The sequence below is a fragment of the Aquitalea palustris genome, from assembly GCF_003693445.1.
Lineage (GTDB): Bacteria > Pseudomonadota > Gammaproteobacteria > Burkholderiales > Chromobacteriaceae > Aquitalea > Aquitalea palustris.
The window spans coordinates 56496-114166 of record NZ_RFAR01000004.1 but is presented as its reverse complement, the minus strand read 5'-3'; the positions used below and the strand labels follow the sequence as shown (position 1 = coordinate 114166).

The following is a 57671-nucleotide window of genomic DNA, read 5'->3' as shown; positions in this document are numbered from 1 at the left end:
GGCGCTGGATATCGCGCGGCAGAGGAATGGACTGATGCAGCATGGTCTTTCCTCCTTAGGGGAATTGGTGTCCGAACAGGCTCAGCAAGGTGGCGGTTTCAAACACGGGCAGGCCCATCACCCCGGTATAACTACCTTCGATACGCTGGATGAACACCGCCGCCAGGCCCTGGATGCCATAGCTACCAGCCTTGTCGAAGGGTTCGCCGCTATCGATGTAGCGCTGGATATCGTCCTCGCTCAGCGTACGGAAGTACACCTCGGTAATGGAGGTGCGCAGTTCGGTACGCTCATCCTGGCGCACCGCCACGCTGGTCACCACCTGATGGCTGCGGCCGGAAAAGGCACGCAGCATGCGGGCGGCGTCGGCAGCATCGGCCGGCTTGCCGTAGATTTCGCCATCCAGCACCACGGTGGTATCAGCCGACAACAGGGGCCGCGACGGCAGGCCGCAGTGTTGCACCACCGCCCAGCCTGCAGCGGCTTTTTCGCGCGCCAGGCGCTCGGTATAAGCCACGGCCGCTTCGCCGGGCAGCACGGATTCGTCGATGTCGGCGTGGATGCGTTCCAGATGTACGCCCAGTTGCTCCAGCAACTCGCGCCGGCGCGGGCTGCCGGATGCCAGGTAAATACGGGTATCGCTCGGGGTCATGATGTTGTCGCTGCCAGTGTTATCGATTTATTAGCTGCAAGGGTAGCAGAGCGGCCGGTGGCCGACCATCTGCTGCACCGCAAAAGCGCCCCGCCTCGTAATAGCACCTACGCAAAACGCCCTGCGGCAAGGCAGGGCGTTTGGTCGGTCATGGCAGGGTCAGACGGTGGTCAGACTCAGGCCAGGCGGCCGTGGCACTGCTTGTACTTTTTACCGCTGCCGCAGGGACAAGGGTCGTTGCGGCCCACGCGCAGGCCTTGCTCGGACAGCGCTTCCGGTGACAGCGGATTGTCTTCGCCATCGTCGCTACCCAGCGAGGAACCCGGCTCGGCATGCTGCATCTCGTACTCGCCATGCTGGTGCGGTTCGACCGCGTCCACGTCTTCCTGGCCACGGATCTGCACGGTCATCAGCACATTCACCACGCTGCGCTTGATGCGTTCCAGCATGTCGGCGAACAGTTCGAACGCCTCGCGCTTGTATTCCTGCTTGGGGTTCTTCTGCGCATAGCCGCGCAGATGAATGCCCTGACGCAGGTGATCCATGGCAGCCAGATGCTCGCGCCAGTGGGTATCCAGCATCTGCAGCACCAGGCTGCGCTCGAACTGGCGCATCACTTGCTCGCCAGCCAGCTCGACCTTGGCCTGATACACCTCGGCTGCCAGCGTGATGATGCGCTGCTTGATATCCGGGATATCCAGGGTGGACTCGGCCTTGATCCACTCGGCCACCGGCGCAGCCAGCTGGAATTCGGCTTCCAGGGTCTTTTCCAGACCGACCAGATCCCACTGTTCTTCCATGGTTTCCGGCGGCAGGTGCAGATCGACCAGATCAGACAGCACGCCTTCGCGCATATTGACCACTACATCGCTGACATCCTCGTCCTGCAGGATGTCATTGCGCTGCTGGTAGATCACCTTGCGCTGGTCGTTGGCGACATCATCGTATTCCAGCAATTGCTTGCGGATGTCGAAGTTGCGGCCCTCCACCTTGCGCTGGGCATTTTCGATGGAACGCGATACCCAGGGGTGTTCGATGGCTTCGCCGTCCGGCATTTTCAGGCGGTCCATGATGGCGGCCACGCGGTCGGAGGCAAAAATGCGCAGCAGCGGATCTTCCAGGCTCAGGTAGAAGCGGGAAGAACCCGGGTCGCCCTGACGGCCGGAACGGCCACGCAGCTGATTGTCGATACGGCGCGATTCATGGCGTTCGGTACCGATGATGTGCAGGCCACCGGCTGCCAGCACGGCGTCGTGACGCAGCTTCCATTCGCTGCGAATGGCCTCGACGCGGGCATTCCTCTCCTCGTCGGACAGGCTGTCATCCTTCTGGATGGCCTTGATTTCCGGCTCCGGATTACCACCCAGCACGATGTCAGTACCACGACCAGCCATATTGGTAGCCACGGTGATCACGCCCGGACGGCCGGCCTGCACCACGATATCGGCTTCGCGCGCATGTTCCTTGGCGTTCAGCACGTTATGCGGCAGTTTGGCTTTTTGCAGCAGCTCGGCAATCAGCTCGGAGTTTTCGATGCTGGTGGTACCCACCAGTACCGGCTGGCCGCGCTCGTGGCAGTCCTTGATGTCAGCCAGGATGGCTTCGTATTTTTCACGCGCAGAGCGATATACCTTGTCCTGCGAGTCGATACGCACCATCGGGCGGTTGGTCGGGATCACCACGGTTTCCAGGCCGTAGATGCTCTGGAATTCGTAGGCTTCGGTGTCGGCGGTACCAGTCATGCCGGACAGCTTGCCGTACAGACGGAAGTAGTTCTGGAAGGTGATGGAGGCCAGGGTCTGGTTTTCGCGATTGATCTCCACGCCTTCCTTGGCTTCAACAGCCTGGTGCAGGCCTTCCGACCAGCGGCGGCCGGCCATCAGGCGGCCGGTGAATTCGTCCACGATCACCACTTCGTCATCCTGCACCACGTAGTGCTGGTCCAGATGGAAGAGCGAATGGGCACGCAGCGCGGCCATCAGGTGGTGCATCAGGGTGATGTTGGTGGCCGAGTACAGGCTGTCGCCTTCTTTGAGCATGCCCAGGTTGACCAGGATTTCTTCGCAATGCTCGTGGCCGGCCTCGGACAGCAGCACGCTGTGGGCCTTCTCATCCACCCAGTAGTCGCCCTCGCCCTCTTCGGTTTCCTGGCGCTTGAGCAGCGGCGGCACCGCGTTCATGCGCTGGTACATGTCGATATTGTCTTCGGCCGGGCCGGAGATGATCAGCGGGGTACGCGCTTCGTCGATCAGGATGGAGTCCACTTCGTCGACCACGGCAAAGGCCAGCTTGCGCTGCACCTTCTCGCCGGTGGTGAACACCATGTTGTCACGCAGGTAGTCGAAGCCGAATTCGTTATTGGTGCCGTAGGTGATGTCGCAGGCGTAAGCGGCCTGCTTGTCGTCATGCGCCATCTGCGACAGGTTCACCCCCACGGTCAGGCCGAGGAAGTTGTACAGGCGGCCCATGATGCCGGCGTCGCGGCTGGCCAGGTAGTCGTTGACGGTGATGACATGCACGCCGTTGCCGGTGAGTGCATTGAGGTAGACCGGCAGGGTGCCGACCAGGGTCTTGCCTTCGCCGGTACGCATTTCGGCAATCTTGCCGTTATGCAGCACCATGCCGCCAATCAGCTGCACGTCGAAGTGGCGCATGCCCAGCACGCGGCGCGAAGCTTCGCGGCACACGGCAAAGGCCTCGGGCAGGATACTGTCCAGCGTGGCGCCATCGACGATGCGCTTTTTGAACTCGGCGGTCTTTCCCGCCAAAGCCTCGTCGGACAGCGCTTTCATGCCTTCTTCCAGGGCATTGATGCGCGCCACTTCCTGACGATACTGCTTCAGCAGGCGGTCATTGCGGCTGCCAAATACTTTCTTGAGTAGCGAGGAAATCATGTATTCCAATCCAGAGGCCCGGACGGGCCGACAAAACAAAATAGGCGAAAGTGTAGCACATCCCGTGCACAAGTTTATGGGGGCGAGCTTGCGCTGAATCAAGCCCGCACCGTCAAACTTGTCGCCACGGCGGCGGGCGCGTGGCAGGCTGCCAGACCTGTCCACGCCGCGGGCGCCGCCGGGCGGGCGGCGGCTGATTCTGAAAATGCCACTGGCCAATATAAAGGCAGTGAAAAACGCGGCCGAAAGCTATTTTTCAACAGAATTGTGTCGTTACATAATCCATACAAAAAATTGTCAATTTTCATCAAAATTTTATGTTCGCCTTGTTATTATTCTTGCGCATTTGCAGAGCCAGTTTTATGTTTGCCCACGGCCAGCCGTGTCCTGACAAAAGATGGTGCTCATCTGATGAAGAAGCGGAACAGGGCCTGCACTGTTCCGCCAGGTTAACCACACCAATCGGAGAGGCCTGATGACTACCGTTATCCGTCCGTTTATTCCTGCCACAGCCAAACGGCTGCTTCCCAATCGCTGGGACCTGATCGCCTTTCCCCTGATCCTGGGTTTTTTACTGTTCGCCACCACCGGCATCCAGGGTACCTGGGCACCGATCAGTGCCTTGCAAACCGAGCCCATTTCGCTGGATGCGGCCAATTTGCCCGAATATGCACTGCGCACCACGCTACGCATGCTGGCGGCCATGATCGCCTCCATCGTGTTCACCCTGGTGTACGGTACACTGGCGGCCAAGAGTCGCCGTGCCGGCCAGTTGCTGGTGCCCATTCTGGACATCCTGCAATCGGTGCCGGTGCTCGGTTATATCTCGTTTACCGTGACCTTTTTCCTGGCACTGTTTCCCGGCCGGGTGCTGGGGGCTGAATTCGCGGCCATTTTTGCGATTTTCACCTCGCAGGCATGGAATATGACTTTCAGCTTTTATCAGTCGCTGCGCACCGTGCCCAACGACCTGAAAGAAGTGTCGCAAAACCTGCGCCTGTCCGGCTGGCAGAAATTCTGGAAACTGGAAGTACCCTTCTCCATGCCGGGCATGATCTGGAACATGATGATGTCCATGTCCGGCGGCTGGTTCTTCGTGGTGGCTTCCGAGGCGATCACCGTGGGCGACAAGACCGTCACCCTGCCCGGTGTGGGTTCCTACCTGGCCATGGCCATCAGTAACAAGGACCTGACAGCCGTGGGCTGGGTCATCCTTACCATGACCGTGGTCATCGTCATCTACGACCAGTTCCTGTTCCGCCCGCTGGTGGCCTGGGCCGACAAGTTCCGCCTGGAAGACACCATGTCGCAGGCGGCACCGGAATCCTGGGTGCTGAACCTGATCCAGCGCACCCGCATCATCCAGCAACTGCTGCGCCCCTTTGGCAAGCTGCTGAAAAAACTGGCGCGCATGCGGCTCAATATTGCCCTGCCGCAGTCCATCCACACCGAATCCCATTCCAGCGTATCGCGCGGACTGGATATCGCCTGGGGTGGTTTCATGGTGCTGCTGTGCGGCTACGTCAGCTGGAAGCTGTACAGCTTTATCAGCAGTGAAGTGGGGCTGGGTGAAACCCTGAAGGTTGTCGGCCTGGGCTTCATCACCCTGGTGCGCGTCACCCTGCTGATTGCGCTGGCCTCCATCGTCTGGGTGCCGCTAGGCGTGCTGATCGGCCTGCGCCCGCGCCTGGCCGAGATGATCCAGCCGATTGCACAATTCCTGGCAGCCTTCCCGGCCAACCTGCTGTTTCCGGTATTCGTGGTGTTCATCGTGCACTTCAAGCTGAACCCGGACATCTGGCTGTCGCCGCTGATCGTGCTGGGCACGCAGTGGTACATCCTGTTCAACGTGGTGGCGGGTGCCAGCGCCTTCCCCAATGACTTCCGTGAAGCTGCCACCAACTTCCACATCAAGGGCTGGCAATGGTGGAAACAAGTCATGCTGCCGGGCATCTTCCCCTATTACATCACCGGTGCCATCACCGCCTCTGGCGGTGCCTGGAATGCCAGCATCGTGTCGGAAATGGTGTCGTGGGGCGATGACAAACTGGCCGCACACGGCCTGGGTGCCTATATCGCCCAAACCACCGCAACCGGTGATTTCCCCAAGATTCTGCTGGGCATCTGCGTGATGTCGCTGTTTGTCGTGCTGTTCAACCGTTTGCTGTGGCGTCCGCTGTACGCCATTGCCGAAAACAAACTCCGTCTCAACTAAAAGGGGGAAACTCATGCCACAAGAAACCGTAACCCTGAGACAGGAAATCTTCTCCCTCAAGCATGTCGACAAGGGCTATCACAAGGGCGGCGAAGAAGACATCCAGGTGCTGGATGACGTCAATCTCACCCTGCACGAAGGCGAAATCGTCGGCCTGCTGGGCCGCTCCGGCTCGGGCAAATCCACCCTGCTGCGCATCATTGCCGGCCTGATCCAGGCCAGCGCCGGCGAGGTGAACTACTGCGGCCAACCGCTGAACGGCCCGGCTGAAGGCGTGGCCATGGTGTTCCAGACCTTTGCCCTCTTCCCCTGGCTGACCGTGCTGCAAAACGTGGAAGCCGGACTGGAAGCGCTGGGCGTGGAGCCCAAGGAGCGCCGCCGCCGCGCGCTGGCTGCCATCGACCTGATCGGCCTGGACGGCTTTGAAAACGCCTATCCGCGCGAACTGTCCGGCGGCATGCGTCAGCGTGTGGGTTTCGCCCGCGGCCTGGTGGTCAACCCCACCCTGCTGCTGATGGATGAACCGTTCTCGGCGCTGGACGTGCTGACCGCCGAAACCCTGCGGACCGACCTGCTCGACCTGTGGAACCAGAAGCAGCTGCCGATCAAGTCCATCCTGATCGTCACCCACAACATCGAAGAAGCCGTGTTCATGTGCGACCGCATCATGGTGCTGTCGTCCAATCCGGGCCGGGTGGTGGCCGAGATCAAGGTTCCGTTCGCCCATCCGCGCAACCGGCTGGACCCGGTTTTCCGCAAGATGGTGGACGACATCTATGCGCTGATGACCCAGCGCCGCAGCGCCGACACCCTGCACAAGGTACAACTGGAAATCGGCAGCCCGCTGACCGAAGTCTCCACCAACCTGATGGCCGGTCTGATGGAAGCCCTGGCCGCCGCACCGTACAACGGCCGCGCCGACCTGCCGGAAATCGGCAGCAAGCTGTTGCTGGAGGTGGACGACCTGTTCCCGGTCACCGAAACCCTGGAGCACCTGGGCTTTGTCGAACTGCGCGATGGTGATATCGAGCTGACCGCTGCTGGCAAACTGTTTGCCGACTACGGTACGCAGGAGCGCAAGGTACTGTTTGCCGAGCACCTGCTGCGCCATATTCCGCTGGCAGCCCGCATCCGCCGCGTGCTGCAGGAACGCCCGGGCCAGCGCGCACCGCGCCTGCGCTTCGAGCAGGAACTGGAAGACTCGCTCAGCGACAGCGCCGCCGAGGAAACGCTGGATACGGTGATCAGCTGGGGCCGTTACGCGGAAATCTTCTCCTACAACGACCATACTGAAACCTTCAGCATGGAAGACGTGGAAGGCGCGCAGTAAAGCGCCAGCTCGACTAGCTAGCATAAAAGTAAGGACAAGGCCGGCCTGGCAACAGGTCGGCCTTTATCTATTGGGCCAGAACACCGTCATTACGATACATGCTTACAAAATCGCAGCCATCTTTAAGAAAACGCCTACTGCAAAACCACATTCAAAGCCGCTACCTTTTGAAATTATCATCAATACTTGTAATGGTAATTTTAAAATGCCACGTTTAATTCATAGTTTAAACCGTAAAATCTTTACGTTGCTTGTCCTGCCATGTCTTACCCTGCTGCTTTCAGTACACGCCTACGCCGCCTGCTCCGTCGTCGGAGCAAACAGTATTACCCTGCCATCCTTCAATCAAAACCTGAATGCCCTGCCGATTAACAGTCCCATAGGTAGTCAGGTCATGTCGGCCAAGGTCAAGCAGTTTAATTGCAGCGGTCTGCCCGCCGGCAATGCACACGTTTACGGCATATACACCATGGGTAACTACGTCACCACCATCAATGGCCGCCGCGTATACAGCACCAATATCCCGGGCATTGGCTATGCGGTTGGCGTTGACGGATCTATATTCGATAGCTATGGTACTCATTCGTGCATGACACCTACGCCCGGCTGGATAGGAGAGCCGGATGGTCGCTATGACAATGAACCCTACAGCCCGAATAACTTTTTCAGCTGCAGTTCTTCGCTGGTATCCAGTTATTCAGCCACTTTCTATCTGCAGTTTTATAAAATATCCCACCCAGTCGGCAGTGGCAGGCTGGATCTGAGTAATCAAATCTATTCCGCAGCTTATTTCTCACCCAGCACTGGCATCATTTATGGCAAGCTGCCTTTGATTACCATTCCATCCGATGTGATCAATACCAGCTGCACCAGCTCCGTATCACCCAATCCCGTCAATTTACCCACCATTAATACGGGTCAGCTCCCCTGGCTGAACAGCACTGCAGGCAATACTACTTTCAATATCAATACCACCTGCCAGAATACCACCAACTTATACGTCACTTTCACTGATAAAAATAATACCAGCCAAACCGGTAGCATTCTGACGCCTGACAACAGCTCCACCACCAAGGGGCTTGGCATGCAACTCAGTTATAACAGCAATATTGTCCACTATGGACCTGATGCGGTCGGCAGTGGCAACACAAATCAGTTTTTCTTGCGTACCTTCTCGGGGCAGCAAAGCTTTCCGTTTTCGGTTTCCTATATTCGCACTGGTGCAATAATGGCCGGCACACTAGCGACCACCGCTACATTTACTTTTTCCTATCAATAAAATATGGCATGCCTTCGTGCACTCGGGCTGGCAAGGCAAGCTGGGCATGATGCATTTGCGAAAGATCATCCCAGCACGCCAGGCGGGCAGCAGTACGCCGCGGTCCCGGCAGGGGGAGCGACGTGCGCACGGGCACAGCGTCTCTGCTGGGGAGCCAGTTAATCGGCTACAATGGCCGATTAAACCCAGTCAGAGCCACCATGTCGGAACGCCAGTTTCAGGATATCGCCCGCACGGACAGCACACTGTCGCAGCTGACCCGCGAAGCCAATGCGCTGATGGCGCTGGACCAGGCTTTTCGCAGCCAGTTGCCGCCGCAGCTGGCCGAGGCCTGCCGCGCGGTGCGCATCCGCGATGGCGAGCTGGTGGTGTTTGCCCATAACGGCATCGTGGCCGCCCGGCTACGCATGATGGGCAACAGCCTGCTGGCCCCACTGGAATCGCGCGGCTACAGCGCCAGCAAGATCCGCATCAAGGTAGACATTCATCTGAACCCGCCACCGCCGCCGCCCAAGCGCATCGGCATCAGCCAGCAGGCACTGGAAGAGATCGAAGCAGGCGCGCAACAGGTGAGCAATCCGCTGGTAAGCGCGGCACTGGCCCGGCTCATCGCCCACCACCGCCAGCGCTGAGCACTGCGGCAAGGACGCCACAGTCTGGCTGACCCAGGCAGCCAGCAGTGTGCGCCGTATATTAAATTTTGTTTTAAATCAATCAACAACAGCTTACTGTCACTCCCCTGCAATCTGCTTCGCGTATTAATGCTTCTTGAATATTTTCAAGGAGCTTTCATGGACCAGTCTTCCGAGGTGGCGCTCAGCCGCAGCACCGCCGCAACGGCAGTGCACCGCCCCACCAACAGCAGCACCGTATTATTGTTCGTTGCCTTGCTGATCGGTGGCTTGCTGTTTGCCGGACTCAATCTGTTTCACGATGTCAATGACACCATGGCCCGCCATGGCAGCTGGATTTCCATCCTGCTGCTGATCCTGGCGCTGCTGATTGCCCTGGGCTTCGAATTCGTCAACGGCTTCCATGACACGGCCAATGCCGTGGCTACGGTGATTTACACCCACTCCCTGCCACCGCATGTGGCCGTGGTGTGGTCGGGCCTGTTCAACTTTCTCGGGGTGCTCACTTCCAGCGGTGCGGTGGCCTTCGGCATCATTTCGCTGCTGCCGGTGGAACTGATCCTGCAAGTGGGTTCCAGCGCCGGCTTCGCCATGGTGTTTGCCCTGCTGATTTCCGCCATTCTGTGGAATCTGGGCACCTGGTGGCTGGGCCTGCCCGCCTCCTCCTCGCATACCCTGATTGGCTCCATCATCGGCGTGGGCATTGCCAATGCCCTGATGCATGGCCGCGACGGCACCAGCGGGGTGGACTGGACCCAGGTGAGCAAGGTGGGCTATTCGCTGCTGCTGTCGCCGCTGGTGGGCTTTTTCTGCGCGGCCTTGCTGCTGGTACTGCTCAAGCGTCTGGTCAAACAGCCGCAGCTGTTTGAGGCGCCCAAGAACAAAGAAGCACCGCCGTGGTGGATTCGCAGCCTGCTGGTCCTCACTTGTTCCGGGGTATCGTTTGCCCATGGTTCCAACGACGGCCAGAAAGGCATGGGCCTGATCATGCTGATTCTGGTGGGCACCGTGCCGCTGTCCTATGGGCTGAACCGTGCCTTGCCGGCCAGTGAAATGGGCAAGTTCGCACTGGTGGCACAGGCCACCCAACAGTCGCTGCAACATGCGCAGCCGGCGGCGGAGCCAGAGCAACCGCGTGCCATCCTGACCCGCTATATCCGCAGCCAGCACTGGCAGCCCGATGTGGTGCCGGCGCTGGCCGCGGTAACCGGCCAGATCGGCAAGCAGATCGAAGCACATGGCAGCCTGGCCTCGGTGCCTGAGGATTCGGTCGGCAATGTGCGTAATGACATGTATCTGGCTTCCGAATCCATCCGTCTGCTGCAGCAGAGCAAGGATGCGCATCTGGATCAGGCTACGCTGGCCAATCTGAAAACCTTCAAGGGCGAGCTGGATGCCTCCACCAAGTTCATCCCGACCTGGGTGAAAGTGGCCGTGGCCATCGCCCTGGGGCTGGGCACCATGGTGGGCTGGCGCCGTATCGTGGTCACCGTGGGCGAGAAGATAGGCAAAACCCATTTGACCTATGCCCAGGGTGCGTCGGCCGAGCTGGTGGCGATGACCACCATTGGTGCGGCCGATGCCTTCGGCCTGCCGGTTTCCACCACCCATGTGCTGTCGTCCGGCGTGGCCGGCACCATGGCAGCCAACCGCTCCGGCCTGCAAATCGATACCATCCGCAATCTGCTGATGGCCTGGGTATTGACCCTGCCGGTGGCCATTGCGCTGTCGGCCAGCCTGTACTGGCTGTTCAGCAAGCTGTTTGTCTGACTGCCGCACAGGGCCGGTGCCGCACGCCCATCGTGTTCACAGGCCCTGATGACAAAAGCCGCCCTCGGGCGGCTTTTGTCTGCGGCTGGCTTGGCACTCAGATCACATAATCCTGCTGCCCGGCGGCATCTTTCAGGAACACCGCCAGCTTGCGCGGGGTGACATAGACAGTGTCGCCCGGCACGATACCCAGCGCACGGAAGCGCTCCTTGCTGACCGCTGCCTCGATGGTCTGGCCATCGGCCTGTTGCAGCTCCACCCGCACCACCGGGCCCACCGCATGGATATGCTCGACCCGGCCTTGCGCCAGCGCGCCATCGGCTTGCAGGGTGAGGTCCAGATCGTGCGGGCGGACATAGGCCACGGCAGCGTCGCCGTCCGCGTCCTGATGCTGCCCCAGCGCCTGTTCATAACTACCGATGGTGAGCTGGCCGGCATCCACCCGGCCGTGGAACAGGTTCACATCGCCAAGGAACTGGGTGACAAAGGGCGTGGCCGGATGTTCGTAGATATCATCCGGGCGGCCCACCTGCTCGATATGGCCATGATCCATCACCACCACGCGGTCGGATACTTCCAGCGCCTCTTCCTGATCGTGGGTGACGAACACGCTGGTGATGTGCATATCGTTGTGCAGCTCGCGCAGCCAGCGGCGCAGGTCTTTGCGCACCTTGGCATCCAGCGCGCCGAAGGGTTCATCCAGCAACAGCACCTTGGGCTCCACCGCCAGCGAACGGGCCAGGGCGATACGCTGGCGCTGGCCACCGGACAACTGGCCGGGATAGGCATCGGCCAGCCAGTCCAGCTGCACCATTTTCAGCAGTTTCATCACCCGTTCGCGAATCTCTTCGGCCGAGGGGCGTTCACGGCGCGGCTTCACCGACAGGCCAAAAGCCACGTTGTCGAATACCGTCATGTGGCGGAACAGCGCGTAGTGCTGGAACACGAAACCCACCTGGCGCTCGGCCACATGGGTGTGGGTGGCGTCGGCACCGCCGAACAGCACCTGGCCGGCATCCGGTTTTTCCAGGCCGGCAATGATGCGCAGCAAGGTGGTCTTGCCGCAGCCGGACGGCCCCAACAAGGCCAGCAACTCGCCGGCAGCGATATCGAGGCTGACATTGTCCAGCGCGGTGAATTGGCCAAACTGCTTGCGGATATTGCGGATTTCAATGCTCATGCTTGTTCTCCGACCGCCGCCAGCGGCAGCGGTCCACCAGATCGTTTACGGTTGTGCGGCTTGCAGACGGGCTTCGGCGGTACGCAGGGTGGAGGCCTGCTGCTGACGATGCAGCCGCCACTCCACCAGCGATTTGACCAGCAGGGTCACCAAGGCCAGCAAGGCCAGCAGCGAGGCGCAGGCAAAAGCGCCGACAAAGTTGTACTCGTTGTACAAAATCTCCACATGCAGCGGGATGGTGTTGGTTTCACCACGGATATGGCCGGATACCACGCTGACTGCGCCAAACTCGCCCATGGCACGGGCATTGGTCAGAATCACCCCGTACAGCAGCCCCCACTTGATATTGGGCAGCGTCACCTTGCGGAAGGTCTGCCAGCCGCTGGCACCCAATACAATGGCAGCCTGCTCTTCATCCGCGCCTTGCGACTGCATCAGCGGAATCAGCTCACGCGCGACAAAGGGGAAGGTGACAAATACCGTGGCCAGCACGATGCCCGGCACGGCAAAGATCACCTGCAGGCCGTGGTCCTGCAGCCAGCCGCCCACAGCGGTATTGGCACCGAACAGCAGGATGAACATCAGCCCGGCCACCACTGGCGACACCGCGAACGGCAGGTCAATCAGCGTAGTGAGCAGGCTTTTGCCACGAAAATCAAAGCGCGCAATCGCCCAGGCGGCGGATACACCGAACACCAGGTTGAGCGGTACGGCGATGGCGGCGGAAATCAGCGTCAGCTTGATGGCCGACCAGGCCTCCGGCTCCACCAGCGCGGTCAGGTACAGCTGCCAGCCCTTGTGCAGCGCTTCCCAGAACACGCCTATCAGTGGCAGCAACAGAAACAGGAACAAAAACAGCAGCGCCACGGCAGTCAGCGCATAACGCACCGGGCGGCTTTCGGTAGTCAGATTAGCCATGCAGCACCCCGCTTAGCGTCCGGCCCCGTGGCGGCGTGCAGCCCACCACTGGATCAGGTTGATCAACAACAGGAAGACAAAGGAAATGCCCAGCATCACCAGCGCCACCGCAGTGGCACCTTGCTGGTCGAACTGATCCAGCTTGGAGACGATGATCAGCGGGGCGATTTCCGACACCAGCGGAATATTGCCGGCAATGAAGATGACCGAGCCGTATTCGCCGGTCGCACGGGCAAAGGCCATGGTGCCGCCGGTAATCAGCGAGGGCAGCGTGGCCGGAAAGATCACCCGGCGGAAAATGTCCCAGCGGCTGGCACCCAGGCAGGTGGCGGCTTCTTCCAGCTCTTTTTCCAGGTCTTCCAGCACCGGCTGCACCGTACGCACCACGAAGGGCAGGCCGATAAAGGTCAGCGCCACGATGATGCCCAAGGGGGTGAACGACACCTTGATGCCCAGCGGCACCAGAAACTGGCCGATCCAGCCATTGGGGGCATACAGCGTGGTCAGCGCAATGCCGGCCACCGCCGTGGGCAGGGCAAAGGGCAGATCCACCAATGCATCCACCAGCCGTTTGCCGGGAAAGGGATAGCGCACCAGCACCCAGGCCACCAGGAAGCCGAACACCAGATTGATCAGGGCGGACAGCCCGGCGGTGGCAAAAGACAGGCGGATGGAAGCCATCACGCGCTCGCTGCCCACCGCTGCCAGGAAGCCATCCCAGCCCATGCCCATGGTGGAATACACCAGGGCAGCAAACGGCAGCAGCACGATCAGCGCCAGCCAGAACAGGGTAATGCCAAAGCTGAGCCGGAAACCGGGCAGCACGCTATGGCGCAGATTGAGGATATTGCTCACGCTGGCTCCGCTTAACGCTTGCTATAGATCTGATCGAACACGCCGCCATCGGCGAAGTGCTTCTTGTTCACCGCCGCCCACGACCCGAACACGCTCTGCACGGTGAAGGTCTTCACATAAGGAAACTGGGCATCGAATTTCTGTGCCACCGCCTTGTCCTGCGGACGCAGGTAGTTTTGTGCGGCAATGGTCTGGCCTTCGCTACTCCACAGGAAGCGCAGATAGTCCTCGGCCTGCTTGCGGCTGCCTTTTTTGTCCACCACCTTGTCGACGATGGCCACTGGGTTTTCCGCCAGCACCGATAGCGGCGGATAGACGATTTCAAAGCTGCCACGGCCAAACTCGCGGGCGATCAGCTCGGCCTCGTTCTCGAAGGTCACCAGCACATCGCCGATCTGGCGCTGCATGAAGGTAGTGGTGGCGGCGCGGCCACCACCATCCAGCACCGGCACATTCTTGAAGATGCCGGCCACCAGCGCACGCGCCTTGGCTTCGCTGCCACCCGGCTGTTTCAGGCCGTAACCCCAGGCGGCCAGATAGCTGTAGCGGCCATTGCCCGAGGTTTTCGGATTGGGAATGATCACCTGCACCCCCGGCTTGGCCAGGTCGCTCCAGTCGCGCAGCTTGTGCGGATTGCCCTTGCGCACCAGGAACACCGTGGGGGAAGTGAACGGCACCGAGGCATTGGGCAGACGGCTGGCCCAGTTGGCCGGAATCAGCCCACGGGTGGCCAGCAGGTCGATATCCGACGCCTGATTCATGGTGATCACGTCGGCCGCCAGACCATTGGCCACCGACAAGGCCTGCTTGCTGGAACCGCCATGCGACTGCTGGATGCTGACGGTTTCGCCGGTCCGGGCCTTGTAGGCTTTCTGGAAGACCGGGTTGTAGTCCTTGTAGAAATCGCGCATCACGTCGTAAGAAACATTCAGCAAAGTGACATCTGCCAGCGCATGGGCGGACAGTACCGCGGCCACCAGGCCGAACAAAGTGCGCAATTTCATGATGGACTCCGGGAAGATTGAACTGACATCATGCTAACCCAGCCGCTTTATTCCCATTAATAATATTGCGAGATACATTTATACCAAAAAATACTATTCGGCTTTCCCGTACTGACAAGCGGCTTTCCATTCCGGACACTCAGGCCCACCCACTGCTGACAGCAAGGCAGAGCGCAGACCACAGCTGAATGGTATTCAGCAAGGGCTGGACGGACTGGTGCGGTAATTGCATGGTGTGGCCAAGGGCGTATCGGGTATGCTGATGCGCTCGAGCGGTTTGAGTCCTGACGGGTCCGGCGGCCTCCTCAGCACTGAAACCGTTTACCTTTCAGGACCCACCGATGACGACTCTCACTCCGCACCACCTGCGCCGTGAACTGAACGAGGAAGCCCATGCGCGGCCCTATGCCGCCATCCCCTCCCCGGCCCGGCTGACCTCGCTCAGCCTGTATTACGATTTCGACGATGTGCCACAGCGTGCCGCACTGGCCGACCTGGCCGAGCGCATCGGCCTGCCCGCTCCCCTGACCGATCAGGCTTATTACTCGGCCAGTGCCGGCGATTTGACCGTGCGCTGGTCGCTGCATACCGAATTTGCCCGCTACACCTTTATTGTCGGTGGCGACTGCGCCGACCCGTTCGAGCGCACCGCGCTCGACCGCATCCCCGCCGCCTGGCTGCGCGACCTGCCCGGCGTGGTGCTGGTGGCACTGCACGCGGTACTGCTGCCCTCCGAGCGCGAAACCGAGCTGGCCGAGATGTCGAGCCGCTGGTTTGGCGGACGCGAGCTGATCGGCGCGGAAATCGGCGATGGCAACGGCGCGGCCTATACCGACTTGCGCCTGCATCCCGACGCCCGGCTGGCAGAAGGCTTCTCGCGCTATGTGGTGGTGGACCGCGCCATGGGCGCCAGTCAGTCCGGCCGCATGCTGCAGCGGCTGTTCGAACTGGAAACCTATCGCATGCTCACCCTGCTGGCCCTGCCCATTGCCAAGAAGCAGATGCGCGATCTGGACAATCTGGGCATCGAGCTGCGCGCCATTACCGAACGCATGGCCGCCGCCGAAGGCAATGGCTCGGATGCGCAATTGCTGTCGCAGCTGACGGCACTGGCCACGCGGGTGGAACAGCTGATTGCGGAAAGCCAGTACCGCTTCTCGGCAGCCCACGCCTATTACCGGCTGGTGGAAGCACGCATCGGCGAATTGCGCGAACAGCGCATCTCCGGCATGCAGCCCTTCCGCGAGTTCATGGAACGGCGGCTGTCCCCGGCGATGAATACCTGCGAAACCGTAGCCCGCCGCCAGGACCGCATCACCGCCCGCCTGCAGCGCACCACCGCCTTGCTGCGTACCCGGGTGGAAGTGCTGCATGAAGAACAGAACCGCGCCTTGCTGGCCAGCATGGACCGCCGGGCCGCCCTGCAGCTGCGCCTGCAGGAAACCGTGGAAGGCTTGTCGGTTGGCGTGCTGACCTACTATATGGTGAGCCTGTTGCACCACCTGCTGGCGGCAGTGGAGGCGGCCGGCCTGCATCTGAATGTGGAACTGCTGACCGGGCTGGCCATTCCGCTGGTGGCGCTGACCGTGTGGTTCAGCATGCGCCGGCTGAAGGCATCGCTGAACAAGGGGCAGGATGCACAGCACGATACCGAGCTGTTGCGCTGAAACCGGCCCCCCGCTCCGCCGCTGCCCCTGGGCTGACGCCTGGCTCGGTGGCGGAGCATCCTTCCCTGTGCTGCCAGCCAGGCAGTAAGCCGCGCTGACAAAACCTCACAGCGAACCCCAGCCAAGGCGCGCCAAGGCAGACAATACCAAGAGTACGGCAAGGCGGCGCTACGCCAGAGCCGGGGTTTTGTTAACCAGCCCAAGCATCCGAACCGGCGCGCCCAGCATGCTGATTGCTTATTTTTCAACTAATTACGGAAAATAGCGGGGGTATTTGATGAAAGTCATCAAAACAAAAACAATTCTTATTGTCAGACAATTTTGTTTCCGCCAAAATCAACCCTGAGCGCAGCGGGGTTGCCATCCAGCAAGACCCGCCAGCGGCATCCGGAGCGCAGCAGCCTGGACATCTGAATAACACTTACGGCGCCATGACGGCCTGGCCACCCTACCTACAGCAAGTAAACTCATGCCCAGCAAAACACAAAAACTCAAACCCATCCTGGTCGGTTTCATTGCCATTGTCGTTGCCCTGCTGCTGACGCTTGGCCTGGTCACCCTGTTCAGCCTGCAGCGCATCGACCAGACCACCCACTACGAACAGGATGTCACCAATACCCTGGTGCAGAACATGACCGATGTGCGCTACCACGTGGTGCAGATCCAGCAATTCCTCACGGATGTCAGCGCCACTGGCGATGCCGATGGCTACAAGGATGCCGAAGAACACTACCAGGCACTGCAAAAGAACCTGCCCACCATCAGCCGGCTCGACCCGCAACTGGCCGGCAAGGTCGGCGCCATGCAGCAAGCCGTCGACCAGTTCTACAGTGTGGGCAAGCGCATGGCCAAGGCCTATGTCGAGTCCGGCCGCGAAGCGGGCAATGCACTGATGAAGGAAAAGGGCAGCGGTTTTGACGACCGCGCCGACGAGCTGACCAAGCAGGTGGAAGAGCTGAACAAGCAAATCCAGCAGGAGGACGACCAGGCCTATGCCGCCATGAACCAGACCACTACCCATCTGCGCGACATGATTCTGGGCCTGGCTGCCTTGCTGGTCATCGTGGTCAGCCTGGGTGGCGTGCTGCTGTATCGCCGGGTATTCGGCGTACTGGGCGGCGAACCGGCACTGGCCATGGAAGTGGCCAACCGCATTGCCAGTGGTGATCTGAGCCAGCGTATCGTGCTGCCGGCAGATAGCCAGGGCAGCCTGCTGCACAGCCTGGCCGACATGCAAGGCCAGCTGCGCAATATCACCAGCAATATCCGTAACCTGTCCGGCGAACTAGACAGCAGCGCCGGCAGCATGAGTGACGCCGCACACCAGCTGCAGAAATCCAGTACGGTGCAGAGCGAATCGACCCGCTCCATGAGCGTGTCGGTGGAAGAAGTGCTGCAAAGCATCCAGCAACTGGGCAGCCAGAGTCAGGATGTGGGCGGTGAGGCACAAGGTGCCGGGCAAATGGTCAGCGATTGCGAGCAGCTGATTCACGCGACCGCCAGCGATATCAGCCATATTGCCGAACGCATCGGCAGTGCCGCCAGCGCCATCGACGACCTGAACAAGCAAACCGACGCCATTGCCTCGATTACCCGCACCATTCACGACATCGCCGATCAGACCAATCTCCTGGCGCTCAATGCCGCCATCGAGGCCGCACGGGCCGGGGAAATGGGCCGTGGCTTCGCCGTGGTGGCTGATGAGGTACGCAAGCTGGCCGAACGCACGGGCGTGGCCACGGTAGAGATTTCCGGCCAGATCGAAACCATCCGCCAGGGCATGACCGGCGTGGTCGGCGTCATGCAGAGCAGTGTGGATGCCTCCAACCACGGGGTGGAGCAGACCCACAAGGCGCGCGAGGCCATCAGCGGCATCCGCCAGAACACCGACCAGATCGTCGAGCACATCCAGGGCATCAGCCTGGCGCTGCGCGAACAGCAAAGCGCCATGGGCGACATGGCGCAACGCATCGAGGTGATTGCCAGCATGACCGAAGCCAACCAGGTCACGGTGGAAGCCTCGGCGACCGCCTCTGACCAGTTGAACAGCCATGCCAAGGCGCTCAACGCGGCGGTCAGCGTCTTCCGCAGCTGAACCGGGCGTACAGCGGACGTAAAAATGCCGCATCCCATGACAGGATGCGGCTGAATCCACAGCCGGCAACTGACCCGCGCCGGCTGTGTCCACCCACCTTCAATTCAAGACTGTACTGCGTCGCGCACCTGCTCCAGTCCGCTCGGATCATCCAGCGTGGTCAGATCGCCCGGATCGCGCCCCTCGGCCAGCGCCTGTATCGAACGGCGCAGCACCTTGCCGGAGCGGGTCTTGGGTAGCTGATTGACGAAATACACCCGCGCCGGATTGGCAATCGCACCCAGCTGCGATGCCACCTTGGAAATCACCTCTTTTTCCAGTGCGGCCTTCTTTTCCGGATCCTTGAGCACCGACGGGTCACGCAGCACGGCAAAAGCCTGCGGCACCTGGCCCTTCAGCGTGTCGTGCACCCCGACCACCGCCACTTCGGCAATCGCCGCATGGCCGGACACGGCCTCTTCGATTTCACGCGTACCCAGCCGGTGGCCGGCCACATTGATCACATCATCGGTACGGCCAAGAATGGTGAAATAACCGTCGGCATCGCGCACGCCCCAGTCAAACGAGGAATACACCTTGCGGTCCTGGAACAGGCTGAAATAGGTGTTTACAAAGCGTTCATCCTGCCGCCATACCGTGCTCATGCAGCCGGGCGGCAAGGGTGGAATCACCGCAATCACCCCCTTCTCGCCCACCGGCACTTCTTCGCCCGTCGTCTCGTCCAGCAGCTTCACGTTATAGCCATACACCGGCAGGCCAGGGCTGCCCAGCTTGGTGGGCAGGGGCTGTACACCATTGCACACCGTCAGCATCGGCCAGCCGGTTTCGGTCTGCCAGTAGTTGTCCAGCACCGGGATTTTCAGCTCGCCGGAAATCCACTCCGCCGTCGGCTCGTCCAGCGGCTCGCCGGCCAGGAACAGCGCCCGCAGGCTGGACAGATCGTATTTGTGCAGCCATTCCGGGTCCTGCTTTTTCAGCACGCGCAAGGCGGTGGGGGCGGAGAACATCACCGTGGCGCGGTATTTCTCCACCAGTTGCCACCAGATGCCCGGATCAGGGCGGATGGGCAGGCCTTCATACACCAGCGTGGCCATGCCGCTGATCAGCGGGGCGTAGACGATGTAGGAGTGCCCCACCACCCAGCCAATGTCCGAGGTGGAAAAATAGGTTTCACCCGGCTTGCCGCCATAGATGTATTCCATGGTGGAGGCCAGCGCCACCGCATAGCCGCCGGTATCGCGCTGCACACCCTTGGGCTTGCCGGTGGTGCCCGAGGTATACAGGATGTAGCTGGGATGATTGGACTCCACCCACTCCACCCCGGCCCGGTCATGCCAGTGCTGCTCACGCAGGGTGGCGTAATCCAGGTCGCGCCCCGGCTTCATCATCGGCGCTTCCGCGAGGCCCCGATTCACCAGGATCACCTTGTCCGCTGCCGCAGCGCCAGCCAGCTCCATCGCCTCGTCCACCAGCGGCTTGTAGGCAATCACCTTGCCGCCACGCATGCCGGCATCCGCAGTCACCAGCAGCTTGGGCGCGGCATCTTCGATGCGCGTAGCCAGGCTGGCCGAGGCAAAGCCTCCAAACACCACCGAATGAATCGCCCCCAGCCGCACCGTGGCCAGCATGGCAAAGATGGCCTCCGGAATCATCGGCATGTAAATCAATACCCGGTCGCCCTTGCCCACCCCCTGCGCCTGCATGATGGCGGCAAAACGGCTGACTTCTTCATACAGCTGGCGGTAGGTATAGCTTTGCTCGGCACCGGTTTCGCTCGACACATGAATCAGCGCGGCCTGCTCGGCGCGCTCGGCCAGGTGACGGTCTACCGCGTTGTAACAGAGATTGGTTTCACCACCGGCAAACCACTGGCGAAAGGGGGGATTGTCGTACTGCAATACCTGGGTATAGGGCTTGTGCCAGTAAATGCGCGCGGCCTCGGCACCCCAGAATGCTTCTGGCTGCTCGATGGAACGGCGATGGAATTCTTGATAGTCGCTCATGCATTCTCCCGAGGATGTAGCTAGATCTTTGTTTTATTTATCAACCAAGCGGTTGCTAGACAAGCAAAATAAGCCCTTTACGCCACAGGGTCAAGCAGCATCACCATCTCGGACAGGCCAACGCCAAGGGCCGTCGGTGCGAAACAACAGGCGGCGCACCTGCCAGCCGATATTCATTCAATAATAAAATATTCTAATAAATAACATCATATTTGATTAGCAATAAAACAAAGTTCATCTTGCAGTAACCGAATCATCATCCGGTAAATCTAGACTGCGGCCACGTCAATTCCGCCGAGAACATCATGCCGCTAGACAGCACACCCCACGCCGCTCGCTCGCAATCCATGGCGGGACATCTGCTGCAGACGCCGCCGACCGTCAGCCCCAATGACAACAACTACCATGTACTGGAACTGTTCACCCAGGACGAAGGGCTGAGCAATATCCCGGTGGTGGATCAGCAGCGCGCCATCGGCATCATCAACCGCAATACCTTCATGAGCACGCTGGCACGGCCGTTTCATCGCGAAATCTTCGGCCGCAAGCCCTGCACCGCCTTCATGAATGCCAGCCCGCTGATCGTCGACTATCTGACGCCGATTACCGAGCTGTCCTTCATGGCACTGGAAGCGGACAAGAAAGTGCTGTCGGACGGTTTCATCATCAACCTGGACAATGCCTATGCCGGCATGGGACTGGGCGTGTCGCTGATGCAGGCACTGGCCGACCAGCAGGCGGAAAAGCACCGCCAGATGATGGAAAGCATCAATTACGCCAGTGTGATCCAGCAGTCCTTCCTGCAAAGCTCGCGTCGCGACATGGCCAGCGCACTGGATGATTACTTCATGGTGTGGGCGCCGCGTGACATCGTCGGCGGCGACTACTACTACTTTGTCAAACGGCCGGATGGCTTCTTTGTCGCGGTCATCGACTGCACCGGCCACGGTGTGCCGGGCGCCTTCATGACGCTGATCATGGCCTCCACACTGAAACAGGTTTTGACCAGCCACGACCTGCACAACCCGGCCGCCCTGCTGCAGGCCATCAACCAGCAGGTGAAGCAGTCGCTGGGCCAGCTCACCCCGGAAGAAGCCGGCCTCGCCGACCACCCGGAGCTGAACTCCGACGACGGCATGGACGGTGCCTTCTGCTGGTTCGACTACGCCAGCCGCACCCTCACCTATGCCTCGGCCAAGACCCCGCTGTTCGTACTGGAGCCGGGTGCGGACGAAGTCCACACCCTGGATGCCAACAAGAAGGGCGTGGGCTATGTCGGCACGCCGCTGGACTACCAGTGGGACAACCACGCCGTGCAGCTGCCGCCGGGCAGCCGCCTGTATATCAGTACCGACGGCATCATCGACCAGATCGGCGGCCCCAAGCGCATCTGCTTTGGCAAGAAGCGCCTGAAGGAAAACATCCTCAAACATGCCGACAAGCCGATGCAGCAACAGCAAAAGCAGCTGATCGACGCCTTCCTCAAATGGCAGGGCGACAACAGTCGCCGCGACGATGTCAGCCTGTTTGGCGTACACCTGCTCTGATCCAGACCCACCCCATCAAGAAAGAACGCGCATGAGCCTGACCGATTTCCACCGTTTCAAGGAACTGGCCCGCCAGGAAAACGTGGTGTTCTATTACACCGGCTATTTCTCGCAAAGCATCGTCACCGCCATGGGCGACTCGCTGCGCCTGCGCCTGTCCAGCCTGGACGCCAGCCAGACCGCCCGCCGCAAGCTGTTTTCCGTCTTCGTGGAAATGGCGCAGAACGTGGTGCATTACTCGGCCGATCACCTGACCGCCACCGACGACTCCGACCATGAAATCCGCATGGGTTCGCTGTGGGTAGGTGAGTCCGACGGCCACTACTACGTGGTATGCGCCAACCCCATCAGCAGCGAAGGAGCCGCACATATCCGCGCCAAGCTGGAACCGCTGCGCACCATGACCAATGACGAAATCAAGGCCCTGTACAAGGAAAAGCTGCGCGCCGAAGGCGAAGCCGGCAGCAAGGGCGCCGGCCTGGGCTTCCTCACCGTCGCCCGCGACTCCAGCAACCCCATCGAATTTGATTTTGTCGATGAAGCCGGCGCATCCGGCCCGTTTACCACTTTTTATCTCAAAGCCACCATTTAAAGCTCCGAATCATGCAAAACCTGTATATCGCCCCGACTTCGTCCACGCCGGAAGTGAACTTCCAGTTCGACCAGCACCAGCTGAGTCTGCGCGGAGAAAGCTACCCGGAAAACGCGCAAGCCTTTTTCGGCCCCATCATGCAGGCGGTGCAAAACTACCTGCCCAGCCTGCAATCCACCCAGATCACCGTCGACATCCAGCTGGCCTACTTCAACAGTTCCAGCACCAAGGTGCTGCTGGAACTGTTCAGCCTGTTCAACGACGCTGCCGTGGCCGGCAACTATGTCACCCTGAACTGGCACTACATCGAAGATGACGAAACCATCCTCGAATTCGGCCAGGAAGTGGCAGACGATTTCATGGCACTGGACTTCCATCCCTGCGCCATGGTGGGCTAGCTCAGCCACCTTGTCCGACAATATCCACCTGCTTGTCACTGGCTGAGCCGGGCAGTTTTGCGGTAATCTGGCTCACTACCCGAACAGTGATCAGCATCAGGACATTGCCATGAATGTGAAGGACTACATGCAGCGCGTCGGCCAGGCGGCGCGCAAAGCCAGCCGCGCGATTGCCAAGGCCGACACCCGCCAGAAAAACCAGGCACTGAACGCCATGGCTGACGCCATCCTGCGCGACAGCGCCAAATTGCTGGCCGCCAACCAGCAGGACCTGGACGCCGCCCGCGCCGCCGGTCTGGATGCGGCCTTCATCGACCGCCTGGCCTTGTCCGAGGCCACCGTAGCCAGCATGGCCGAAGGCCTGCGCCAGATCGCCAGCCTGCCCGATCCGGTGGGCGAAATGGACGACTTCTGCTATCGCCCCTCCGGCATCCAGCTGGGCAAGATGCGCGTGCCGCTGGGTGTGGTGGGCATCATTTATGAAGCCCGCCCCAACGTCACCGCCGATGCCGCCGGCCTGTGCCTGAAATCCGGCAATGCCACCATCCTGCGTGGCGGCTCGGAAGCCTTCCACAGCAATCAGGCCATTGCCGCCTGCGTGCACGAAGGCTTGCGCCTGGCCGGCCTGCCGGCCGAAGTGGTGCAAGTGGTGGAAACCACCGACCGCGCCGCCGTGGGCGAGCTGATCACCATGCAGGAATACGTGGACGTGATCGTGCCGCGTGGTGGCAAGAGCCTGATCGCCCGCATCAGCGCCGAGGCACGCGTACCGGTGATCAAGCATCTGGACGGCAACTGTCATGTCTATATCGACGACACGGCCAATCCGGAAAAAGCCTTCAATATCGCCATCAACGCCAAGACCCAGCGCTACGCACCGTGCAACACCATGGAAACCCTGCTGGTGCACACGGCCTTTGCCGAATTCATCCTGCCGCGTCTGGCCGAGGCTTATTGGGAAAAGGGTGTGGAACTGCGCGGCTGCGAGCGTACCCGGGTGATTCTGGGCCAGCAGATCGTGCCGGCCACCCAGGACGACTGGTATACCGAGTACTCCGCACCGATTCTGGCCATCAAGGTGGTCAAGGATCTGGATGAAGCCATCGAGCACATCAACCACTACGGCAGCCACCACACCGACGCCATCATCAGCGAAGACTACGGCCGTGCCCGCCGCTTCCTGCGCGAAGTGGACTCTTCCAGCGTGATGGTGAATGCCAGCACCCGCTTTGCCGATGGCTTCGAATATGGCCTGGGCGCGGAAATCGGCATTTCCACCGACAAGATCCACGCCCGTGGCCCGGTCGGCCTGGAAGGCCTCACCAGCCAGAAATGGATCGTACTGGGCGATGGCCAGGTACGCGGCTGAACGCCAGCCAAGCCATGACAAAACCGGCTACGGCCGGTTTTTTTGCGTCTGCCGCCAGCGGGCAAATGTCACAACTGCAGCCATCATGACAGGCAAATAGCGCTGAATGCTTGCCAGCCACAGCCAGCTTCACTAGTGTAGTCAGACTTGGCTGGCCGGGGGGTCATCATGCTGCAATGGCTGTTTGCCACGCTTCATCTGCTGGCCCTGGGCTGTGGCCTGGGAGCGCTTGCGGCGCGTGCCCGCAATCTGGCTCCGCCACTGGATGCCCCCGCCCTGACACGCTGCCTGCGTGCCGACAACTGGTGGCGCCTCAGCCTGCTGCTGTGGCTGTGCAGCGGCGCCGGGCTGGCTTATTACCATGCCGCCATGCTATGGCAGCAAGGCCGGCCAGTCCCATTGGCCACGGCCAAGCTGCTGGGCATGATGCTGCTGCTACTGCTGGAATGGCGCAGCCGCCCGCTGATCAGCCAATGCCGGCAAAGACTGGAACGCGGCCGCCTGCCAGCGGACGAACTCTGTGCTCGGCTGGCACGGCAGAGCCGGCGGCAATTGCTGTTGCTGCTGTTGTTGCTGCTGCTGTCCAGCGCCTGGCAAACCGGCGCGTTCAATACTCCTTAACATCTGTTGTCGCAGCATGGCGGAACCAGCAGGCGCAATCGGGCCTCCATCCGCCTATCACTTGCCCGAGCCCAGCCCCATGCCAACACCACCCACGACTCCGACCTTGCGCCAACAGCTGAACAGCCTACTACTGCTGGCCATCCTGCTGGCCAGCCCCGTCATGGCGCGTGCCGACAGCAGCTTGCAGCTGACCTCCGACAAAAAGCCCGCAGAGGTGGCGGATTGCCTGAAGCAGGGCATCCGCCAGCTGAAGATTCCCGATGACTACGTACGGCGCGACAGCAAGGCCGACGGCATGGAGACCATCAAGCTGCTCAATCCAGTCAGTGGCAACACCAGCCTGGAGGTCGATGTGCAGCCCGATGGCGAGCACAGCCGGCTGCAGGTCGACCAGAACGGCATCCCGCTGACTCCGCCCTGGCTGCGCCTGATCAAGCGCTGCGCCAGCTGAGACCAGGCTGTGGATAAGTTCGTCACCAGCACTGGCTCCGTGGATAGATGGGATAAGTCCTGAACAAGCTGTGCATAAGCCGGCATGGTGCGCCGTCATTACGTGACAATGCCCTGCCAGCAGGGGCGGACCGGCTGTGCATGCTTTTACAAACACCCCATCCGCTGTGGATGATGTGCATAGCCTGTGCATGAATCTGTGGATAAAACCTCATCATGACAATCAGCACCACACCCGCGATAGCCAGTTCCATGGAGAATGCCCCACTCCCGCGCAGCGAGTTCACCCTGCCGTTTCTCCACACGCGGCTCCGTGGTGACTGCTGCAACAGCCCGGCTCCCGTGCGCCAGCTGATGTTGTTACACGGTGCCGGACAAGCCGACCGCGCCAGCTATCTGCCATTAAGACAGCATTTACAGTCGCAGCAGATTGCCAGCAGCGCCTTCGACTTTATCGGTCACGGCGAAACCGGCGGCAGCCTGCTGGGGTCCAGCCTGCGCCAGCGCGTGGAGCAAGCCCTGGCGGTATACCGTCATTGCCATGTGGACAACAAGCCGCTGGCACTACTGGGTAGCAGCATGGGCGCTTATATCGCCCTGCGCCTGTTGGAGCAGCTGCCTTGCAGCCACCTGATCCTGCAAGTACCCGGCGCCTACACCCCAGCTGCCTTTGATATCCCGTTTGGGCCGGCCTTCAGCGCCATGCTGCGCCAGCCGCTCAGCTGGCTGGATAGCGATGCCTGGCCGCGCCTGCAGCAATTTCGCGGGCATGTCCTGATCGTGGCCGCCACGCAAGATGAGGTGATTCCACGCAAGCTGATTGAAAAACTGCATGCCAGCAGCCGCCACTGCAGCAGCAGCCAGCTATTGTGGCTGGAAGGGGCAGGTCACCAGTTACAGCGATACTGGCAGGCACAGCCGGCCACGGCCGTGCACTACCGCCAGCAATTGCTGCGCTTCTTGCAGCAGGACTAGCCCAGGGCAGGTCGGCAAGGACAAATGACCTCCGATCATCAATTTTTCATGTCTGCGGGATTACACTGTGCTGAATTGTCATCTACAGCCAATGAACCGCCATGACCACTCCCGCACATCTGCAATATGAAAAACGCCTCGCCGCCGGCAAGGCGCGCCGTGAAAGCTGCTCCCGCACCCTGCAGGCGCAATGCCTGCTCAGTCCACAGCGCGACGTGGTGGACATGCTGCGCCAGACATCCGCTGGCCGGGTCCCTTCGCTGATTCCGCTGCGCTACAGCCGCATGCAGGCTTCGCCCTTTGCCTTCTTCCGCGGCATGGCCATGATCCAGGCCGCCGATCTGGCCGCCACCCCCAATAGTGGCATCACCCTGCAAACCTGTGGCGATGCCCACCTGATGAACTACGGCTTCTTCGCCTCGCCGGAACGCCAGCTGATGTTCGACATCAACGACTTTGACGAAACGCATCAGGCACCGTGGGAATGGGACATCAAGCGCCTGGCGGTCAGCGTGGTGCTGGCCGCGCGCAATCGTGGCTTCAGCAATGGTGCGGCACGGCAGGCGGTGTGCCAGCTGGTGGGAACCTACCGCAAGCGCATGCAGGAATATGCCCAGATGAGCCAGCTGGAGCTGTGGTACTGCAAGGTGGGCTTCGAACAATTACTGCAGCGGGCCAATAGCGACAGCATCCGCCAGCAGCTACTGAAGCTGGCGGACAAGGCACGCGGCCAGACCCAGGAAAAACTGCTGCCCAAAATGACGGTACTGGAAGACGGCAGCCTGCGGCTGCGCGACAACCCGCCGGTGATCTTCCACATGCAGCAGCAAGACCAGGTCTGGGGCAATGATGAGCACTGGCTGGGCGATGGCAGCTCACATGATTTGCTGCAACCCATGCTGGCCGAGTACAGCGCCACGCTGAAAGAAGACCGCCGCACCCTGCTCAGCCGCTTCCGGCTGGTGGATGCTGCCTTCAAGGTGGTAGGCGTGGGTAGCGTCGGCACCCGTTGTCTGGTGATGCTGCTGCAGGATGAATACGACCAGCCGCTGTTCCTGCAATTGAAAGAAGCGCGCAACTCGGTGCTGGAACCCTACACCCAGCAATGCGTGCATGGTCACCAGGGCAAGCGTGTGGTGTTTGGCCAGCGGCTGATGCAGGCAGCCAGTGACCTGTTTCTGGGCTGGACGACCGGGCCGGGCGACCGTCACTTCTATGTGCGCCAGCTGCGCGACATGAAGGCAGCACCGGCACTGGAATCATTCGACTCGGCGGAAAGCCTGGCGGCATTCGGCCAGGCCTGTGCCTGGGCACTGGCACGCGCCCATGCCAAATCCGGTGGCCGTGCTGCGGAAATGGCCGGCTATATCGGCCAGTCGGACAAATTCGACCAGGCCATCGCCAGCTATGCCATGAGCTATGCCGATCAGGTGGAGCTGGATTTTGCAGTTTTTACTGCCGCTTTGGCCGAACACAAGCTATAAGTGAATCATTCGCCGCTGATAAAGAGCGACTAGGGGTTTTCAGCAGTTATTACGGATTGGCCCTGCGTTTAGTATTAACAATGCCCCGGTATATTTACCGGGGCAACTTACAGAAGATGCCGTCTTTAAAGAACCCACTCCACGCCAAGGACTGCCATCGTGCGCGTCAATACCCGCCTGCTCATCATCATTGCTGCCAGCCTGATCGCGCTGATCGCCCTGGCCGCCACCTCGCTGTACATCACCCGCAGCACGCTGCAGAGCGAAAAGCGTGAGCAGATCACCCTGTTGCTGCGCATGGCAGAGAACACGCTCGACTACTACGCCAAGCAGGAAACCAGCGGCAAACTCAGCCGGCAGCAGGCGCAGGACATGGCGCGCAAGACGCTGAAGGCACTGAAGGTGGATGACATCTACTTCTTCGCCCGCGACAGCGACAACCGCCTGGTACTGCACCCCAAGGCCGACCGTGAAGGCAAGGTGGACATGGGCAGTACCGTGCCCGATGGCCGCACCACGGTAGCCGTCTACAACGAAGCACTGCAAAAAGACCATTACGGCATCGTCACCATCCTGACCTCGCGCGGCGCAAGCAAGGAGCAGCTGCCCAAGCTCAACGGCGTGGTGCGCTTCGAACCCTGGGGCTGGACGGTGGGCACCGGCTTTTTCATTGACGATATCGACGCCCTGTTCTGGCGTCAGGGCACCATCCTGCTGCTGATCAGCGGGGTTTCGGTGCTGGCGCTCATCGTGCTGGGTAGTGCCATGTCGCGCAGCATCGTGCGCTCGCTGGGCGGTGAGCCCGGCTACGCCGCCCAGGTGGTGCGCCAGATTGCCCAGGGCGACCTGACCGAACAAATCCAGGTCAACGGCCCACCGCACAGCCTGCTGGCCGCCATGCACGAAATGCAGCAGAAGCTGCGCGAAATGATCAACCAGATCCGCCAGTCCACCGATGATATCGGCCAGGCCGGCCAGCAGCTGTCGGCGCAAATGAACAAGGTGGACGAAGTGTCCGGCATTGCCAGCAATTCCACCGCCTCTGCGGCCGCCTCCATCGAGCAGCTGTCGGTCAGCATCGACCATGTCAAGGATAATGCCGGCGGCTCGGAAGAAGGCGCCCGTCGCTCCAGCCAACTGGCACGCGAGGGTGAGCTGGTGGCCAAGGAAGCCGCCAGCGGCATCGAATCCATCGCCAGCCAGGTGAGCGATGTCAGCGATCTGGTTGGCAGCCTGGCCGAACGCACCCGTAATATCAGCGGCATTGCGGAAACCATTCGCGATATCGCCAACCAGACCAATCTGCTGGCGCTCAATGCCGCCATCGAGGCTGCCCGCGCCGGTGAAATGGGCCGCGGCTTTGCCGTAGTGGCCGACGAAGTACGCAAGCTGGCCGAGCGCACTGCCAGCGCCACCAATGAAATCACCAGCATCGTCCAGGCCGTGGTGGATGAAACCGGCAGCGTGGCCGGACGCATGCAGGAAATCCGCCCGGCGGTACAGCTGGGGGTGGGCAAGGCCAATGAGGCCGCCCAGACCCTGGATACCATCAGCCGTCAGGCACACAGCGCGCTGGAAAGCCTGCATTCGGTAGTGAGTGCCATGACCGAGCAAAGCCAGGCCGGTGCCAATATCGCGGTCAGTGTGGAGCAGGTGGCCGGCGTGGTGGAAGAAACCCAGAGTTCGGTCAAGCTGGCCGTCGATGCCATGCAGAATATCGACCAGCATGCCCGCCAGTTGCAGCAGTCGGTATCGCGTTTCCGGCTGTAAGCACAGTTTCCTGCTTGTGATCAAACCGGCCTTGCCTGCATGCAGGGCCGGTTTTTTCATGTGCCATGACCAGCCGCAGCGACATCGTGCTTGCCCTCCCCCCTGCCGGTGGCATAATGCCCACAGGGCTCAGCCCGCAAAATCAAAAAAATGCAGCACCGACAGACAGGCAGATAGATGAAACAATCGAGAACACTCCAGGGGAGACCTGCATGTCCCAACACTCCATCGCGGCCGCTCAAGCCGAATGGTTGATTCAGCAAAACGTCCGTGACGTCGAGCTGGCCTTTGCTGATGTCAGCGGCTTTGCCCGTGGCAAAACCCTGCCCGCCAAGGCCCTGATCAAGGGCCAGGAATTGCGCATTGCCCGTGCCGTCGCCATCCAGACCTGCGTGGGCGAATTTCCCGACTACCGCTTTTATGGCGAGAACGACCCCGATGTCGTGCTGCGCCCGGATTTCGCCACCCTGCGCCCGGTACCCTGGGCCAAAACCCCGCGCGCCATGGTGGTGTGCGACAACATCGACCACGATGGCAGCCTGTCGCCGCTGGCACCGCGCTCAGCGTTGAAAAACATCCTGGCGCGCTATCAGGCCCGTGGCTGGACCCCGGTGGTGGCACCGGAGCTGGAGTTTTACATCTTCGATGCCCACGCCAATCCGGAGCAGCCCTTCCAGGCACCGGCCCTGCGCACCGGCCGCCGCGAAACCGGCTTCGATGCCTTCAGCTTTTCCACGCTCAACGATCTGGAAGGCTTTTTCGACGACCTGTACCGCGCCTGTGAGCAACTGGGCATCCAGACCGACACCTATGTGCACGAAATGGGCCCCAGCCAGTTCGAGATCAACCTCAAGCATGGCAATGCGCTGGAGCTGGCCGACCAGACCTTCCTGTTCAAGTACGCGCTGAAGGAAATCGGCTACCAGCACGGCCTGACCGTGGTCTGCATGGCCAAGCCGCTGCCGGGGCAGCCGGGTAGTTCGATGCACTTGCACCAGAGCGTGGTGGATGGCCAGGGCAATAATGTGTTCAGCCAGGCCAATGGCGAGGCCAGCGCCGAGTTTTTCCATTACATCGGCGGCCTGCAACAGTATCTGCCACACCTGATGCCGCTGTTCTGCCCCAGCCCCAATTCCTTCCGCCGCTTCGTCAAGGGCCTGGCCGCACCGGTCAATGTGAGCTGGGGCGTGGACAACCGCTCGGTCGGCATCCGCGTGCCGGTATCCGGCCCGGAAGCCCGCCGCGTGGAAAACCGCCTGCCCGGCTGCGATGCCAATGCCTACCTGTCGCTGGCGGCCAGCCTGGGTGCAGGGCTGCTTGGCGTGGAAGAAAAGCTCAGCCCGAGCGAGCCGGCGGTTGGCAATGTTTTCAATAATGCCGACGCCGCCACCCTGCCCAATACCCTGGATGCCGCCTGCGCCCTGATGGCCGCTCATGACACGGCCGAACGTCTGTTCGGCAGCGAATTCAGCGCAGCCTATCTGGCGGTAAAGGAAGTGGAGCTCAGCCATTTCCACAACCAGATCACGCCATGGGAGCGCCAGTACCTGGCCACCCTGTCCTGAATCGGCAAATCCGGCAATGACGACGGCCTGGCACCTTAATGTGCCCGGCCGTTTTTCATGGCTGACCGCGCTGAATTGACCCTCACCCGGTGCTGTCGCACCATTGTCCGCATGCCGTTCACGCCGCCCGCCACCTTCGGCGAGGCCATGGCTGACCCACCCCATCGCAAGCGAGGTTCATCTTCATGCTGTTACGCAGTCTGCTGCTTTTGCTGTGCGCCCTGCCCGCTCTGGCGGAAACCGCTGCGCCGGAGGCCGCCAGTGGCTTTAGCCCCCGCCCCGCAGTCAGCGCGCGCAACAGCATGGTATCGACCGCCAACCCGTATGCCAGCAAGGCTGCACTGGAAATCCTGCAGCGTGGTGGCAGTGCCATCGATGCCGCCATTGCCGCCCAGCTGGTGCTGGGCCTGACCGAACCACAATCATCAGGCATCGGTGGCGGGGCCTTCATGCTGTATTACGATGGCCACCAGCTCACCAGTTTCGATGGCCGGGAAACCGCCCCGGCCACGGCAGATGACAAGCTTTTCCTGCAGGCGCAAGGCCAGCCCATGGACTTTTATCAGGCGGTAGTAGGCGGGCGCTCGGTTGGCGTTCCCGGCGTGCCGGCCATGCTGAAACTGGCACACCAGCATGGTGGCCATCTGCCGTGGGCCAGCCTGTTCCAGCCGGCCATCCGCTTGGCCCGGCAGGGCTTTGCCATTTCTCCACGGCTGTACAGCCTGCTGGCAAACGACCGGTTTCTGCGGGAGGACGAGGCAGCTCGCCGCTATTTCTATCAGCCTGACGGCCAGCCCAAAGCCATGGGCAGCCTGCTGAAAAATCCCGAGTATGCCGCGACGCTGGAGCAGATCGCCCGCCGTGGCCCACGCGCTTTTTACGAGGGCGACATCGCCTCGGCCATCATCGCCAAGGTCAATCAGCATCCGCGCAATCCGGGCCGCATGCTGCCCGCTGATCTGGCCGCCTACCAGGCCATCGAACGCAAACCCCTGTGCGGCCCCTATCGCAGCTGGCAGGTCTGCGGCATGGATGCCCCCAGCTCTGGTGGCGTGGCCGTGCTGCAAATGCTGGGCATGCTGCAACGCTTCCCGCTGGCGGACATGTCCCCCACAGCCAGCTCCACCATTCATCTGTTTGCCGAAGCGGGCAAACTGGCCTTTGCCGATCGCAACCGCTATCTGGCCGACCCGGCCTTTGCCAGCGTCCCCAGCACGGCCCTGCTTGCTACTGACTATCTGCAGCAACGCAGCCTGTTGATCCATCCGGAACGCAGCATGGGCATAGCCAGCGCCGGCGAGCCGGCTGGCGTCAAACTGTCGGCATATGGCCGGGATAGCGCAGTGGAGCTGCCCTGCACCTCCCACCTCAATGTGGTGGACCGGCAAGGGCGGGTGGTCAGCATGACCAGTTCGATTGAAGACCAGTTTGGCAGCCGCATGCTGGTCAAGGGCTTTTTGCTCAATAACCAGCTGACGGATTTTTCCTTTGCACCGGTAGACCACGGCCTGCCAGTGGCCAACCGGGTGGAAGCGCGCAAACGGCCGCGCAGCAGCATGTCGCCCACCATGGTATTCGACAGCAAGGGACAGTTCCTGCTGGCCACTGGCTCACCCGGAGGCAGCCAGATCATCGGCTATGTTGCCCAGACACTGATCGCCCTGCTCGACTGGAAACTGGATCCGCAACAGGCCGTCAGCCTGCCGCACTACGGTAACCGCAATGGCGCCACCGAGCTGGAAGCCGGACAAGGGCTGGAAGTGCAGGCCAGCACGCTGACCGCACTGGGCCATCAGGTGAAGATGGTGGAAATGACCAGTGGCCTGTCGGCACTGGTCAGGACTGGCAATGCTTATATTGGCGGCGCGGATCCGCGCCGCGAAGGGCTGGTGCTGGGCCGCTAGGGCTAACGGCGGCTGGCCTGCAGGCGCTGGGCCAGTTGCTCGATCGCACCATCGCGGCTGATCGGCGGCACATTCTGGTGCTGTTCGGCCATGATCCACTTTTCCACCACCGAACGGTCGCCACGGGCGGCCTTGAGCAACAGGCCAAAGGCGTGGCCGGTGCTGTGTTCCAGTGGTTCCAGTGGCCGGGACTGCGTGTGTGCGGCATAAATGCGGCTATCGTCCGCCACCTTGTTGTTTTTGCGCTTGCCCGATTTCAGACTCCAGGCAACGATGGCAGCAATAACGAGCAAGGACAGCAAGGCAAAGATCAACATGATGTAAAACCATCCTCCTTGGTATGCGAATGGGTCGGGCCAGAATAGCGGCAGACCATGGGCTCACGCATTAAACGTGGGCTATGGTCTGTTTGAGTTTGTTATAGATCAAATGCATAACAATTAGTTCGGAGAGTCTTTCTGCCGCCGCGAGTATCCTGAAATCAAACAGGGCATTCAGCCGCTTCTGTCCGCCGGGCAAGACCTCATGCCGGCCGGCAGTACCGCCACCTGACCTGGCGCGAGCGACGGTTCTACGAGGAGCACTCCATGTATCAACACATTGTTATTGCAGTAGATGGTAGCCGAACTTCTGCAAAGGCTCTAGCCGAGGCACTACGTATTGCCAAAATGGCACAATCCAGTTTGTCGCTGGTGCATGTGGCCAGCTTGCGCGACATGGCCATCGAGGGCGTAGGTGCACTGGACACCCATCAGCTGCATGATCTGGCTTTCCGTCAGGCGCGCGAGGTGCTGGACAAGGCAGAAAAACAGGCCATCAACGAAGGCGTCAGCCGGGTGGACTGCCATATTGCAGAAAGCTGGGAGGGCGGCAAGGACATGGCTGATGCGCTGATCCGCTTTGCCGACAGCCGCAAGGCCGAACTGATCGTCATCGGCACCCATGGCCGCAGCGGGCTGGCTCATCTGCTGCTAGGCAGCTTTGCCGAAAACGTCATGCGCAAAACCCACTGCCCGCTGTTGGTGGTGCGCGGCGAGGAAGACTGAAGCCCCCCAAGATCCCACCGCACCGTCAGGCCACAGGCAAGGTGGCCGGTGCCATCCGCAGAGTGCGCGATGCCTCTGCGGATTTTCTTTGTGCGCTCAATAAACCGCCCGGCGTGCCAGCACAAAGAACTCGCGGTTGCCATCAGCACCGGTCAGCGGGCTGTCAAACCACTGCTCCACCTCCCAGTCCAGTTCATCCAGACAATTGCTGATCTTTTCCTGCACCCCGGCGAACAGGCTTTCATCGCGCACGATGCCACCATGGCCCAGCGCGCCACGCCCCACCTCGAACTGCGGTTTGACCAGGCCCAGCAAACGGCCGCTCTCGCCCAGCAAAGGCAGGGCCGATGGCAGGATCAGCGTCAGCGAGATAAACGACACATCGCACACCATCAGATCGAATGGCTGGCCATCATTGGCCTGCAACAGGGTGCGGCTATCCAGCGCGCGTGCGTTCACCCCTTCAAAACAGCGCACGCGCGGATCATCCCATAGCCTGGGGTGCAACTGATCATGGCCCACATCCACGCCCACCACATACTCGGCTCCGGCCTGCAGGGCGCAATCGGTAAAGCCGCCGGTAGACTGTCCTACATCCAGTACCCGCCAGCCGGTGATGTCCAGCCCGGCCTGGCGCAAGGCCCCATCCAGCTTTTGCCCGCCACGGGAGACGAAGCGGTCGGCCGGATCCGGCCTGACCTGCAAGGGTGTGCCAGCGGGAAACTTTGAGCTGGCCTTGCTGATGACCTGGCCGTCCAGGCTGACCCGGCCGCTTTCCAGCAGGCTTTGTGCCGCCGTCCGGGAAGTGGCAAGTCCTTGTTCCACCAACAGAAGATCCACCCGCTTCATCACCGTTTCCTTGCATGCTTTTCGAAAGGCGACAGGTTGGCCAGTCCGCCGCATGCTGTCAAGCATCCATCCGTTAGGCAGCCCCCCAGCTGCAAGGCAAAGCGCTGGCCAGCGCTGCTGCGGCAATTAGCTGATTCAGTATATTTGTTTACATCAATTTACTAATAATGATAAGGTAAAAAGGCAATATCTTGAATTCATTCAGTTATCCATAAGGGCCGCCTAGCCACAGCCGCCCGTTTCAGACTGCCTCGCCGTGTTGCATCGTGACTTGCCATGCCACGGCAGCCACACCATCCGCCGGCCACCCGCAGCGCCCCTGCGCCTGCCCGGGTGACCGCCTTGCCCATCCTGCCAGCCGATACCGCCCTGCCCGGCTATCTGCTGGCTGACCGATAAAAGGAGACAAGCTTGGTCTTGCGACTATCCCTGTTACTGACTGCCCTGTTTGTGCTATTCGGCGCACTCGCCCCCCAACAGCTGGCCGACTCCACCGCCGCCCTGCTGGCCTATACCATTTCCCGCTTCGGCTGGTTTTACCTGCTCAGCGTCTTCGGCTTTCTGGTGTTTGCGCTGTATCTGGCCTTTGGCCGTTTCGGCCATATCCGGCTGGGCAAAGCAGATGAGGAGCCGGAGTTTTCCCGTGGCAGCTGGTTTGCCATGCTGTTTTCTGCCGGCATGGGCATAGGCCTGGTGTTCTGGGGGGTGGCCGAGCCGCTGTCCCACTTTGCCACGCCGGCTAATGCTGCCGTGACGCCACAGTCTGCTGATGCAGCACGTGCCGCCATGCGTTATGCCTTCTTCCACTGGGGCCTGCACCCCTGGGCCATTTACAGCCTGATGGGCCTGATCCTGGCCTATTTCAAATTCAACCGTGGCACCCCCGGCCTGATCAGTGCGGCATTCCGTCCGCTACTGGGTGCGCGGGTGGATGGCCCCATCGGCAAGGCAATTGATACCCTGGCCGTGCTGGCGACGGTATTCGGCGTGGCCACTTCGCTGGGCTTTGGCACCTTGCAGATCGAAAGCGGACTGCAAATGCTGTTCGGACTGCAGGCGTCGCCCTGGCTGACCTTTGCCATCGTCGCCATCGCTACCGTGCTGTTTTTGCTGTCCTCACTCACCGGCCTGTCGCGCGGTATCAAGTGGCTGTCCAATCTCAACATCCTGCTGGCCTGCGGCTTGATGCTGCTGCTGGTGATACTGGGCCCCAGCGGTTTTATCTTTGATACCTTCACCACCACCTTCGGTGATTATCTGGGCAATCTCACCAGCATGAGCCTGCGCATGTCGCCCTTCAGCCAGAGCAGCTGGATTGCCAGCTGGACGCTGTTTTACTGGGCCTGGTGGGTGACCTGGGCGCCCTTCGTCGGCATGTTCATTGCCCGTGTTTCACGCGGACGCACCATTCGCGAATTCGTGGTGGGTGTGATGCTGGTGCCGGCCCTGGCCAGCTTTGTCTGGTTTGCCGTGTTCGGCGGCACGGCACTGGAACTGCAACTGTTTGGCGGGGCCGACCTGGTCAGCGCGGTGAAACAGGATGTCTCCACCGCGCTATACGTGATGTTCGACTACCTGCCGGGTGGGCGGGCGCTGTCCATGCTGGCCATGTTGCTGGTGGTCAGTTTCTTCGTCACCTCGGCCGATTCCGCCACCTTTGTGCTGGGCATGCTGTCCTCTGGCGGCTCGCTCAATCCGGGACACCGGGTCAAGCTGATCTGGGGCGTGCTGCTGTCGGCCATTGCCCTGGTGCTGTTGTCCAGCGGCGGGCTGAAGGGTTTGCAGACCATGTCCATCGTGGCGGCGCTGCCCTTCATGCTGATCATGATCGGCATGGCGGTTTCGCTGTACAAGGCCCTGGCCGAAGATGAGGATGCCGCCCGCCTGCGCGAGATCCAGCGCCTGCACCAGCTGGATGCCCTGCTGGCGCAACAGCAAGCACCACGCTGAGCGGTGGCGGCGACAAAGCTTGGTTGCCAGGCGCGCTTGGTGCGATGATGTGCGCATTGCAACAAGGGAGCACAAGATGGATACACACCAACTGGATGCCGCGGAAGTGCGGGTACTGGGCGCACTGGTCGAGAAACAGGCGCTGACACCCGATGCCTACCCGCTGACGCTGAACAGCCTGTCTTCCGCCTGCAATCAGCTCACCAGCCGCGAGCCGGTGATGCAGTTGTCCGATGCCGAGCTGAGCGCCGCACTGGCCAGCCTGATGGCGAAAAAACTGGTCACCGAGCGGCTGCCGGCCGGCAGCCGGGTCGCCAAGTATGAACATCGCCTGAACTATGAATGGAATATCGATGGCGCGCGGCAGGCCGCACTGGCGCTGCTGATGCTGCGCGGCCCGCAGACCAGCGCGGAAATCCGCACCCGCTCCGGCCGCATCTACAGCTTTGGCGGTGTGGAGGAAGTAGAAAGCGCGCTGGAAGCGCTGGCCGACAAATACCCGCCGCTGGTCATGAAACTGCCGCGCCAGCCGGGTGAGCGCGAAGCGCGCTGGTGCCACTTGCTGAGTGGCGAACCCGGCCCGAATGAAATCAGCGCTGCTGCCATCATCGATGTCGGTGTCGCCGGGCGGGTAGCGGCACTGGAAGCCGAAGTGGCCGCGCTCAAGGCCCGGCTGCAGCAACTGGAGCAAAGCCTGGGCGAATAAGAACCGCGAACAAAAACCTGATGCGGCGCTGCGCTATCCTGTGAGCCGCCTCAAGTCTTGCCCTTGATCGCCAATAGCAAAGCCCCGTCAGTGCGGGGCTTTGCTTTGTCCGGCAAGGCGGGACTATTTGGCCTCGAAGATGGCGTAGGTCTTGCGCGCCGGCTCCAGCACTTCCCATACCCCTTCGAACCCTGCCGGAATGACGAAATGGTCGCCGGCATACAGCTCCACGCTGCCGCCCTGCTTGTCGGTCAGGCGCACATAGCCCTCCAGCAGGGTGCAGAATTCGTGCTCGCTGTATTTCACCTTCCAGCTGCCACGGCCGCCACTCCAGATACCGGCATGAAACTGGCCGCTGGGGTCGGAATAATGGTTCTCCACGGTCTGGGCGCATTCGCCTTCGATACGGCGCTCGTCCGCCGCGTTGAATTGCTCGACCCGTACCGGATTGCGTTGAAACACGATGATGTCGCTGGCCTGTGTCATGTCTGCTCCTTTTGTGAGTATTTGATCAAATTTGTCACAAAGCGCGGCAGCTGTCCAAGGGTTTGCACGCACCATCCTGGTGAGGTGGTGGCGCCACAACAGCGCAGAGCGCGCGGTCAGCCGGCATCCGGCGGTGGCGGGCCATCATTGAGCTTGAGCTCCCAATAGCCCACATCCAGCCAACGACCTGCCTTCCAGCCTACTTCGTGGAATGTGGCCACCTGGCGGAAACCCAGCCCCTCATGCAGCGCCGCGCTGGCCGGATTGGGCAGGGCAATGCCGCCAATGGCCACATGCACGCCCAGCGCACGCAACGCTTGCAGCAAGGCACGGTACAGCCGGCTACCCAGCCCCTGGCCACGGGCGGCCGCGGCAAAATACACCGAGGTTTCCACCGCAAAGCGATAAGCGTGGCGCACCCGCCAGCGCGTGGCATAGGCATAGCCCAGCAGCTCGCCATGTAGTTCCACCACCAGCCAGGGCAGGCCCTGCTCACCCACCTTGCGTATGCGCTCGGCCATTTCCGGCACGGTCACCGGTTGTTCTTCAAAACTGATGGTGGTGTCCAGCACGTAGGGATTGTAAATCGCCACGATGCTGGCGGCGTCGGCCAGCGTGGCCGGACGGATGTGGATATCTTGACTCATGCTCAGGGTCTGCGGCGGGATGATGCTGCTGTGCTGTGCAAGAAACGCGCCAGTCATGTTCAGGCCGTCCAGTCGGGAAAGTATTGCCGGCGCAGCCGCTCGACATAAGCCTGCAGATTGGGATGCTGCCGCACCGCCTGCTTGCAGGGGGTGTCGCCCAGTGTGGCCAGCCAGGTCGACGCGAGAAAGGCAAACACCGTAGCATCCAGCCAGCTCGGAGCTGCACCCAGCATATAGGGCTTATCGCCCAGCAAGGTCGCCAGGCTGCTGATATCCAGCTGTAACAGCCGCTGGCGCTCGGCCGGGCTGAAGCGGCCCAGGCCCTGACCATGCAGATTGCCACGCACCTTGCGCCGGATCATGCGGGTGACGAGGCCACGCAGCAAAAATGGCAGGCGCTGGAAAAACAGCGCCGGCCCCAGCGCGAAGGTGGCGTCGTCCAGCCAGCGTTCATGTACCGCACACCAGTACAGATGATCGCTGCACAGGCACTCCACGCTCCAGGCCAGCGCCTTGTCGGTCTCCGACAGCCCGGCGTCCAGCGTGATGCCATGCCGCTCGGCCAGATGCAGGCGGATCAGTGTGGAATCCGGCACTTGCGTGCCGGCGTCGTCGATATAGGGCAGCTTGCCCTTGGGTGCACGGCGCATGCTGCCACGCAGCTTGCGATACGGCAGGCCGGATAGCTTGAGCAGCATCTCGGCCTTGATGACAAACGGGCTGGCATCGGGCAGGCCAAAGGCCGGGCCAAACACATACAAGGTGATCACGGGCGTCTCCTCGGCAGGAAACGCCCAGACTAGCACCAGCCAGGCGTCATGACGATGGCTTCAGTCCATCAGCCGCTGATACAGATACACCAGCACCCGCGCCAACTCTTCGGCAGTCTGCTGCTGGCCGGCATTGCCGGTATGGCCGCCGGCATCGGTTTCGATCAGCAGCGCGGCGTGGCCCAGCTCTTGCAGGCGCGCCACCATCTTGCGGGCATGGCCGGGGTGTACCCGGTCGTCGCGCGCACTGGTGGTAAACAGCGCCAGCGGATAGGCCGCCTCCGGCTTGATCTGGTGATAAGGCGAATAGGCGGCCAGCGCCGCCGCCTCTTCCGGATTGGCCGGATCGCCGTATTCGTCTATCCAGCTGGCACCAGCCAGCAGCTCGGTGTAGCGCAGCATGTCCAGCAGCGGCACTTCGCACACCACCGCCTTGAACAGCTCCGGCCGGCGCACCATGCAGGCCGCCACCAGCAAGCCGCCATTGCTGCCGCCTTCTATCCCCAGGCGGGCGGGCGAGGTCAGCCCGCTGGCAATCAAAGCTTCGGCCACCGCGCAGAAGTCGTCAAAGGAAACCGGGCGCTTGACCCCTTGCGCAGCCTGATGCCAGCCGGGACCGAATTCGCCGCCACCACGGATGCAGGCCAGCACGAAGGCCCCACCCTGCTCCAGCCAGTGTGCGCCAAAGTTTTCCACGTAGTAGGGCATCATCGGCACTTCGAAACCGCCATAGCCATACAGCAGGGTCGGTGTGCTGCCATCCAGCACCACATCACGGGCACGTACCACGAAATAGGGAATCGCCACCCCGTCCGGTGCCGTCGCCCAGCATTGCTCGGCGACAAAACGGCTGGCATCAAAGGCGGCAGGCTGCTGACGCAGGCATTCCTGCTGGCCACTGGCCACATCCAGCCGATACAGGCCGGTGGGATTAAGGAAATCGCTGAAGCTATAACACAGCACTTCGCTGTCCCAGGGTTGATCGGCAAACTCGATCACCCCGGAATCCGGCACCGGCAGGCTGCGCGGTTGCCACTGCGCGCCATGCAGGTCAAACGCCTGCAGACGGCTGCGCACATTGTCGATCAGGTTCACCACCACGCTGCTGCGGGTGGTTTCCACCGACTCGATGGCCAGGCGCGGCGCCGGCTGTACCAGGCACTGCACCACCCCCTCACCGCCCAGCAAGTGCTTCAACGGTACCGCCAGCAGGCTGCCGGCCAGATGGACCACCCCCTGCCACGACCAGTCTTCGGCCAGCTTGACGATGAACTGGCCATGCAGATAGCCCTCGATATCCGCCTTGGCCGGCAGTGGCAGCGGCCGGGTTTGCAGCTCGGCATCGATCAGATGGTAGGTCTTACTGTAAAAGCCATCAGCAGCCTCGATCAGGTCCAGCACCCCGTCCGTGCCATCCAGATAGCGCCAGGCCGCCACCATCATGGCCCCCTTGGGGGCAACAAACAGTTGCTGCCATTGATGCTGGCCATCGGCCGCCCGCTCCACCAGCCAGACTTCGCTGGGGTAGCCGGAACGCGTGAGCGGCGCGCCCTTCCAGCCCGGGCAGACAAACACGCTGTCCGGGTCACGCCAGGCGATATGGTTCTTGCCCTTGGGAAAGCGCAAGCCCTGCTCCACCCAAGCGGCGGCATCCAGATCGTATTCCCAGGCCAGGCTGGCATCTCCACCACCCTCGCTCAGATGCACCAGTACCCGCGTGGGTGCCACCGTGCAATGCGCCACCCCATCCAGAAACCAATCCTTGCCGGCCTCGGCCGCCAGTGCATCCACATCCAGCACCGTTTGCCACTCCTGCGCACCGGACTGGTAAGCCGCCAGCGTGCTACGCCGGTAAATACCGCGCGGATGGTGTTCGTCCTGATGGAAGTTGTACAGCCAGCCTGCGTGCTCGGAAAAGAAGGGGATCTGCCGCGTATCGCGCAGGTGCGCCAGGATGTCGCGCTGCAAGGGCGCATAGCGTGCATCGGTATCCAGCAGGGCCTGGGTGCGGCTGTTCTGCGCAGCAACCCATTGCAGGACAGCAGGATCGTCGAGGCTTTCCAGCCACAGGTGGGAATCGGGAAGGTGGGACATGACAGAACCAGAAATTCAGACAGGCGCACAGCTTAGCACCGACGCTCGGCAGCTATGAATCAAACACGCGACAAGCAGGCCAAGAAAAACCGTCCTTAAGGACGGTAATTTCCGTGCAAAAACTCTATTTTTTGCAAAAAGGTCAACACACCAGCCCTATTTACGTTCTAATTATTAAGTCATCAATGTCAAATAAAGGCATCTTTGTAAATGCACAACTCAAAGCTGCGATATTGATAGAAACCAATAAAAGAATTTATAGGAAAACACAAACAATCAAGGGCTGGCGGCAAATTGATTATTTTCCTATAAATCATTCAGAAATTTCTCTATCTATCAATCTATTTACTTAAAAATATTGGAAATGTCATGAAAAATATCCTGTTTGCCTGCGGCTTGCTTGTCCTGCTGTTCAGCCATGTGGCCTCGGCCAGCAGTGGCTCCCTTACTTTTCATGGCGCCATCGTCAATACACCCTGTACCATTCCGGCAGAAACCTGGATGAGCTATGCCCAGCACCCGACCGCCTACAAAATGGCACGCGAAAGCGCAGCCAATCCCGGCTGTGCCGGCCCGGCAGCCACCCAGTCGGTGAGGGTATCCCGCTACGTGCCGGCATCCCTGACCAGTACCAAGCTGATGATCAGTCCGGCCAAAGCCATCGTCACCGTGGTGTACGACTGAAACAGCAGGGCCAGCCCGGCGCATGGCCGCCCTCTCCGACACGGGAGCAGGCCACAGCGGCAAGCGGAACCCAGCTCAGGGCTGATGCTGTTTGATCCAGGTGGCGATCTGACCGATGACTTCATCCTCGATGCCGTTATAACCATGTGCAGCCCAGGCCTGGCAGGGGTCGCCCCGATCCTGTCCGCCATCAAATTCCAGCAGGGCACGCGGCTGGGCCTTGAGCAGCCCGTCCAGTATCGGCTGCACATTGGCCGGCAGACTTTCCTTGCACTGGTCATGCCGGTGCTGTACCAGCAATACCGGCAAGCTGAGCTGTGACAAATCCATGGCCGCGACATTGCCCCGGTCGTGATTGATGGTAGAGGTCAACACCAGCCCGGCCACGCGCGCTTGCAGGCGAATGCCGATGGCCGCAGCCGAGGTGGTGCCACGGCTGGTGCCCACCAGCCATACCGGCACAGCGGCCCGACGGCGCAGTTCATCGATCACCACGGCCATGTCTGCCGCATGCTCGGCGCTGCTGCGAAAATCGTTGCGGCTGATATTGTCCGGATGGTCGGATGGCGCATCCACCACCGCCACCTGAAAGCCCTGCTCCGCCCAGCGCTGGCGGGTCCTCACCAGAAAATTGCCGGCACCGGCGCGCAGCAGGCCGCTATCGCTCAGTTTCAGCGTGCCCTCACCACCGGTAAACAGGATCAGGCTGGCCACTGGCTTGCCAACAGGCTCCAGCAACAACAGGCGCTGCGTCACGCCCGGACGGGTGCTGAGCGTGAGCATCTGCTCATCGGCCAGCGCCCTGCCGCAACACAATGCCAACAACAAGATCAATACGCTTTTCATGCTGCCTCCCTCTGTTTTGCAGCCACCATCCGGCAGTGATCGGGCCCTGGTCAGTCGCTCAGCACCCGCTGGAACACTTCCAGTACCTTATCGATGGCTTCGCGGCTGACCTGCCAGTGCGTCACCAAGCGCATCCGCCCGGCCTCGGGCGGATTGGCCTTGATGCCGGCAGCACTCAGGGCGGACATCAGTTCGCTGCTATCAATATCGGCCAGCAAACGGAACCACACCATATTGATGTGCACATCGGCGATGTCGACTTCGATGCAGGGCATGCCGGCCAGTTGCTCGGCCAGGTAGCGGGCATTGGCGTGGTCTTCCGCCAGTCGCTGCGTCATCTCGGTCAGCGCCAGCAGGCCAGGTGCCGCCAGCACACCAGCCTGACGCCAGCCACCGCCCAGCAGCTTGCGATTGTAGCGGGCGCGGGCAATGAACTCGGCCGAGCCGGCCAGAATGGAACCCACCGGGGCGGCCAGCCCCTTGGACAGACAGCACATCACCGTGTCGGCATGGCGGGTGATGTCCTGCACATCGCAGCCCAGATACGTGGCGGCATTGAATACCCGTGCGCCATCCAGATGCACCGGCACGCCGTGGCGGCGGGCGATGTCGGCAGTGCGCTGCATGATGTCCAGCGGAATCACCCGGCCATTGCTATGGGCGTTTTCCAGGCAGATCAGCCCGGTTTTGGGCCAATGCACATCCTGCCCCACGCGGATGCGGGCTTCGATTTCCTGCGGATCCATCACCCCCTTGTCGCTGGCAATGGTGCGCAACTGCACGCCACCAATCACCGCCGCTCCGCCGGTTTCGTGCCAGACGATATGACAGTCGTCGCCCAGAATCACCTCGTTGCCACGCTGACAGTGGGTGAAGATGGCCAGCTGATTGCCGAAATTGCCGGTGGGCACAAACAGCGCGGCCTCCTTGCCCAGCAGCCGGGCGGCCAGGGTTTCCAGTTCGACCACCGTCGGGTCATCACCATAGACATCGTCGCCCACCACGGCATGGGCCATGGCGTGCCGCATGGCCCGGGTGGGTTGGGTAACGGTGTCACTGCGCATATCAATCCACTGCATGCTGTGCTCCTGCAAATGAAAGCGGCGGCCATATAGGCCGCCGTACGAGGAAATTTCTGAATCAGGCCCTGCCTGATTGTGCCAGCAAACGGGTTGCCGGGGGCAGTACGCAGATTGTGGGGATCACTCCATCAAGGTATTCGATATGCCTGCTTCAGCTCACTGACACGGCGCTGGGCTGCCAGCATGGCCGTGCTATTCATCGAGATGTCGCTGCCGCACTGGCAGCGCAGGGTATGGTCGGGGGACAGGGCTTTCAGATGATGGCGGTTTTCATGGCCGCACTGCACGCAGGCGATGACGACGGTGGCGTTGTAATGCTTGTCCAGGTCGATATCGAAACTCGGTAGCTTCATGGGAGACTCCCTTGAGATCACGGAGGCAGGCCCGATGCAGAGGAATGCTGCCATGCATTCTTGACGGACCCACAGACAAGGATAGGCAAGGGCCGGGAAAGTTCCAATAAATCAGCTGCTTGTTCTCAGTCCGTGGCCGCTTGCTGTTGCAGGCAGGACGCAGCCGTTTTCAGTCACAGCACTGGTCAGTCAGCCCGCGCTTGGTTATGCTTGGCCGTTTTTCCGTACCGGATGCCCCGATGTCGCACGATGCTGATCTTGAACGCCGCTTTGGCGGTATTGCCCGCCTGTATGGCGCAGAAGCGCTGAGCCGTTTCCAGCAGGCTCATGTCTGTGTGGTGGGGGTGGGCGGCGTGGGTTCCTGGGCGGTGGAAGCACTGGCACGCAGCGCCATCGGCCGCCTGACGCTGATTGATCTGGACAATATTGCCGAGTCCAACACCAACCGCCAGCTGCCGGCACTGGACCCGCATTACGGCATGGCCAAGGTGACGGCGCTGGCCGAACGCGTACATGCCATCAATCCGGCCTGCGTGGTGCAGGAAATCGAGGATTTCGTCACTGAAGACAATCTGGACGCCATGCTGGGCCAGGGCTTCGACTTCATCATCGACTGCATCGACAATCTGCGGGTGAAAACCGCCATGGCGGCCTGGTGCGTGCGTCGCCGTCAGCCGTTTATCGTGTCTGGCGGTGCAGGTGGCCAGATGGACCCGACCAAGATCAAGCTGGCCGATCTGGGCGAGGTGACTTACGACCCGCTGCTATCCAAGCTGCGCTACAACCTGCGCCGTTACCATGGTTTCCCGCGTGATGCCGGCAAGAAGCTGCAGGTTCCCTGCGTGTTCTCCACCGAACAGCTGGTTTACCCCGACACGCAAAGCTGTGACAGCGGCGAAGCCCGTGGTCCGCAGGGCCTGTCCTGCGCCGGCTTCGGTGCCGGCATGGTCGTCACCGCCAGCTTCGGGCTGGTGGCGGTGTCGCATGCACTCAAGCAACTGGCCAAGCCGGCGAAAAACCGCTAAGCCGTACTGGCAAACAAAAGGCCTCCACACGGAGGCCTTTTTTGCGACAGGCAGAAACTGATCAGTTGGCGATCAGCTTTTCCACCTTGGTGGCACGTTCGCCCGGGGCCGGGTGGCTGGCCAGCATGCTGCTGTCGTTGCCGTACAGCTCGGCCAGCTTGCGCAGGGCGGACGGTGCGCCTTGCACATTGTAGTTGTGGCGCTTGAGGAAGCCCACGCCATAGGCGTCGGCATCGCTTTCCTGCGATTGCGAGAACTGGGCATTGACGATGGCTTCGGCAAAGTTACCCAGGTCGGACTCGCTCAGCGCTGCGGCAGTACTGTTGCCACTGCTACCGGCGGCCTTGCGCGCCGCGGAAGCGGAGTAAGCCAGCTGCATGGCTTTCTTGACGTGGCCCAGCTTCACGTGGCCGATTTCATGGCCGATCACGAAGCGCACCTGATCGTCATCCATCTTGTCCAGCAGACCGCTGTATACCCGCACGGTGCCATCTGCCATGGCAAAGGCGTTCACTTCCTTGGTTTGGTAAACCTTGAAGTTCAGCTTGGTGCCGTCTTCGCTGTCCAGACCCTTGACGATCTTGGCCAGACGTTTGCCATAGGTGCTGGAGGCGGCGGCTACCTTGTTTTTCTTGTCCATGGCGGCGCTGGATTCAGCGGCCAGGTTCTTCACGTCGGCATCGCTCAGGGTGGCGGCCTTGAGCAGGTCGCTGCCGGAGCTGAGCATGCCGTTGAGGTCGAAAGCCTGGGCGGCGCCAGACAGGGACAATGCCAATACCAGGGCGAGGTGCAATTTTTTCATCACGAAATCCTGTTTTTTTAAAAAGCGCCAACATGCTAACGTAATTTTTTGTCAAATAACAAACTATGCGGTTAACACTGGTATAACAGACGGTAAAAAGCCCTGCATGCATATGCAGGGCTTTTGCTTTGCACAACAAGCTGATCAGGCCAGCAGGCAAGAACTCTGGCTCTGCTCACTGATACGGCGCAGCTGGATTTTCTCGGTGCCGCAACGCGCCTCGGCCTGCGGGCAGCGGGTGCGGAACACGCAGCCGGACGGAGGGTTGATCGGGCTGGGCAGATCACCCTGCAGGATCTGGATGACCTTGTTCTTTTCCAGCTGCGGATCCGGAATGGGAATGGCCGACAGCAGCGCACGGGTGTAAGGATGCGCCGGGGCATCGTACAAGGCATGCTTTTGCGCCAGCTCCATCTCGCGGCCCAGATACATCACCAGGATGCGGTCGGAAATATGCTTGACCACCGCCAGGTCGTGGGCGATGAAGATCAACGCCAGGCCCATCTCACGCTGCAGCTCTTTCAGCAGATTGATGATCTGCGCCTGGATCGACACGTCCAGTGCCGACACCGGCTCGTCGCAGATAATCAGCTTGGGTTCCAGAATCAGCGCCCGGGCAATGCCGATACGCTGGCACTGACCGCCGGAAAATTCGTGCGGATAGCGGTTGATCATCTGCTCGCGCAGGCCCACCCGCGCCATCATGGCGCGTACCCGCTTCATCACCTCGGCTTCCGACAGCTCCGGCTTGTGCACGCGCAGCGGCTCGCCAATGATGTGCGCCACCGTCATGCGCGGGTTCAGCGAGGCCAGCGGATCCTGGAAGATCATCTGGATATCCTTGCGCACCGCGTGCCAGTCCTTGTCCGTGCCACGGGTCAGGTCCTTGCCCATCCACACGATCTCGCCTGCGGTGGCCGGAATCAGGTTGAGGATGGCGCGCGACAGGGTGGACTTGCCGCAGCCGGACTCGCCCACCACACCCAGGGTTTCGCCGGCGTACAGGTCAAAGCTGACCCCGTCCACCGCCTTCAGCGTGCGTTTGGCGCTCCACGGCCACTTGCCGTCGCCCTTCACCTGGAAGTGCACCTTGACATCGCGTACTGACAGAATCGGCTGCTTGGCTTGTTCAGACATGGGCCACCTCCTGTGCTGCCTGCTGCAATTCGTCAGCCGGCTTGTGACAGGCGCGCAGCACCTGCGGATTCACGCTGCTGGCAGCCAGCGCCGGCAGTTCATCGGCACAGCGGCTGCTGGCGTGGGTGCAACGCTCGGAGAACGGGCAGCCCTTGGGCATTCTGGCCATATTGGGCGGATTACCGGGAATGCTCACCAGCTCGCTGCCATCGTGATCCAGTCGCGGCAAGGCGCCGAGCAGGCCGATGGTGTAGGGGTGGCTGGGCTGATAGAAGATGTTGTCGGCGCTGCCATACTCCATGGCGCGGCCACCGTACATCACCATCACTTTTTCGCAAAGGCCGGCCACTACCCCCAGATCGTGGGTAATCATCACGATGGAGGTACCGAAATCGCGCTGCAGCTCTTTGAGCAGGGTGAGGATCTGCGCCTGCACCGTCACGTCCAGCGCGGTGGTGGGTTCGTCGGCGATCAGCACTTCCGGCTCGCACAGCAGAGCCATGGCAATCATCACCCGCTGGCGCATGCCACCGGAGAACTCGTGCGGATACATATTGATACGGCGGGCGGCTTCCGGAATACGCACCGCGTCCAGCAGCTCGATGGCGCGCTTTTTCGCATCGCGGCGGCTGATGCCCTTGTGCAGTTCCAGCACCTCGGTCATCTGGCGTTCTACCGTCAGATAGGGGTTGAGCGAGGTCATCGGGTCCTGGAAGATCATCGCCAGCCGGTCGCCACGGATGCGATTGAGCTCGGCCGGGCTCATCGCCAGCAGGTTTTTGCCCTGGTACAGCGCCTCACCGCTGGTTTTGCCGTTACGCGCCAGCAGGCCCATCATGGCCAGCACGGTCTGGCTCTTGCCGGAACCGGATTCGCCGACGATGCCCAGGGTCTGGCCCTTTTCCAGCTCGAAACTGACGCCGTTGACGGCACTGACCACGCCGTCGTTGGTCTGGAACTGCACACCCAGATTACTTACTTTCAATAGACTCATCTGTTGCTACCTCAACGATCTTTCGGATCGAGCGCATCGCGCAGGCCGTCGCCGATATAGTTGGCGCAGTACAAGGTGACCGACAGCAGGCCGGCCGGGAACAGCAGAATCCACGGGCTGGCATCCATCACGCCGGCACCATCCTGAATCAGCACACCCCAGCTGGTCATCGGCTCCTGCACCCCCAGGCCCAGGAAGGACAGTACCGATTCGGTGAGGATCACGCCCGGCACGGTGACGGTGGTGTAGATCACCACGATGCCCAACAGATTGGGCACGATGTGGCGGAAGATGATCTTGGGGGTGGATACGCCAATGGCGTGCGCCGCTTCCACGTACTCCTTGGACTTGATCGCCAGCGTCTGGCCACGCACCACCCGTGCCATGTCCATCCACGAGAACACGGTAATGGTGAGCACCACCAGGTAGAAGTCACGGCCCAGCAGGGTCACCATCAGGATGGCGATCAGCAGGTAGGGCACGGCATACATCATGTCGACAATACGCATCATCAGCGAATCGACCTTGCCGCCGATGAAGCCGGCAGTGGCACCCCAGACAATGCCCAGCGCGACCGAGGCGATGGTGGCCAGCGCTCCCACCATCAGCGAAATGCGCCCGCCGATCAGGCAGCGCACCAGCAGGTCGCGGCCCAGCGCATCGGTGCCGAACCAGTGGGTATTGGCCAGCGTCGGGGCGATGCCCATGGCGTCCCAGTCGGTGTCTTCATAGGTGTGCGGCAACACCATCGGCCCGAAAATACAGGCCAGGGTGATCAGTGCCAGCACGATCAGGCTGAGCACGGCGGCCTTGTTGCGGAAAAAACGTACGCGTGCGTCGCGCCACAGGCTGCGGCCTTCCACGGCGGCATCGGCGAGGCTATTGTCCAGCGCCGCCGTCATGGCTTTCTGTTTGCTTTGCATCATGATTTTTGCTCCCGCTCAGTAGCGAATCTTCGGGTCCAGCAGCGCATAGGCCAGATCCACGAGCAGGTTGAGAACAACGGTAATCACCGTCACCAGCACCACCAGCCCCAGCACCAGGGTGTAGTCACGGTTGGCGGCGCCATTGACGATGAGCTTGCCAAGGCCGGGCAGGCCGAACACGGTTTCGGTGACCACGGCAGCGGTAATCGAGGAAATGGCCAGCGGGCCAATCACCGACACCACCGGCATCAGCGCCGGCTTGAGCGCATGGCGCAGCACGATGGTGCGCATCGGCAAGCCCTTGGCGCGGGCGGTACGGATGAAGTTGCTACCCAGCACCTCGATCATGCTGCCGCGCATCACGCGGCCGATGGTGGAGATGTTGATGAACACCAGCAGGGCAATCGGCAACACCATGTAGCGCAAGGAGAAATCATCCCAGCCGCCGGCCGGCAGCCATTCCAGGCCGATGGCAAACACCATCACCAGCACCGGGCCCAGCACGAAAGAAGGGAAAGCACCGCCGATATTGCCCAGCAGCATGACGAAGTAATCGATCAGGCTGTTCTGACGCAGTGCGGCGACAATGCCCAGCGCCACGCCGATGAACAGTGAAATAACGATGGCACCGCCACCGATGGCCGCCGATACCGGCAGGGCCTTGCCCACCAGATCGTTCACGCTCCAGTCGGCATAGCGGAAGGAAGCCCCCAGATCACCCTGCAGCAGGCTCTTGATGTAATACAGGTATTGCTGCCACAGGGGCAGATCGAGATGGTACTTGGCCTGCAGATTGGCCAGCACCGCTGCCGAAACCTTGCGTTCCCCGTCAAAGGGGCCGCCCGGCGTCAGGTGCAGCAACAGATAGCAAACGGTAATGACGGCCAGCAGCGTAGGAATGGTGGCCAGCACGCGTCGGAAAGTATAGGACCACATGGGGATACTCCAGCCGGGTGGCGCCCGCCAGCACAGTACGCGTCTGGTGAACGCGCCTGCAGGGCAAAGCTCCGGCATGATGCTCTACATCACAAGCCGGATGTCCGTCTGGCGGACATCCGGCCTCTGTTCAACCGGGGGCCGCAGCCCCCGCCTCTTGCATCGTTTCTTCAGGCTTAGTGCTGAATGATGTAGAGGTCCTTGCCGCGGTAGCGGTCCATCGGATTCTTGCCGTAGCCACCCACATAGGACTTCACCAGACGCGGTGCGGTGTATTGCAGCAGCGGAATCATCGGATAGTCATCCATGATCATCTTGACTGCCTGGGTGAACAGCTGCTTGCGCTTGGCCTGATCAGTGGTATCGCTACCCTGCTTGATCAGCGCTTCGGCCTTGGCATTGCAGTTCTTGTTGTCGTTCTGGTCGTTGTCGCACTGCACCAGCGCCAGGAAAGTGGTGGCGTCGTTGTAGTCGGCTACCCAGCCATTACGGGCGATCTGGTAATCGGCATCGTGACGCTTCTTCAGCAGCACCTTGAATTCCAGGCTTTCCAGCTCGGTGTTCAGGCCCAGCTTGGATTTCCATTCGGAAGCGGCAAAGATGGCCATCTTCTTGTGGTAGTCACTGGTGTTGTAGGCAAACTTCAGCTTGGTGCCAGGCTGTACACCCGCCTGGGCCAGCAGCTTCTTGGCCTCTTCCACCCGCTTGGCCATCGGCCATTTCGCCCAGTCGTAGCTGGTGACATCGGCGCCGGCAGTACCGGCCACGATGGCGCTATAAGCCGGAGCCTGGCCGTCGGCGGTCACTTTCTTGGCCAGTATGTCACGGTCGATCACCATGGACAGCGCCTTGCGCACGCGCACGTCCTTCAGCAGCGGGTCCTTGTTGTTCAGCGAGTAGTAACGCAGGCCCAGGAAAGGCGCATTGCGGATCTCCTTCGGATATTGGGCCTTGTACTTGTCGTAAGTGCCGGACGGCAGTTCCAGCACCCAGTCGTTTTCGCCGGACTCATACAGCTTCACGTCGGCATTGTGGTCTTCGATCGGCAGATAGGTGATCTTGGCCAGCTGTACATTTTTCAGATCCCAGTACTGCGGGTTCTTTTCCACCACCACCTTGCTGTTGACCTGCCAGTCCTTCAGCGCGAAAGCGCCGTTGGAAACCATCTTGCCCGGCTTGGTCCAGTCCTTGCCAAACTTGTCGATGGTGGCCTTGGGCAGCGGAGCCAGCTGGGTGTTGGCTACCAGCGACGGCATGAACGGTACCGGGTACGGGGTTTGTACTTCCAGCGTGTACTTGTCCACGGCCTTCACGCCCAGCGAGGAAGCCGGCTTCTTGCCTTCGGTGATTTCCTTGCCGTTCTGGATGAAGATGCCATAGGTGGAGGCATAGGGAGAGGCAGTCTTGGGCTCGACAAAACGCTGCCAGCCATACACGAAATCGCTTGCGGTCACGGCGGAACCATCCGACCACTTGGCATTCTTGCGCAGCTTGAATACCCAGGTGGTGGGGCTGGTCTGCTTCCACGACTCGGCCACGCCCGGCATCACCTTGCCAAAGCTGTCGGTGGCGGTGAGGCCTTCAAACAGGTCGGCGGTAATGGTGTTGGCCGGTACCGATTCGGCCAGTACCGGATCGAGCGATTCCGGCTCGGAACCGGTGTTGCGGGTCAGCTCCTGCTTGGCAGCCAGCTTGACACCAGCCGGCACCTGGGCGGCCATGGCGAAACCGGTCGTACCGGCCATTGCCAGGGCTACGGCTGCCGCGGCCACGCGCAGCGATTTATTGTGTGACATTCGCCTATTCTCCTGTTCTGTAGAGCCCCGCTTATTGCGGGTGCGCAAATTCTTTTATCCGAATTATGTCCGGAACTTCCCGTTTAACTGTCCGAAACGGGCCGGGCCATTATGCGCCAGCGTTTTTCAATTCTTCAAGTCTGAATCAGAACAATATGACAAGCGTTTTGCAAAACCCGTGTCATTTCAACGACGTTAGCGCTTTTGCCAGCAATTTTTCACAGGATTTTCCGCTTAACCACAAAATTTACCACCCCTGCCATGAGTAATTATATTGGCTGGTATTATTATCTTGCATGCATGGGCTGATTTAAGCGGCACATTTGCCGCCGCAGCGACTTTCATTTGCCCATTCAGGCCGGCAGCATATTAATCAGCCAATGACCGATACTAAATATCAGTACGATAAAAGCTGGATACCACCGGATTGCGCACTGTCAAAGGCTTCCGGCCAATACGGCATGGCATGGCAAACCGCCGCCATTCGCCGGCAAGGCGTTGGATTGCCCGACAATATCGAGCGGAAAACCCATGAAAAAAGCTCCCCGCAGGGAGCTTTCATCAACAGGACCGGTCAGCCCGGTTTCAGTCTTGCAGACGCCAATGGATGGCTTCGCCAGCACGCAGCGGCACCAGGCTGTCGCCGTCATACGGCAGCGCGGCAGGTACTGTCCAGCTCTCCTTCACCAGGGTGATGGTGTCGGCATTGGGTGCCAGCTTGTAGAAAGCCGGGCCGTTCCGGCTGGCAAAGGCTTCCAGCTTGTCGAGCGCCCCGGCGGCCTCGAAGGCCTCGGCATACAGTTCGATGGCGGCATTGGCGGTATACATGCCGGCGCAGCCACAGGCGGCCTCCTTGGCGTGGCGCGCATGCGGCGCGCTGTCGGTGCCGAGGAAAAACTTGGCCGAGCCGGAAGTCGCCGCAGCCACTAGCGCCTGGCGATGCAGTTCGCGCTTGAGTACCGGCAGGCAATAGTGATGCGGGCGGATGCCGCCAACGAAGATGGCATTGCGGTTCATCAGCAGGTGATGCGCAGTGATGGTGGCGGCGATATTGGCCGGTGCACTGGCCACATACTCGGCGGCATCCTTGGTGGTGATGTGTTCGAACACCACGCGCAGCGAAGGCAGGCGCGCCAGCAGCGGCTGGAATACCTGTTCGATGAACACGGCTTCGCGGTCGAAAATATCGATGGCCGGATCAGTCACCTCACCATGCACCAGCAGCGGCATGCCGCACTCGGCCATGGCTTCCAGTGCCGGCATGGCTTTATCAATACTGCTGACGCCGAAGTCGGAATTGGTGGTGGCACCGGCGGGATACAGCTTGATGCCATGCACGAAACCACTGGCACGCGCCTTGTACACTTCCTCGGCACTGGTGTTGTCGGTGAGATAAAGCGTCATCAGCGGCTCGAAACGGCTGCCGGCCGGTAATGCCGCCAGAATGCGTTCACGGTAGGCCGCAGCGGCTTCCACCGTGGTCACCGGCGGTTTCAGATTAGGCATGATGATGGCGCGGCCCATCTGGCGCGCGGTATCAGGCAGCACGGCAGCCAGGGCTGCGCCATCGCGCAGGTGCAGGTGCCAGTCGTCGGGACGGATGAGGGTAAGGGTCTGCATGCGGTTTCGCTCTATCGCTGGACTATCGGGATCAGGACAGGCAGGCGGCCACCGGCCGGGTGCGCCGCCGCCCACATCATTTGCGGCGCAACACCATGCGGAATTTGCCGTCCGCCGTACTGGCCGATTCGAGCAGAGCATTGCCGGTCTGGCGGCAGAATGCCTCGAAATCCTTGGGCGCACCGGGGTCGGTGGCAATCACTTCCAGCACCGTGCCGCTGGCCATTTCCGCCAGTGCCTTCTTGGCACGCAGGATGGGCAAGGGGCAGTTCAGGCCGGACAGGTCAATCAGGCGGTCGGGAGTCATGGGGCTTTCGCTCAGTCTTACGTTACAATGCCAATTGGAGGCGGTATTCTACCGGCTCTGTATCCGCTTAGTGTACGCCACTCGTCAAGCCCCCCAAAATCGGGACACCCGCCATGTGCGTGATTGCCTTTGCCTACAAGATGCCCGGCCTGGGCCAGCTGGTTTTGCTGGCCAACCGCGACGAATACTACGCCCGCCCCAGCGCGCCGCTGGACTGGTGGGAAGGCCATGCCGACACCCTGGGTGGCCGCGATCTGCAGGCAGGTGGCAGCTGGCTGATGGTGGATGGCCGTGGCCGCTTTGCCGCGCTGACCAATTTTCGCGAAGGCTATGGCAAAAGCGGTGCACGTTCGCGTGGCGAGCTGGTACAACGTTTTGTCACCGGCGAGGACGACCCCTTCAGCTTTGCCGACTGGCTGCGCGACAACCATCAGCACTACGCCCCGTTTAACCTGCTGTACGGTCAGGTGGATGATCTGTTCCACTTCCACAGCCGTGGCGCCCGCATCGCCCGTGTCACCCCCGGGGTACACACCCTGTCCAATGCCACGCTGGATACCCCCTGGTTCAAGAGCGAACGGCTGGCCGAGCATCTGCGCGGCCTGCGTCGTCCGCCCACTGAAGAGCAAGCCTTTGCCTGGCTGGCCGATGCCACTCAGGCCGGCCCGGGCCAGCTGCCCAATACCGGGATCGGGCTGGCGCTGGAAAAAACCCTGTCGCCCGTGTTCATTCAGGGACGCGACTACGGCACCCGCTCCTCCATGCTGCTGAACATATCCGCGCGGGGTGATGTAAGCTTGTCCGAACTTTCCTGGGGGCTGGCCGGCCGTGAAGCCGGTCGCCGCCGTTACACCATCCGGCCGGGGCAGGTACAACACCCGGCCAAGCTTTGAAGCAGGAGACGAGCTTGAAATTGTCCCGATATGGTCTGGCACTGGCCGGACTGCTGCTGGCGCTGAGCGCCCAGGCCAGCGAATACAGCAGAAGCTCCAACAATACCAATTACGCGATGGACGATATCCAGCCCTGGGCTGAAGGCAAGTTCAGCATTCCCGCCTATCCTGCCGCACCAGACTGGATCGGCTTTTATATCGGCCCGGAAGTGGCCAACAAATACTTTGTCGACAGCAAGAGCATGACCGTGGGCGAAGATGGCGTGATCCGGCTGATTCTGCGCGTGCAAAGCCCGTCCGGTGCGGAAAATCTCAGCGTGGAAGGCATACAGTGCGCCGAGGGCACGTATCGCAGCTATGCCTTTGGTGACAGCATCAACAAGCGCTGGATTGAATCCATGCTTGCCGACTGGCGCAAGATCGAGTACGACGACAAGGCCCGCCGTGCCTTGCGCGAAGACCTGTGCGTAGAGAAGACGGCACCGAAATCGGCCGAGCAGGCCAGCAAACTGTTGCGCGCCGCACCCTGGCGCTAAACCAGGCCCAGCGTGGACAGCAAGGGCCAGATCATCCGCCCCCTGTTCACGCTGTTTTGCACCAGCCAGGTGCAAGCTTCATGACAAGCAGGTGGAATTGCGGTATCTATAAGGCTTTCCCCTGCCTCATGGCCGTATCGTGTCCTCCTGCCCCGCCGCCCTGCCCCGCGCCCTGAACCTGGCGCAATTCAAGATTCTGCTTTCCGCCATCGGTTTTGGCAGCATGGCCATCCTGGCCCGCTTTGCCTATGCCGACGGCACATCCACCGCCAGCCTGCTGTTCCTGCGCTTTTTCCTGGCCGGACTATTGCTCTTGCCATGGGTCGTCTGGAAAAAGCTGCCCTGGCCGCGCGGACGCGCCCTGCTGGTGCTGATGGCCATGGGTAGCCTGGGTTATGCCGGCATGGCGGCCTGTTATTTTTCCGGCCTGCACTATGCCAGTGCCGGCACCATCGCCCTGCTGCTCTACCTGTTCCCCGCCATCGTGCTGGTCTTGTCCACGCTGTTGCTGGGTGAGCGTTTCAGCGCACGCCGCCTGCTCGCCCTGCTGCTGGCACTGGCTGGCCTGGCCATCACCATTGGCCTGGAGTTGTCGGCCCAGCCGCTGGGCTTGCTACTGGGGTTGGCATCAGCCGTGATCTATTCGCTGTATATCCTGGCGGGCAGCCGCTATACCGCTGGCTGCGATCCGCTGACTTCGGCTTGCGTGGTGGTGTTTTCTGCCGCCATTTGCTATGGCGTCTACCTGGGCATGACCGGCTTTCACGGCCCGGCCAGCCTGCACGGCTGGCTGGCAGTATTGGGTATTGCTGGCTTCGGCACGGTAGCCGCGCTGGCCTTGTTCCTATCCGGGCTAGCGGACACCGGTGCCACCCAGGCCTCGCTGATTTCCACTGCAGAACCAGTGGTCACCATCCTGCTGGCCTGGCTGCTATTGGGTGAACCACTGGGTTGGAGCCAGGCGCTGGGCGGCGGGCTGATATTGTCAGCCGTGGTACTGATCAGCCGCGAAGCGCGCCCCGAACAGGTACAACTAACCGAACTGCACGACTAAGAAGCCGTTCATAGTCTGCGGTGTGTCCCAAACGCACAGTGTGCCAATACCAAACCAGTAGGCCAGGAGCTAGAGGCTTAATCCGCACGATGGCCGATAACCTGCGGTCGCTACTGATATGACATGGTGAACGTTGCAAGTGCATTGAAACTTCCAGGAGCCACAACGCCAGTGCGAATATAGGAAGCAGTAAAAGGCAGGTTGGTAAGACCCACCACATTACCAGCCGCCAGAAACTGATTGGTGGTCCCGGGTACATTGGAGTCTGGTCCAAAATAAATAAGCTTGTTGCCGCTGCCTTTTAATTGAAGACCGACACCGCTGCTGGTCGAGCTCGACGAGGGCTGCAAAATAGAAGTGGTCTGCCCGGGATTGGCTCCATCGGTAAATGTCATATAGACATTGGTTGAATTTGTGCAGGTAACGGGAAGAGAAAAGGATGTCGGCGTGCTGACACTACCAACGGTGGACAGGGTATTGACATTAATCGTTGGCAATTGAACCAGCAAAGCCGAAGTCAGTACCGTGCATGTTTTATCATTGATCGTTAACGTTTGCGGCGCGATCAATACCTTATTCCACAAGACGGTAGTATAAGGAGTACCACCACCAGATACATTAAGAGCGAGCGTTGCCGTTGAATCACCAAATGCATAAGTAAGGTCATAAGTACCTGAAGCAATCGGCTTGCTTCGCAACTGACCCGTTCTAAACAAGCGATAACTAAAATAAACAGGGACTTTCAGTATATCTCCCGCTTTCAAATATACGCTACCACCGGTGGTGCCCTGTATATAATCATAGCCAGAGCCAAGTGCTTTGACTGGAATTTCGACAAATTTGGAAGCATTCGACGACACCCCCATTGCAAAACCCAAACCGGTATTATAACTGCCATAAGTATAACGTAGCATCCAAGAATAGCCTGCCTCAAGATAGTTTTGCTGAGTATAGGTATTG

53 protein-coding genes (2 of these 53 cut by a window edge) are annotated in these 57671 nt (G+C 60.8%); 27 read left to right on the top strand and 26 right to left on the bottom strand.

Annotated features, from left to right (window positions below):
* From rng to secA, 3 genes are all read right to left on the bottom strand, one after another.
* Positions 1-43, bottom strand: the beginning of a protein-coding gene (rng, locus tag EAY64_RS01580; RefSeq protein ID WP_103523023.1) for a ribonuclease G. Its footprint begins 1454 nt before the window's first position; the window shows 43 of its 1497 coding nt (coding positions 1-43); it begins with the start codon at positions 41-43; its stop codon lies beyond the left edge, outside the window.
* 12 nt (positions 44-55) lie between these two features.
* Complete coding sequence (locus tag EAY64_RS01575; protein ID WP_103523022.1) at positions 56-652, bottom strand: Maf family protein; 597 nt, start codon at positions 650-652, stop codon at positions 56-58.
* Between the two features lie 176 nt (positions 653-828).
* Positions 829-3546: a preprotein translocase subunit SecA gene (secA, locus tag EAY64_RS01570; RefSeq protein WP_103523021.1), complete on the bottom strand. Its 2718-nt coding sequence runs from the start codon at positions 3544-3546 to the stop codon at positions 829-831.
* Between the two features lie 475 nt (positions 3547-4021).
* On the opposite strand from secA, the gene EAY64_RS01565 reads away from it, so the two are divergent.
* The 5 genes from EAY64_RS01565 to EAY64_RS01545 all read left to right on the top strand — a co-directional run bounded on the left by EAY64_RS01565 (position 4022) and on the right by EAY64_RS01545 (position 10772).
* The gene (locus tag EAY64_RS01565; RefSeq protein WP_103523020.1) at positions 4022-5761 is read left to right on the top strand and encodes an ABC transporter permease; all 1740 of its coding nucleotides are present in this window, start codon (positions 4022-4024) and stop codon (positions 5759-5761) included.
* A gap of 13 nt (positions 5762-5774) precedes the next feature.
* Positions 5775-7091 carry an ABC transporter ATP-binding protein gene (locus EAY64_RS01560; RefSeq protein ID WP_103523019.1) on the top strand — a complete coding sequence of 439 codons (1317 nt, stop codon included), beginning with the start codon at positions 5775-5777 and terminating at the stop codon, positions 7089-7091.
* Positions 7092-7161: 70 nt separating this feature from the next.
* On the top strand, positions 7162-8370 hold the full coding sequence (locus tag EAY64_RS01555) for a fimbrial protein (protein WP_147456161.1): 1209 nt from the start codon (positions 7162-7164) through the stop codon (positions 8368-8370).
* Positions 8371-8570: 200 nt separating this feature from the next.
* Positions 8571-9002 (top strand): DciA family protein, encoded by a 432-nt coding sequence (locus tag EAY64_RS01550; RefSeq protein ID WP_103523017.1) that lies wholly within the window; start codon positions 8571-8573, stop codon positions 9000-9002.
* Positions 9003-9161: 159 nt separating this feature from the next.
* A complete protein-coding gene (locus EAY64_RS01545) occupies positions 9162-10772 on the top strand; it encodes an inorganic phosphate transporter (protein ID WP_103523016.1) in 1611 nt (536 codons plus the stop codon).
* 97 nt (positions 10773-10869) lie between these two features.
* Here EAY64_RS01545 and EAY64_RS01540 read toward each other — a convergent pair whose 3' ends face one another.
* From EAY64_RS01540 to EAY64_RS01525, 4 genes are read right to left on the bottom strand one after another with little or no spacing between them, the layout of a single operon-like run.
* A complete protein-coding gene (locus EAY64_RS01540; RefSeq protein ID WP_103523015.1) occupies positions 10870-11952 on the bottom strand; it encodes a sulfate/molybdate ABC transporter ATP-binding protein in 1083 nt (360 codons plus the stop codon).
* 45 nt (positions 11953-11997) lie between these two features.
* Positions 11998-12870: a sulfate ABC transporter permease subunit CysW gene (gene cysW / locus EAY64_RS01535; protein WP_103523014.1), complete on the bottom strand. Its 873-nt coding sequence runs from the start codon at positions 12868-12870 to the stop codon at positions 11998-12000.
* Between the two features lie 12 nt (positions 12871-12882).
* A complete protein-coding gene (cysT, locus tag EAY64_RS01530; protein ID WP_103523084.1) occupies positions 12883-13716 on the bottom strand; it encodes a sulfate ABC transporter permease subunit CysT in 834 nt (277 codons plus the stop codon).
* 20 nt (positions 13717-13736) lie between these two features.
* Positions 13737-14729, bottom strand: coding sequence for a sulfate ABC transporter substrate-binding protein (locus tag EAY64_RS01525; protein WP_103523013.1), 993 nt, complete (start codon positions 14727-14729; stop codon positions 13737-13739).
* A 341-nt stretch (positions 14730-15070) separates the two neighbouring features.
* Here EAY64_RS01525 and EAY64_RS01520 point away from each other — a divergent pair, with 341 nt between their 5' ends.
* Entirely contained in the window at positions 15071-16396 is a 1326-nt protein-coding gene (locus tag EAY64_RS01520; protein WP_103523012.1) for a DUF3422 family protein, read from the top strand.
* Positions 16397-16865: 469 nt separating this feature from the next.
* Complete coding sequence (locus tag EAY64_RS01515) at positions 16866-18491, top strand: methyl-accepting chemotaxis protein (protein WP_103523011.1); 1626 nt, start codon at positions 16866-16868, stop codon at positions 18489-18491.
* Between the two features lie 104 nt (positions 18492-18595).
* Here EAY64_RS01515 and EAY64_RS01510 read toward each other — a convergent pair whose 3' ends face one another.
* The gene (locus EAY64_RS01510) at positions 18596-20494 is read right to left on the bottom strand and encodes a propionate--CoA ligase (protein ID WP_103523010.1); all 1899 of its coding nucleotides are present in this window, start codon (positions 20492-20494) and stop codon (positions 18596-18598) included.
* Positions 20495-20799: 305 nt separating this feature from the next.
* On the opposite strand from EAY64_RS01510, the gene EAY64_RS01505 reads away from it, so the two are divergent.
* The 11 genes from EAY64_RS01505 (at position 20800) to ggt (ending at position 33172) form a co-directional block, all read left to right on the top strand.
* Positions 20800-22041 (top strand): PP2C family protein-serine/threonine phosphatase, encoded by a 1242-nt coding sequence (locus tag EAY64_RS01505; protein ID WP_103523009.1) that lies wholly within the window; start codon positions 20800-20802, stop codon positions 22039-22041.
* Between the two features lie 31 nt (positions 22042-22072).
* Positions 22073-22633: a SiaB family protein kinase gene (locus EAY64_RS01500; protein WP_103523008.1), complete on the top strand. Its 561-nt coding sequence runs from the start codon at positions 22073-22075 to the stop codon at positions 22631-22633.
* 11 nt (positions 22634-22644) lie between these two features.
* Positions 22645-23031, top strand: a complete 387-nt coding sequence (locus tag EAY64_RS01495) for a DUF1987 domain-containing protein (RefSeq protein WP_103523007.1) — start codon at positions 22645-22647, stop codon at positions 23029-23031.
* Between the two features lie 109 nt (positions 23032-23140).
* Complete coding sequence (locus EAY64_RS01490) at positions 23141-24400, top strand: glutamate-5-semialdehyde dehydrogenase (protein ID WP_103523006.1); 1260 nt, start codon at positions 23141-23143, stop codon at positions 24398-24400.
* A gap of 168 nt (positions 24401-24568) precedes the next feature.
* Positions 24569-25021 carry a DUF2214 family protein gene (locus tag EAY64_RS01485; protein ID WP_113024016.1) on the top strand — a complete coding sequence of 151 codons (453 nt, stop codon included), beginning with the start codon at positions 24569-24571 and terminating at the stop codon, positions 25019-25021.
* A 79-nt stretch (positions 25022-25100) separates the two neighbouring features.
* The gene (locus EAY64_RS01480) at positions 25101-25475 is read left to right on the top strand and encodes a hypothetical protein (protein WP_147456160.1); all 375 of its coding nucleotides are present in this window, start codon (positions 25101-25103) and stop codon (positions 25473-25475) included.
* Positions 25476-25690: 215 nt separating this feature from the next.
* The gene (locus EAY64_RS01475) at positions 25691-26449 is read left to right on the top strand and encodes an alpha/beta fold hydrolase (RefSeq protein WP_103523003.1); all 759 of its coding nucleotides are present in this window, start codon (positions 25691-25693) and stop codon (positions 26447-26449) included.
* A 101-nt stretch (positions 26450-26550) separates the two neighbouring features.
* Positions 26551-27933, top strand: coding sequence for a DUF2252 domain-containing protein (locus EAY64_RS01470; protein ID WP_103523002.1), 1383 nt, complete (start codon positions 26551-26553; stop codon positions 27931-27933).
* Between the two features lie 159 nt (positions 27934-28092).
* Positions 28093-29703 carry a methyl-accepting chemotaxis protein gene (locus EAY64_RS01465; protein WP_103523001.1) on the top strand — a complete coding sequence of 537 codons (1611 nt, stop codon included), beginning with the start codon at positions 28093-28095 and terminating at the stop codon, positions 29701-29703.
* Positions 29704-29915: 212 nt separating this feature from the next.
* Positions 29916-31268 (top strand): glutamine synthetase family protein, encoded by a 1353-nt coding sequence (locus EAY64_RS01460; RefSeq protein ID WP_103523000.1) that lies wholly within the window; start codon positions 29916-29918, stop codon positions 31266-31268.
* 185 nt (positions 31269-31453) lie between these two features.
* Positions 31454-33172: a gamma-glutamyltransferase gene (ggt, locus tag EAY64_RS01455; RefSeq protein ID WP_103522999.1), complete on the top strand. Its 1719-nt coding sequence runs from the start codon at positions 31454-31456 to the stop codon at positions 33170-33172.
* A 2-nt stretch (positions 33173-33174) separates the two neighbouring features.
* Here the strand turns inward: ggt and EAY64_RS01450 are convergent, their stop codons facing one another.
* Complete coding sequence (locus EAY64_RS01450; RefSeq protein WP_103522998.1) at positions 33175-33489, bottom strand: hypothetical protein; 315 nt, start codon at positions 33487-33489, stop codon at positions 33175-33177.
* 270 nt (positions 33490-33759) lie between these two features.
* Here EAY64_RS01450 and EAY64_RS01445 point away from each other — a divergent pair, with 270 nt between their 5' ends.
* Positions 33760-34218, top strand: a complete 459-nt coding sequence (locus EAY64_RS01445; RefSeq protein ID WP_103522997.1) for a universal stress protein — start codon at positions 33760-33762, stop codon at positions 34216-34218.
* A gap of 96 nt (positions 34219-34314) precedes the next feature.
* Here EAY64_RS01445 and EAY64_RS01440 read toward each other — a convergent pair whose 3' ends face one another.
* Positions 34315-35067, bottom strand: a complete 753-nt coding sequence (locus EAY64_RS01440; RefSeq protein WP_103522996.1) for a TlyA family RNA methyltransferase — start codon at positions 35065-35067, stop codon at positions 34315-34317.
* A gap of 276 nt (positions 35068-35343) precedes the next feature.
* On the opposite strand from EAY64_RS01440, the gene EAY64_RS20760 reads away from it, so the two are divergent.
* From EAY64_RS20760 to EAY64_RS01430, 3 genes are all read left to right on the top strand, one after another.
* Entirely contained in the window at positions 35344-35466 is a 123-nt protein-coding gene (locus EAY64_RS20760) for a hypothetical protein (protein ID WP_255424524.1), read from the top strand.
* Between the two features lie 18 nt (positions 35467-35484).
* Positions 35485-37017, top strand: coding sequence for a glycine betaine uptake BCCT transporter (locus tag EAY64_RS01435; protein ID WP_304511179.1), 1533 nt, complete (start codon positions 35485-35487; stop codon positions 37015-37017).
* A 76-nt stretch (positions 37018-37093) separates the two neighbouring features.
* Positions 37094-37723, top strand: a complete 630-nt coding sequence (locus tag EAY64_RS01430) for a YceH family protein (RefSeq protein WP_103522994.1) — start codon at positions 37094-37096, stop codon at positions 37721-37723.
* A gap of 123 nt (positions 37724-37846) precedes the next feature.
* On the opposite strand, the gene EAY64_RS01425 is transcribed toward EAY64_RS01430, so the two are convergent.
* From EAY64_RS01425 to EAY64_RS01410, 4 genes are all read right to left on the bottom strand, one after another.
* On the bottom strand, positions 37847-38209 hold the full coding sequence (locus tag EAY64_RS01425) for a cupin domain-containing protein (protein WP_103522993.1): 363 nt from the start codon (positions 38207-38209) through the stop codon (positions 37847-37849).
* Positions 38210-38325: 116 nt separating this feature from the next.
* Positions 38326-38856, bottom strand: a complete 531-nt coding sequence (locus tag EAY64_RS01420; RefSeq protein ID WP_103523083.1) for an arsinothricin resistance N-acetyltransferase ArsN1 family B — start codon at positions 38854-38856, stop codon at positions 38326-38328.
* 59 nt (positions 38857-38915) lie between these two features.
* Positions 38916-39626, bottom strand: coding sequence for a glutathione S-transferase C-terminal domain-containing protein (locus EAY64_RS01415; protein WP_103522992.1), 711 nt, complete (start codon positions 39624-39626; stop codon positions 38916-38918).
* Positions 39627-39686: 60 nt separating this feature from the next.
* Positions 39687-41720: a prolyl oligopeptidase family serine peptidase gene (locus tag EAY64_RS01410; protein WP_103522991.1), complete on the bottom strand. Its 2034-nt coding sequence runs from the start codon at positions 41718-41720 to the stop codon at positions 39687-39689.
* A gap of 369 nt (positions 41721-42089) precedes the next feature.
* Between EAY64_RS01410 and EAY64_RS01405 the strand changes: the two genes are divergently transcribed.
* Positions 42090-42404: a fimbrial protein gene (locus EAY64_RS01405; RefSeq protein WP_103522990.1), complete on the top strand. Its 315-nt coding sequence runs from the start codon at positions 42090-42092 to the stop codon at positions 42402-42404.
* A 75-nt stretch (positions 42405-42479) separates the two neighbouring features.
* Here EAY64_RS01405 and EAY64_RS01400 read toward each other — a convergent pair whose 3' ends face one another.
* From EAY64_RS01400 to EAY64_RS01390, 3 genes are all read right to left on the bottom strand, one after another.
* Entirely contained in the window at positions 42480-43250 is a 771-nt protein-coding gene (locus EAY64_RS01400) for an alpha/beta hydrolase (protein ID WP_103522989.1), read from the bottom strand.
* 50 nt (positions 43251-43300) lie between these two features.
* Complete coding sequence (gene ltaE / locus EAY64_RS01395; RefSeq protein ID WP_103522988.1) at positions 43301-44329, bottom strand: low-specificity L-threonine aldolase; 1029 nt, start codon at positions 44327-44329, stop codon at positions 43301-43303.
* 131 nt (positions 44330-44460) lie between these two features.
* Positions 44461-44685, bottom strand: a complete 225-nt coding sequence (locus EAY64_RS01390; RefSeq protein WP_103522987.1) for a hypothetical protein — start codon at positions 44683-44685, stop codon at positions 44461-44463.
* A 239-nt stretch (positions 44686-44924) separates the two neighbouring features.
* On the opposite strand from EAY64_RS01390, the gene tcdA reads away from it, so the two are divergent.
* On the top strand, positions 44925-45710 hold the full coding sequence (tcdA, locus tag EAY64_RS01385; protein WP_103523082.1) for a tRNA cyclic N6-threonylcarbamoyladenosine(37) synthase TcdA: 786 nt from the start codon (positions 44925-44927) through the stop codon (positions 45708-45710).
* 61 nt (positions 45711-45771) lie between these two features.
* Here the strand turns inward: tcdA and EAY64_RS01380 are convergent, their stop codons facing one another.
* The 8 genes from EAY64_RS01380 to EAY64_RS01345 form a co-directional block, all read right to left on the bottom strand.
* Positions 45772-46512, bottom strand: a complete 741-nt coding sequence (locus EAY64_RS01380; protein ID WP_103522986.1) for a M48 family metallopeptidase — start codon at positions 46510-46512, stop codon at positions 45772-45774.
* Positions 46513-46656: 144 nt separating this feature from the next.
* Positions 46657-47649, bottom strand: coding sequence for a murein tripeptide/oligopeptide ABC transporter ATP binding protein OppF (gene oppF / locus EAY64_RS01375; protein WP_103522985.1), 993 nt, complete (start codon positions 47647-47649; stop codon positions 46657-46659).
* Positions 47642-48643 (bottom strand): oligopeptide/dipeptide ABC transporter ATP-binding protein, encoded by a 1002-nt coding sequence (locus tag EAY64_RS01370; RefSeq protein ID WP_103522984.1) that lies wholly within the window; start codon positions 48641-48643, stop codon positions 47642-47644. Before EAY64_RS01370 ends, oppF begins: the two co-directional genes overlap by 8 nt.
* A gap of 11 nt (positions 48644-48654) precedes the next feature.
* Positions 48655-49569, bottom strand: coding sequence for an ABC transporter permease subunit (locus tag EAY64_RS01365; protein ID WP_103522983.1), 915 nt, complete (start codon positions 49567-49569; stop codon positions 48655-48657).
* Between the two features lie 15 nt (positions 49570-49584).
* On the bottom strand, positions 49585-50505 hold the full coding sequence (gene oppB, locus EAY64_RS01360; protein ID WP_059285663.1) for an oligopeptide ABC transporter permease OppB: 921 nt from the start codon (positions 50503-50505) through the stop codon (positions 49585-49587).
* A 176-nt stretch (positions 50506-50681) separates the two neighbouring features.
* On the bottom strand, positions 50682-52301 hold the full coding sequence (locus EAY64_RS01355) for a peptide ABC transporter substrate-binding protein (protein ID WP_103522982.1): 1620 nt from the start codon (positions 52299-52301) through the stop codon (positions 50682-50684).
* Between the two features lie 585 nt (positions 52302-52886).
* On the bottom strand, positions 52887-53921 hold the full coding sequence (pyrC, locus tag EAY64_RS01350; protein ID WP_103522981.1) for a dihydroorotase: 1035 nt from the start codon (positions 53919-53921) through the stop codon (positions 52887-52889).
* Between the two features lie 76 nt (positions 53922-53997).
* Positions 53998-54228, bottom strand: a complete 231-nt coding sequence (locus EAY64_RS01345; protein WP_103522980.1) for a sulfurtransferase TusA family protein — start codon at positions 54226-54228, stop codon at positions 53998-54000.
* A 113-nt stretch (positions 54229-54341) separates the two neighbouring features.
* On the opposite strand from EAY64_RS01345, the gene EAY64_RS01340 reads away from it, so the two are divergent.
* From EAY64_RS01340 to EAY64_RS01330, 3 genes are all read left to right on the top strand, one after another.
* Positions 54342-55121: an NRDE family protein gene (locus EAY64_RS01340; protein ID WP_103522979.1), complete on the top strand. Its 780-nt coding sequence runs from the start codon at positions 54342-54344 to the stop codon at positions 55119-55121.
* Between the two features lie 14 nt (positions 55122-55135).
* Positions 55136-55657, top strand: coding sequence for a CNP1-like family protein (locus tag EAY64_RS01335; RefSeq protein WP_103522978.1), 522 nt, complete (start codon positions 55136-55138; stop codon positions 55655-55657).
* A gap of 139 nt (positions 55658-55796) precedes the next feature.
* Positions 55797-56711 (top strand): DMT family transporter, encoded by a 915-nt coding sequence (locus EAY64_RS01330; protein WP_226034224.1) that lies wholly within the window; start codon positions 55797-55799, stop codon positions 56709-56711.
* 110 nt (positions 56712-56821) lie between these two features.
* On the opposite strand, the gene EAY64_RS01325 is transcribed toward EAY64_RS01330, so the two are convergent.
* Positions 56822-57671, bottom strand: the 3' portion of a protein-coding gene (locus EAY64_RS01325; RefSeq protein WP_158604591.1) for a fimbrial protein. Its footprint extends 236 nt past the window's final position; 850 of the gene's 1086 nt are visible here — the last part of the coding sequence; the start codon falls outside the window, past its right edge; the stop codon is at positions 56822-56824.

Bases quoted from the DNA above. Each gene is read 5' to 3' on its own strand.
- EAY64_RS01510 (WP_103523010.1), bottom strand. From the start codon at position 20,494: ATGAGCGACTATCAAGAATTCCATCGCCGTTCCATCGAGCAGCCAGAA.
- EAY64_RS01550 (WP_103523017.1), top strand. From the start codon at position 8,571: ATGTCGGAACGCCAGTTTCAGGATATCGCCCGCACGGACAGCACACTG.
- EAY64_RS01380 (WP_103522986.1), bottom strand. From the start codon at position 46,512: ATGAAAAAATTGCACCTCGCCCTGGTATTGGCATTGTCCCTGTCTGGC.
- EAY64_RS01565 (WP_103523020.1), top strand. From the start codon at position 4,022: ATGACTACCGTTATCCGTCCGTTTATTCCTGCCACAGCCAAACGGCTG.
- EAY64_RS01340 (WP_103522979.1), top strand. From the start codon at position 54,342: ATGTGCGTGATTGCCTTTGCCTACAAGATGCCCGGCCTGGGCCAGCTG.
- EAY64_RS01400 (WP_103522989.1), bottom strand. From the start codon at position 43,250: ATGAAAAGCGTATTGATCTTGTTGTTGGCATTGTGTTGCGGCAGGGCG.
- EAY64_RS01410 (WP_103522991.1), bottom strand. From the start codon at position 41,720: ATGTCCCACCTTCCCGATTCCCACCTGTGGCTGGAAAGCCTCGACGAT.
- EAY64_RS01425 (WP_103522993.1), bottom strand. From the start codon at position 38,209: ATGACACAGGCCAGCGACATCATCGTGTTTCAACGCAATCCGGTACGG.
- tcdA (WP_103523082.1), top strand. From the start codon at position 44,925: ATGTCGCACGATGCTGATCTTGAACGCCGCTTTGGCGGTATTGCCCGC.
- ltaE (WP_103522988.1), bottom strand. From the start codon at position 44,329: ATGCAGTGGATTGATATGCGCAGTGACACCGTTACCCAACCCACCCGG.
- EAY64_RS20760 (WP_255424524.1), top strand. From the start codon at position 35,344: ATGCCACGGCAGCCACACCATCCGCCGGCCACCCGCAGCGCCCCTGCG.
- EAY64_RS01540 (WP_103523015.1), bottom strand. From the start codon at position 11,952: ATGAGCATTGAAATCCGCAATATCCGCAAGCAGTTTGGCCAATTCACC.
- EAY64_RS01480 (WP_147456160.1), top strand. From the start codon at position 25,101: ATGCCAACACCACCCACGACTCCGACCTTGCGCCAACAGCTGAACAGC.
- EAY64_RS01505 (WP_103523009.1), top strand. From the start codon at position 20,800: ATGCCGCTAGACAGCACACCCCACGCCGCTCGCTCGCAATCCATGGCG.
- EAY64_RS01420 (WP_103523083.1), bottom strand. From the start codon at position 38,856: ATGAGTCAAGATATCCACATCCGTCCGGCCACGCTGGCCGACGCCGCC.
- EAY64_RS01370 (WP_103522984.1), bottom strand. From the start codon at position 48,643: ATGAGTCTATTGAAAGTAAGTAATCTGGGTGTGCAGTTCCAGACCAAC.
- EAY64_RS01515 (WP_103523011.1), top strand. From the start codon at position 16,866: ATGCCCAGCAAAACACAAAAACTCAAACCCATCCTGGTCGGTTTCATT.
- EAY64_RS01470 (WP_103523002.1), top strand. From the start codon at position 26,551: ATGACCACTCCCGCACATCTGCAATATGAAAAACGCCTCGCCGCCGGC.
- EAY64_RS01460 (WP_103523000.1), top strand. From the start codon at position 29,916: ATGTCCCAACACTCCATCGCGGCCGCTCAAGCCGAATGGTTGATTCAG.
- oppF (WP_103522985.1), bottom strand. From the start codon at position 47,649: ATGTCTGAACAAGCCAAGCAGCCGATTCTGTCAGTACGCGATGTCAAG.
- oppB (WP_059285663.1), bottom strand. From the start codon at position 50,505: ATGTGGTCCTATACTTTCCGACGCGTGCTGGCCACCATTCCTACGCTG.
- EAY64_RS01545 (WP_103523016.1), top strand. From the start codon at position 9,162: ATGGACCAGTCTTCCGAGGTGGCGCTCAGCCGCAGCACCGCCGCAACG.
- EAY64_RS01485 (WP_113024016.1), top strand. From the start codon at position 24,569: ATGCTGCAATGGCTGTTTGCCACGCTTCATCTGCTGGCCCTGGGCTGT.
- EAY64_RS01525 (WP_103523013.1), bottom strand. From the start codon at position 14,729: ATGAAATTGCGCACTTTGTTCGGCCTGGTGGCCGCGGTACTGTCCGCC.
- pyrC (WP_103522981.1), bottom strand. From the start codon at position 53,921: ATGCAGACCCTTACCCTCATCCGTCCCGACGACTGGCACCTGCACCTG.
- EAY64_RS01390 (WP_103522987.1), bottom strand. From the start codon at position 44,685: ATGAAGCTACCGAGTTTCGATATCGACCTGGACAAGCATTACAACGCC.
- EAY64_RS01430 (WP_103522994.1), top strand. From the start codon at position 37,094: ATGGATACACACCAACTGGATGCCGCGGAAGTGCGGGTACTGGGCGCA.
- EAY64_RS01495 (WP_103523007.1), top strand. From the start codon at position 22,645: ATGCAAAACCTGTATATCGCCCCGACTTCGTCCACGCCGGAAGTGAAC.
- EAY64_RS01405 (WP_103522990.1), top strand. From the start codon at position 42,090: ATGAAAAATATCCTGTTTGCCTGCGGCTTGCTTGTCCTGCTGTTCAGC.
- EAY64_RS01445 (WP_103522997.1), top strand. From the start codon at position 33,760: ATGTATCAACACATTGTTATTGCAGTAGATGGTAGCCGAACTTCTGCA.
- EAY64_RS01575 (WP_103523022.1), bottom strand. From the start codon at position 652: ATGACCCCGAGCGATACCCGTATTTACCTGGCATCCGGCAGCCCGCGC.
- EAY64_RS01500 (WP_103523008.1), top strand. From the start codon at position 22,073: ATGAGCCTGACCGATTTCCACCGTTTCAAGGAACTGGCCCGCCAGGAA.
- ggt (WP_103522999.1), top strand. From the start codon at position 31,454: ATGCTGTTACGCAGTCTGCTGCTTTTGCTGTGCGCCCTGCCCGCTCTG.
- EAY64_RS01355 (WP_103522982.1), bottom strand. From the start codon at position 52,301: ATGTCACACAATAAATCGCTGCGCGTGGCCGCGGCAGCCGTAGCCCTG.
- EAY64_RS01440 (WP_103522996.1), bottom strand. From the start codon at position 35,067: ATGAAGCGGGTGGATCTTCTGTTGGTGGAACAAGGACTTGCCACTTCC.
- EAY64_RS01490 (WP_103523006.1), top strand. From the start codon at position 23,141: ATGAATGTGAAGGACTACATGCAGCGCGTCGGCCAGGCGGCGCGCAAA.
- cysW (WP_103523014.1), bottom strand. From the start codon at position 12,870: ATGGCTAATCTGACTACCGAAAGCCGCCCGGTGCGTTATGCGCTGACT.
- EAY64_RS01520 (WP_103523012.1), top strand. From the start codon at position 15,071: ATGACGACTCTCACTCCGCACCACCTGCGCCGTGAACTGAACGAGGAA.
- EAY64_RS01450 (WP_103522998.1), bottom strand. From the start codon at position 33,489: ATGTTGATCTTTGCCTTGCTGTCCTTGCTCGTTATTGCTGCCATCGTT.
- EAY64_RS01365 (WP_103522983.1), bottom strand. From the start codon at position 49,569: ATGATGCAAAGCAAACAGAAAGCCATGACGGCGGCGCTGGACAATAGC.
- EAY64_RS01560 (WP_103523019.1), top strand. From the start codon at position 5,775: ATGCCACAAGAAACCGTAACCCTGAGACAGGAAATCTTCTCCCTCAAG.
- EAY64_RS01345 (WP_103522980.1), bottom strand. From the start codon at position 54,228: ATGACTCCCGACCGCCTGATTGACCTGTCCGGCCTGAACTGCCCCTTG.
- EAY64_RS01475 (WP_103523003.1), top strand. From the start codon at position 25,691: ATGACAATCAGCACCACACCCGCGATAGCCAGTTCCATGGAGAATGCC.
- secA (WP_103523021.1), bottom strand. From the start codon at position 3,546: ATGATTTCCTCGCTACTCAAGAAAGTATTTGGCAGCCGCAATGACCGC.